This is a genomic window from Domibacillus sp. 8LH, assembly GCF_038806185.1.
In the GTDB taxonomy this organism is placed as follows: domain Bacteria; phylum Bacillota; class Bacilli; order Bacillales; family Domibacillaceae; genus Domibacillus; species Domibacillus indicus_A.
The window spans coordinates 1-54,854 of the sequence record NZ_JAVJNG010000025.1; the positions used below are offsets into that span (position 1 = coordinate 1).

Here is a 54,854-nt window from a genome sequence, read left to right on the forward strand (position 1 = left end):
AGAGGTCACACCCGTTCCCATCCCGAACACGGCCGTTAAGCTCTTCAGCGCCGATGGTAGTTGGGGGTTTCCCCCTGCGAGAGCAGGACGCCGCCTGGCAAGATAAGACAACTTGAGAAATCAGGTTGTCTTTTTTGTATTTAAGAGCAAAATAATTGAACCAAGGCATTCTTTCCTTTATAATTATCGTCAAATATAGTCAAGGTCAAGGTGGGGAGAATCATGAGAAACGTTTCTGATATTATTGAACAGTATTTGAAACAAGTACTCGAACACAATGGCAGCGAAATTGTTGAAATAAAACGCAGCGAAATTGCTGACAAATTTCAATGTGTCCCCTCTCAAATCAACTATGTGATTAATACTCGTTTTACCGTGGAACGAGGATATGTAGTTGAAAGCAAACGGGGTGGCGGCGGCTACATTCGCATCATTAAAGTGACCACGCATGAAAAAAGTGATCTTCTTGATCAAATGATGGCTCTTACAGGCTCAAGGCTTTCACAGGCGAGTGCGGAAAATTTTGTTTATCGTCTGCTTGAGGAAAAGGTAATTTCCACTCGCGAGGCGAAATTAATGATAGGTGTAATGGAACGTTCCGTGCTCAATACTGAGTTGCCTGAACGGGATGAGTTGAGGGCGAGAATGATGCAATCATTTTTAGCATCTCTTAAATATGTAGAAGGCAGGTGAGCAGGATGATATGTCAGGAGTGTCATGAGCGGCCGGCAGCTCTTCATTTTACGAAAACAGTAAATGGAGAAGTAACGGAAGTTTATTTATGCGATCATTGTGCACATGAAAAAGGTGAACACTTATTTAGCGGCCATCCGGCTTTTTCATTAAATAATCTGCTTGGGGGATTGTTTAATCCTGAGCCTCATTTTTCCACAAACCCTTCTTTCCGCGATCAGGAAACACATTGCGAAAAGTGCCATATGACATTCCAGCAGTTTTTGCAAAGCGGTAAATTTGGCTGTGCTCACTGCTATAAATCATTTGAGTCAAAATTATTCTCTATTTTAAAACGGCTTCATGGTGGTAATACTGTTCACCAAGGGAAGATTCCGGCACGTATGGGAGGTAAACTTCATTTGCAAAAAGAAGTACATCAATTGCGTGAAAAGCTTCAAGAGATGATAAATAGTGAACAATTTGAAGAAGCGGCAGGCGTTCGCGATCAAATTCGTGCTTTGGAGAAAAAATTGTCGGGTGAAGGAGGCGGTTTGTAATGTCTCTGGAACGATTTATCAACCAGCAAACGACAGCCTGGATGAGCGGTACAGGACCTGACTCTGATGTAGTCCTGAGTACGCGTATAAGGCTGGCACGCAACTTGGAGAATGTTCCGTTTCCGACAATCTTATCGATGGAAGAAGCAGAAGAAGTCGTTGACCAAATAAATAAAGCTGCTTCTGAATCATTGTCTCTCGAGCTTTTAAAAATGGAGGATATCTCACAGCTTCAAAAAAGAGTATTGGTAGAAAAGCACTTGATCAGCCCTTATTTAGCGGAAACATCTTTATACGGTGCTGTGCTTATTTCTGAACAAGAAGACGTAAGTATTATGGTAAACGAGGAAGACCACTTACGTATTCAGTGTCTAGCCTCAGGCTTACAGCTGCATGAAACGCTGGAAAAAGCAAATCAGATTGATGACGCAATTGAAGGCCGGGTACCATATGCTTTTGATGAAAAGATGGGTTACTTAACCGCTTGTCCAACAAATGTGGGAACCGGGCTTCGGGCATCGGTGATGATACACCTGCCTGGCTTGGTGCTGACACGTCAAATGAGCCGTATTATTCCAGCTATCAGCCAATTAGGGCTTGTTGTTAGAGGAATTTATGGGGAAGGTAGCGAAGCTTTAGGTAACATCTTTCAAATTTCCAATCAGTTGACTCTTGGAAAATCTGAAGAAGATATCATTAATGATCTGGACAGCGTGGTGCATGAATTAATGTCCCGTGAGCAGTCAGCGCGCGATGCATTAATGCAAACATCCCCTATTCAGCTGGAAGATCGGATTTTTCGGTCGTACGGCATTTTATCAAACAGCCGCGTGATTGAAACAAATGAAGCATTTCAGTGTTTATCAGATGTTAGATTAGGGATTGATTTAGGGTATATCACTCATATACCAAAAAGCATCTTAAATGAGCTGATGATCTTAACGCAGCCCGGCTTTTTGCAGCAGTATGCCGGAGGACCGCTTCGAGCGGAAGAACGGGACATTCGTCGAGCCGCATTGATTCGTGAACGGCTTGAACTAGAAGAAACGAATTAAGATAAGGGGGAAATGGATATGATGTTTGGACGTTTTACAGAAAGAGCACAAAAGGTACTAGCGTTAGCACAGGAAGAAGCGATTCGCCTGGGTCACAATAACATTGGAACAGAACACATTTTACTCGGACTTGTTCGTGAAGGCGAAGGAATCGCGGCTAAAGCGCTGTACGGTTTAGGTCTTAGTGCAGAAAAGATTCAAGAAGAAGTAGAAGAGTTAATTGGAAAAGGCGACGGTGCTTCTAAAACCGTTCATTATACACCGAGAGCCAAAAAAGTCATTGAGCTTTCAATGGATGAGGCTCGTAAATTAGGCCACTCTTATGTAGGAACAGAACACATCCTGCTTGGCTTAATTCGTGAAGGCGAAGGAGTGGCAGCGCGTGTACTTGGCAACCTTGGCGTCAGCTTAAACAAAGCACGCCAGCAAGTATTGCAGCTTCTTGGCAGCAGTGAATCAGGAAGCGGCCAGGGAGGCCAGGCTTCAAATGTCAGCACGCCGACTCTGGACGGACTTGCACGTGATTTAACAGTGATTGCCCGTGAAGGAAGCTTAGACCCGGTTATTGGCCGCAGCAAAGAAATTCAGCGTGTTATTGAGGTGCTGAGCCGCCGCACGAAAAATAACCCTGTTTTAATCGGGGAGCCAGGTGTCGGGAAAACGGCTATTGCTGAAGGTCTTGCTCAGCAGATCATTAACAACGAGGTGCCGGAAACACTTCGCAATAAGCGCGTGATGACGCTGGATATGGGAACAGTAGTAGCGGGAACGAAATATCGTGGTGAATTTGAAGACCGCTTGAAAAAAGTAATGGACGAAATTCGCCAGGCTGGCAATATTATTTTGTTTATTGACGAGCTGCACACACTTATTGGAGCAGGCGGAGCAGAAGGTGCCATTGATGCGTCTAATATTTTAAAACCGTCTCTTGCGCGCGGCGAGCTTCAATGTATCGGTGCAACAACACTTGATGAGTACCGTAAATACATCGAGAAAGACGCGGCTCTAGAACGCCGTTTCCAGCCGATTCAAGTCGATGAACCAACATTAGAGGAATCGATTCAAATTTTAAAAGGACTGCGTGACCGGTATGAAGCCCATCACCGCGTAGCGATTTTAGATGAAGCAATTGAAGCAGCAGTGAAAATGTCTGACCGTTACATTTCTGATCGGTTCCTGCCGGACAAAGCCATTGATTTAATTGATGAAGCTGGTTCAAAAGTTCGTCTTCGCTCTTTTACAACACCGCCAAATTTAAAAGAGCTTGAAGCAAAGCTTGAAGCGTTGAAACACGAGAAAGATTCTGCCGTACAAAGCCAGGAATTTGAAAAAGCAGCGTCTCTTCGTGATTCCGAGCAAAAGCTTCGTGAAGAGCTGGAGCAGACGAAAAACAGCTGGAAAGAAAAGCAGGGCACAGAAAACAGCGAAGTAACAATGGAAGACATTGCGATGGTTGTATCAAGCTGGACAGGGATTCCAGTTTCAAAACTGGCTCAAACGGAAACAGACCGCCTGCTGAATCTGGAAGAGATTTTGCACTCCCGCTTAATTGGCCAAGAAGAAGCCGTGACGTCTATTTCTAAAGCTGTGCGCCGGGCACGTGCAGGATTAAAAGATCCAAAACGCCCAATCGGCTCTTTTATTTTCCTTGGACCAACAGGTGTCGGGAAAACAGAACTGGCTAAAGCATTGGCTGAATCTATGTTCGGTGATGAAGATGCAATGATTCGGATCGATATGTCCGAGTACATGGAGAAACATTCAACATCTCGCCTTGTCGGTTCGCCTCCAGGATATGTAGGCTATGAAGAAGGCGGTCAGCTGACAGAAAAAGTTCGCCGCAAGCCGTACTCTGTTGTTCTATTGGATGAAATTGAAAAAGCGCACCCGGATGTTTTTAACATTCTGCTTCAAGTTCTTGAAGATGGACGCTTAACAGATTCAAAAGGCCGTACCGTTGATTTCCGCAATACTGTTCTCATTATGACATCCAATGTTGGAGCGCAGTCTTTGCAGAAAAACAAATATGTCGGCTTTAATATTCAAGATGCATCACAAGACCACAAAGATATGAAAGGAAAAGTGATGGATGAGTTAAAACGCGCATTCCGTCCGGAATTCCTAAACCGTATCGATGAAATTATCGTCTTCCATGCTCTTGAGAAGAAACACTTAAAAGAAATCGTTACGCTTATGACGGACCAGCTGACAACACGTCTCAAAGAGCAGGACATCAATGTCGAGCTGTCTGATAAAGCGAAAGAAAAAATCGCGGAAGAAGGATACGATCCGGAATATGGTGCACGTCCGCTTCGCCGGGCACTTCAAAAGCAAGTAGAAGACCGCTTGTCAGAGGAGCTGCTTAAAGGCAATGTATTAACTGGACAGCACGTCGTAGTAGATGTAGATGAGAAAGGCGAGTTTGTAGTCCGCACGGCGGCCGGCTCAACCTCGTAATGAAAGTGTGCAGCGGGTCTGTTAAAGACCCGCTGTTTTTTATGAAAAAGGAGAGGGAACATGGCTAAAGTAAAAACAAAATTTGTCTGTGGCTCTTGTGGATATGAATCACCGAAGTGGATGGGGAAATGTCCGGGCTGCGGTCAGTGGAATCAAATGGTAGAAGAAACAGAAATTACCGGAAAACCGAAGCGTACAACCTTCGCTCATTCGGATACAGTTATGGCAAAGCCATCCCGGCTCGTTGACGTAGAAACCTCTCAAGAGCCAAGAGTGGAAACCGATTTAAAAGAGTTAAACCGAGTATTGGGCGGCGGAGTCGTGCCTGGTTCACTCGTTCTGATTGGCGGTGACCCGGGCATTGGGAAATCCACGCTTCTTTTGCAGGTTTCTTCCCAGCTTTCATCCAAAGGAAGCAATGTGCTTTATATCTCTGGTGAGGAGTCGGTGAAACAAACAAAAATGCGTGCATCCCGAATGGGCATTAACGAACAAAGCCTGTATATTTACGCTGAAACGAACCTTCAGCTGATTCATTCGGCGATTGAAAACATGAAGCCGCAGTTTGTCATCATCGACTCCATTCAAACGGTTCATCATCCGGAAGTAACGTCAGCGCCGGGCAGTGTCTCACAGGTGCGTGAGTGTACAGCGGAGTTGATGCGTATTGCTAAAGTGAATAACATCGCTATTTTTATTGTCGGACACGTTACAAAAGAAGGAGCTATCGCAGGACCTCGCCTTCTTGAACATATGGTGGATACCGTGCTTTATTTCGAGGGCGAGCGGCACCATACGTACCGGATTTTACGGGCGGTTAAAAACCGATTCGGCTCAACAAATGAAATGGGCATTTTTGAGATGAAAGAAGCGGGTCTTGAGGAAGTGGCCAATCCATCTGAGATTTTCTTAGAGGAGCGTACAAAAGGAACATCCGGTTCCACAGTAGTTGCGTCTATGGAGGGTACCCGGCCCGTGCTGGTAGAAATACAAGCACTTGTGTCGCCAACGGTCTTTGGAAACCCTCGTCGGATGGCAACCGGCATTGACCATAACCGGGTAACGCTTATTATGGCGGTGCTTGAGAAACGAGTCGGCCTGCTTTTACAAAACCAGGATGCTTACTTGAAAGTAGCCGGCGGTGTAAAGCTTGATGAGCCGGCCATTGACTTGGCGGTGGCAGTCAGTATTGCCTCAAGCTTCCGAGATGAACCAACAGGTGCTTCAGACTGCTTGATTGGTGAGGTTGGCCTGACCGGAGAGGTTCGGCGCGTATCGCGAATTGAGCAGCGTGTAAACGAGGCAGCAAAACTTGGATTCACACGCATTATTGTTCCGGCGAACAACATTGGCGGCTGGACAGCGCCGGCTGGGGTTCAAATTATTGGTGTATCCACTGTAAATGAAGCATTAAAAATGGTGTTCGGTAAATAAAAAACGAAACAAAACCGATTCGAGTCTCGTATTATTAGCGCGAGGCTTGAAACGTGTTTATAATAAAAAGAATAGGGAGGTGAAACAAACATGTTGAAGCGTCTTGTACAGGGTGGGTTCATTATTTTAGGCGGTACGCTTGGCGTATTTCTTCTTCCGGACTTATTCCTTTATCTTCATTTTGATCATCCATTTATTAATAACCCCTATGTCACAGCGCTTGTAGGAGCACTCCTTTTCTATTTGCTTACCTTTTGGGCAGTAGACTACATTGTGGAGTTTATTAAGTGGATCGAGGATCGAATTGTGAATGCACCGCTGACTGATATTGTCACAGGCGGACTCGGTTTGTTGGCCGGACTTCTTGTGGCGATGCTGGTTGGGATTCCGCTTGCACAGCTGGAACTGCCGATCGTCAATACAGTGGTGCCCATTTTGCTGACCATTGGTCTTGGATATCTTGGCTTTCAGTTTGGGTTTAAGCGCCGGGATGAACTAACCTCTTTGTTTTCTTCAAGCAAGTCTTCGAAGCGAAAGGAAGTTCAAGCGGAAGAAACGGCACCTGCGCTTCCGGCAAAATCATTTAAAATACTGGACACGAGCGTGATTATCGATGGGCGGATTGCCGATATTTGTGAAACAGGCTTTTTGGACGGCACGATTGTGATTCCACAATTTGTTCTTGAAGAATTACAGCATATTGCCGATTCTTCTGATACACTAAAGAGAACGAAAGGGCGCCGCGGCCTTGATATTTTAAATCGTCTGCAAAAAGATGTCCCGATTGAAGTCGAGATGACAGAAAAGGACTATGAAGATGTTCAGGAAGTAGATTCAAAGCTTGTGAAGCTGGCGAAGGAAATAAGCGGTATTGTCGTCACTAACGACTTTAATTTAAATAAAGTATGTGAATTTCAAAAAGTGCAAGTACTTAATATTAACGACCTTGCCAACGCGGTAAAACCGGTAGTCATTCCGGGAGAAGAAATGCATGTGCTGGTGATTAAAGATGGGAAAGAACAGCGCCAGGGCGTTGCCTACCTCGATGACGGAACGATGATCGTCGTAGAGGATGGCCGCGATTTTATCGGCAAGCAAATTGACGTAATTGTCACAAGCGTACTGCAGACATCTGCCGGACGAATGATTTTTGCAAAACCGAAACATGCATGAGAAGAAAGGAAAGGTTTAAACGAATGGACTATTATGTCGTGATTCCAGCTGCCGGAAAAGGAAAGCGTATGAAAGCAGGCATGAACAAAGTGCTGCTTGAGCTTGAAGGGCTGCCGCTTATTATTCATACGCTCACTGTATTTGAGACGGATGCGTCATGCAGGGGCATTGTGCTGTCGGTTCATCCGGATGAACGGAAGGAATTTGAGCAGCTTTTAGCCATACACCGAATTACAAAAGTGTGCGCATTCGCAGATGGCGGCAAAGAACGGCAGCACAGTGTCTACAGTGGTTTAAAGGCGCTTCCGCCGGAATCAGACATTGTCCTTGTTCACGATGGGGCGCGGCCGTTTATTACAAAAGAAACGGTTGCGACGCTTGTCGAAAGCGCCTGGGCAACAGGTGCAGCCATTGCGGCTGTCCCGGTCAAAGACACAATAAAAAAAGCGGCAAGCGGCATTGTGTCCGAAACAGTCGAACGGTCAAGCCTCTGGTCCGTGCAAACACCGCAGGCTTTTCAAAAAGAGGTTCTTCTTTCCGCCCAGAAAAAAGCGGAAGAAGAAGACTTTTTGGGAACCGATGAATCATCGCTTGTGGAACGGACCGGCTACCCTGTTTGTATTGTCGAAAGTGATTATGACAATATTAAATTAACGACACCGGAAGATTTATATTTTGCCCGGGCGATTATTGCAAAAAGAAATGAAAGCAAGGTGTAAATAACATGTTTCGAATTGGACAAGGGTTTGATGTGCATCAGCTTGTAGAAGGACGCCCGCTTATTATCGGCGGCATTACCATTCCGAATGACAAAGGGCTGCTCGGCCACTCGGATGCGGATGTGCTTTTGCACACAGTGGCAGACGCATGTCTTGGAGCGATTGGTGAGGGGGATATTGGCCGTCATTTTCCAGATACAGATGCCGCATTTAAAGATGCAGATTCTGCGAAGCTGCTGGAGCACGTTTGGCAGCTTGTACAAAACAAAGGCTATGAGCTGGGGAATATCGACTGCACGATTATCGCCCAAAAGCCGAAAATGGCACCTTATATTGGCGCGATGCAGGAGCGCATTGCCGAACTGCTCCAGGCAGACACAGACCAAGTAAATGTGAAAGCCACAACGACCGAAAAACTCGGGTTCCCGGGAAGAGGCGAAGGTATCGCATCGCAGGCAGCCGTTCTATTGGTAAAAAAACAAAGGTAAAACAGCATCGGAGGAAAAAGCAATGACAAATCATGTACGTGTTCGCTACGCGCCGAGCCCAACTGGCCATTTACATATCGGGAACGCGCGGACAGCGCTTTTTAACTATTTATATGCCCGCAATCTTGGCGGATCATTTATTATCCGGATTGAGGACACAGACCAAAAGCGGAATATTGAAGGCGGCGAACAAAGCCAGCTGGAATATTTAAAATGGCTTGGCGTCGACTGGGATGAAGGGCCGGATGTCGGCGGTGAATACGGACCGTACCGTCAATCAGAACGAAACGATTTATACAAACAGTACTATGAGCAGCTTTTAGCAGAAGGAAAAGCGTATAAATGCTACTGTACCGCTGAAGAGCTGGAAGCGGAGCGTACGGCGCAGCAGGAGCGCAACGAAATCGCCGGCTATTCGGGGAAATGCCGTCATCTGACTGACGAAGAAAGAGCTGCTTTAGAAGCGGAAGGCCGTCGTCCAAGCATTCGTTTTCTTGTTCCATCAGGCGAGACGATTACATTCAATGACATCGTAAAAGAAGAGGTATCTTTTGAGTCGGATGGCATCGGTGGTGACTTCGTTATCGTCAAGCAGGACGGAACGCCAACATACAACTTTGCGGTAGCGGTAGACGATCATTTAATGAAAATGACGCATGTTCTTCGTGGAGACGACCATATTTCCAATACACCGAAGCAGCTGCTTATTTACAAGGCGCTTGGCTTTGAACCGCCTGTATTCGGTCATATGACGTTGATCGTAAACGAAAGCCGTAAGAAGCTGAGCAAGCGCGACGAATCCATCATTCAGTTTATTGAGCAGTACAAAGAGCTTGGCTATCTGCCGGAAGCATTGCTCAATTTTATTACGCTTCTTGGCTGGTCACCGAAAGAAGAAGAGGAAATCTACACGAAAGAGCAGTTTATTGAGCAGTTTGATGCAGCCCGCCTGTCTAAATCACCAGCATTTTTCGATAAGCAAAAGCTTCTTTGGATGAACAACCAGTACATGAAGGAGCAGCCGGTGGATCGGGTCGTTGAACTTGCGCGGCCGCATCTTGTGAAAGCAGGCTTGATTGAAGAAACGCTTTCTCCTGAAAAAGAAGAATGGGTAACAAGCTTAATCGCGCTTTATCAGGAAAAAATGAGTTACGGTGCAGAAATTGTCGAATTATCGGGTCTATTCTTCAAAGAAGAGGTTTCTTACGAGGAAGAAGCGAAAGAAGTTCTTTCCGAAGAACAAGTTCCTGAAGTGCTTCGCGCGTTTGCTGAAAAAGCAGGAGCTCTTGAGCCGTTCCAGGCAGAAGGTGTGAAAAAAGCAATGAAGGAAGTACAAAAAGAAACAGGCCATAAAGGCAAAAAGCTGTTTATGCCAATTCGTGCAGCTGTAACTGGCCAGACACATGGACCAGACCTTCCGAAAGCGATCGAGCTGCTTGGCCGCGAAAAAGTCATCACACGTTTGAATACTGTTCTTGATTAAAAGGCGGACCTGTATATAATAGAGTATATATAAAGTAAAGCGTTGAAGAGGAAAAGTAAGCGGCAGATGCCTTTCAGAGAGAACCGCCATGGCTGCGAGCGGTTTAGGCCTCTCTGTCCGCAGAAGTGCCCCTCGGAGCCTGCGGCTGAACAAAAAGTAAGCGGCAGCGGGAAATCCCCGTTATCGATCTGGAGTTGGGAAAATGGCGAAGGGCCGTTTTTCAAACAGAGTGGAACCGCGTATACAAAACGTCTCTGTCTATCAGAGGCGTTTTTTTGTATGTCTGAAAAAGGATTTGGGAGGAGTGGAAACAATGCTGCGTGTATTAAAGCAGGACATCGACACGATTTTTGAGCAGGACCCGGCAGCAAGAAGTTACTTGGAAGTGATTTTAACGTATTCGGGGCTGCATGCCATTTGGGCGCATCGCCTGGCCCATGGGTTTTACAAACGGAAGTTTTATTTTATTGCCCGGGTTATTTCTCAAATCAGCCGCTTTTTCACGGGCATTGAAATTCATCCAGGTGCCCGGATTGGCCGCGGTCTTTTTATCGACCACGGTATGGGCGTTGTCATTGGGGAAACATGTGAAATTGGTGACAATGTTACGCTTTATCAAGGGGTAACACTCGGGGGAACTGGTAAAGAAAAAGGAAAGCGCCATCCCACTGTTCTTGACGGAGCATTGATTGCCACAGGAGCGAAGGTGCTCGGCTCGATTACTATTGGGGAATGCGCCCGGGTTGGCGCTGGCTCGGTTGTATTAAAAGATGTACCGGCCAATTCAACGGTTGTTGGGATTCCGGGCCGGGTTGTTATACAGAATGGCAAAAAAGTTCAGCCTTCTGTAAAGGATTTAAACCACAGCAATATGCCTGACCCGGTTGCCGACCGCTTAAAAAGCCTGGAAGCAGAAATTGCTTACTTGAAGGAAGAAATGAAGAGAGGGGATCACACGAATGTCCATTAAATTATATAATACGCTGACGCGCAAAAAAGAAGAATTTGTCCCGCTTGAAGAGGGGAAAGTAAAGATGTATGTATGCGGTCCAACCGTTTATAACTACATTCATATCGGAAATGCCCGTCCGGCTATTGTATTTGATACAGTGCGCCGCCATCTGCAATACCGCGGATACGAAGTAAAGTACGTATCAAACTTTACCGACGTGGATGACAAGCTGATCCGGGCAGCGAACGAGCTCGGAGAAGAGGTGCCGGTCATTGCCGAACGTTTTATTCAGGCATACTTTGAAGATACCCACGCACTGGGTTGCCAGACAGCCGACGTTCATCCGCGCGTAACAGAAAGCATTGAACTGATTATTGAATTTATTGCCGAGCTTGTAAACAAAGGATTTGCTTATGAATCCGGCGGAGACGTGTACTACCGGACCCGTAAATTTAACGGATACGGCAAATTGTCTCATCAATCCATTGATGAACTAAAAGTCGGTGCCCGTATTGGCGCAGGCGAGAAAAAAGACGACGCACTTGATTTTGTTTTATGGAAAGCAGCGAAAGAAGGAGAAATCTCCTGGAGCAGTCCATGGGGAGAAGGACGTCCCGGCTGGCATATTGAATGCTCGGCAATGGCCCGTAAGTATCTTGGTGATTCCATTGATATTCACGCAGGCGGCCAGGATTTAACATTCCCGCACCATGAAAATGAAATTGCCCAGTCGGAAGCATTAACAGGCAAGCCGTTTGCCCGTTATTGGCTGCATAACGGCTACATTAACATCGATAACGAAAAAATGTCCAAATCACTTGGCAACTTTGTACTCGTCCATGACATTATTAAAGAGGTGGACCCGCAGGTGCTTCGCTTCTTCATGCTGTCGGTTCATTACCGCAATCCGGTTAACTACAACAAAGAATTGCTCGACAGCTCTGCCGCTTCGCTTGACCGGTTGAAAACGGCTTATCAAAATGTAAAGCACCGGAAAGAATCCAGCACCAATTTAACGGACCATAACGATCAATGGATCGGAAAAGTGAATCGTCACCACGAGCGTTTCCTGCAGGAAATGGATGATGACTTTAACACAGCCAATGCCATTTCCGTACTGTTTGATGTATCAAAAGATGCGAATGTGTACTTACTTGAGGACCATACATCTACAGAAGTCATTGATGCATTTTTGTCGAAATTTGAAGATATGTTTTTCGTGCTCGGCCTGCAGCTGCAGCAGGAGGAACTATTGGATGAGGAAATTGAAGCATTGATCCAGGAGCGGAATGAAGCGCGCAAAAATCGGGATTTCGCCCGCGCAGACAGCATTCGCGATCAGCTCAAAGACATGAATATTATCTTGGAAGATACGGCTCAAGGAATCCGTTGGAGACGCGGATGATGAAAGGGCTCGCAGAACCGCTTAAAGATGCAAGACAGCTGAACGGGCTGGCGCTGGCTTATATGGGAGATGCTGTATACGAAGTGTATGTGCGCAAGTTTTTGCTGGAGTCCGGCCGGGTAAAGCCGAACGACCTGCACCGCGCTTCGACAAAATTCGTCTCTGCCAAGGCACAGGCTGCCCAGCTGCACCGGCTGTTTGAAGAACAGTTTTTAACCGAAGAAGAAGAAACGGTCGCCAAGCGCGGACGCAATGCAAAATCAGGGCATACTCCAAAAAACACAGATGTTCTGACCTATAATCACAGTACCGCTCTTGAAGCTGTCATCGGTTTTTTGTTTTTAACCGGCCAGCTTGAGCGAATGGAAGAGATTATCTATAACATCTTAGAGAACGGAGGGACGAACGGATGACACAGGAACAAGAATGGATCGGGGGACGAAACCCGGTCATGGAAGCACTGCGTGCCGGACGTGATATCAATAAGCTTTGGGTGCAGGAAGGGGCACAAAAAGGCTCGATTCAGCAAATTATCGCCAAAGCAAAAGAACTGAGCATTCCGGTTCAAATGGTGCCGAAGCGAAAAATTGAACAAGTGGTGCCGGAGAATCATCAGGGAGTCGCAGCGTCTGTCGCAGCGTACCAGTATGCAGAAATTGACGACTTATTTGCCAAAGCAGAAGAAAGCGGCGAACCGCCGTTTTTCCTCCTGCTTGATGAGCTCGAAGATCCGCATAATCTTGGCTCGATTATGCGGACGGCCGATGCAGTCGGCGCGCATGGAATTATTATTCCAAAGCGCCGGTCCGTGAGTTTAACCGCAACGGCTGCGAAAGCCTCCACAGGCGCCATCGAATACATTCCGGTAGCCCGCGTCACGAATCTTGCCCGCACAATGGATGAATTGAAAGAGCGGGGAATTTGGATTGCTGGAACAGATGCATCGGGTGCCGAAGATTACCGCCGATTTGATGGCACGATGCCTCTTTGCCTTGTGATTGGCAGTGAAGGCCGCGGTGTCAGCCGTCTTGTAAAAGAAAAATGTGATTTTCTCATTCAGCTGCCGATGGTCGGTCACGTCACTTCTCTTAATGCGTCGGTAGCGGCTGCCCTGCTCATGTACGAAGTATACCGGAAGCGTCATCCGCTGGGGAACTGACGATGGATATTCTCCTCGTCGATGGCTATAACATGATTGGCGCGTGGCCGGAGCTTCGCCGGTTGAAAAACGTAGATTTTGGCGGTGCCCGTGACCGCCTTGTCGAACTAATGGCGGAGTATCAGGGCGCCCACGGCTGCCGCGTGATTATTGTATTCGATGCGCACTTTGTCAAAGGAACGGAGAAAAAGTACCGCGATGCCAAGGTAGAAGTGATTTTTACGCGTGAAAATGAAACGGCGGATGAGCGAATTGAACGAATGGCCATTGAATTGACGAATGTGCGTGATCAAGTAACGGTCGCTACATCGGACTATACAGAGCAATGGGCTGTATTCGGCCAGGGAGCTCTCCGCATTTCCGCGCGGGAACTTTTAACAGAATTGTCAATTACACAAAAAGGAATTCGGAAAAACCTCGGGGAGATCAGTGAAATCAAGCCACACGCGAGAATTCCGCTCAGTAAAGAAACCGCTGAAACGTTTGAGAAGTGGCGCAGAGGAAAAAAATGAAGATTGACGCAGAAAAAAATGGTACTGTATACTAATCCTAGCGAAGATTGACAGGCGGAGGGAGATGTGTAAGCGTGAACCGTTTGATTAGTCCAGGAATGGATATGCTTAGTGATGAACAGCTTGTGGAACTTGTGCACCAAGGAAACAGCGAAGCCCTCGATTTTGTCATTCATAAATACCGAAATTTTGTCCGGGCCAAAGCCCGCTCTTATTTTTTAATCGGAGCTGACAAGGAAGATATTGTGCAGGAAGGCATGATTGGATTATACAAGGCGGTCCGCGACTACAAAGGGGACAAGCTTAGCACGTTTCGGGCTTTTGCGGAGCTGTGCATTACCCGCCAAATTATTACGGCCATTAAAACGGCAACCCGCCAGAAACACATCCCGCTTAATTCCTACGTATCGCTCGATAAGCCGATTTACGATGAAGAATCAGATCGGACGCTTATGGATGTGCTGACAGGAACGAAAGCGAGCGACCCACAGGAATTAATTATTAACCGCGAACAATTTTCAAGCATTGAAGGAAAAGTAAACGAGCTTTTAAGTGATTTAGAGCGTCGGGTACTGGCTCTTTACCTTGACGGCCGTTCGTACCAGGAAATCTCTGAGCAGCTTAACCGGCACGTAAAGTCAATTGATAACGCCCTGCAAAGGGTAAAACGAAAGCTGGAGCGGTATCTGGAATTCAAGGAAATTACGATTCAATGAAACTTGACGAAAGCCCGCTTTCAATGATACGTTTTAAGAATCGAAATGGTAAGGTGATAACATGGCAAAAAAAGTGCCTCTTGCGTGTTCAGTATGCGGATCACGTAATTACTCGACGACGGTGAATACAGCCAGCGGCGAGCGCCTTGAAATAAAAAAATTTTGCGGTGTCTGTAACCAGCATACTATGCATAAACAAACGAAATGACACCGGCGCTTCTTTTGGAGGTTTCAGCAAATGTCACGCATTACGCAGTTTTTCCGTAACGTGCGTTCTGAAATGGGCAAAGTCAGCTGGCCGAAACGAAAAGAGCTTACAACGTATACGATTACCGTTATTTCAACCGTAATCTTTCTTGCTCTTTTTTTCTCGGTCGTTGATTACGGCATTTCAGCGCTCGTGCGCTGGGTTTTGGCAATGTAAAAAGCTGTCTGGAAAATTACTTGAATACACAGTGTTTTTTCCGTGTTATAATGGATAATGATAATAAGACCAAAGGCCAAAAGCACAGCATTGTGCCCAAAAGCCTTGATGACCCGCATCATGCGGACCTGAAAAGCCCGTTTAACGGGTTTTTTCATTTGGCTCAAAAAATGTCTAGCTCCAGGCGCTGCCAGCTCGGAGACCCGCATGCTGCGGGTTGAAAAAGTGCTGCGGAATGATGCCGCACTTGCTGCTGGTGAATAGGCGTCTTGCGCTTTTCGTTTAAATGAAAAGGAGGGAAGGACACAAGTCCCTTTCTATGGAAAAAAATTGGTATGTTGTTCACACGTATTCAGGATATGAGAACAAAGTAAAAGCGAACTTAGAAAAACGCGTTGAGTCAATGGGAATGCAGGACAAAATTTTCCGTGTCATTGTACCGGAAGAAGAAGAGCGCGATGTAAAAAACGGCAAAGAAAAAGTAACAAAGCGGAAAGTGTTCCCTGGATACGTACTTGTTGAAATCGTGATGACTGACGATTCGTGGTATGTCGTCCGCAATACACCGGGTGTAACCGGATTCGTTGGATCTGCCGGCCATGGCTCTAAGCCAACGCCTTTGCTTCCGGATGAAGTAACATCTATTCTGAAGCAAATGGGAATGGATGAGCGCCGTCACGATGCCGACTATGAGCTTGGTGAAACCGTGATTGTGAAAGAAGGGCCGTTTGCGGAGTTTGAAGGCAGCGTTGAAGAAATTGACCAGGACAAAGGAAAGCTGAAAGTGCTTGTAAATATGTTCGGTCGTGAAACGCCTGTTGAGCTTGATTTTGATCAAGTGAATAAATTATCCTGAAAACGGGTTGAAATCTTGTTTGAAAAATGTTACTATTTTTTAGGTCAGTACGTGTCGTACTGAGTAAGACTCATTTTTATTAATCATCTTTATTCAAATAAAGATAGACAGAGTGGGAGGGGCAAAGCCCCATGTACCACATCACGGACTTAAGGAGGTGTGTCTCGTGGCTAAAAAAGTAATTAAAGTCGTAAAACTGCAAATTCCTGCAGGTAAAGCAAACCCTGCGCCGCCGGTTGGTCCGGCACTAGGTCAAGCTGGTGTTAACATCATGGGATTCTGTAAAGAATTCAATGCGCGTACAGCAGATCAAGCAGGATTGATTATCCCGGTTGAAATTTCGGTTTTTGAAGACCGTTCATTTACATTCATCACAAAAACTCCGCCTGCAGCCGTTCTTTTGAAAAAAGCAGCTGGCATCGAGTCAGGATCTGGAGAACCGAACCGCAACAAAGTTGCAACGGTTAAACGTGATAAAGTGCGTGAAATTGCTGAAACAAAAATGCCTGATCTAAACGCAGCTGATGTTGAAGCAGCTATGCGTATGGTTGAAGGTACTGCCCGCAGCATGGGTATTGTGATTGAAGACTAATCGGTTGTTCGTTTTTGGGAGGTTGCGAGTGAAGTAGCGATACTTCATCCGCAGCCTTTATTCGTGGGAGGTAAATTCCGCTAAAACCACATAAGGAGGAAACAAAACATGGCTAAACAAGGTAAAAAGTTTCAAGATGCGGCTAAGCTTGTTGACCGCACGAAACAATATTCAGTAGAAGAAGCAATTGAGCTTGTAAAGAAAACAACTACAGTTAAATTCGATGCAACAGTTGAGGCGGCATTCCGTCTTGGCGTTGACCCGAAAAAAGCAGACCAACAAATCCGCGGTGCGCTTGTTCTTCCAAACGGAACAGGTAAAACACAACGCGTTCTTGTATTCGCAAAAGGCGAAAAAGCAAAAGAAGCTGAAGCAGCTGGTGCAGACTACGTAGGCGACAGCGACTTCATCAACAAAATCCAACAAGGCTGGTTCGAATTTGACGTAATCGTAGCTACACCTGACATGATGGGTGAAGTTGGTAAACTAGGCCGCGTTCTTGGACCAAAAGGCTTGATGCCGAACCCGAAAACTGGCACAGTAACATTTGATGTAACAAAAGCGATCCAAGAAATCAAAGCTGGTAAAGTAGAATACCGTGTTGATAAAGCAGGTAACATCCACGTACCAGTTGGTAAAGTATCTTTCGAAAGCGAAAAGCTTGTTGAAAACTTTACAGCTATCTTTGATACAATGTTGAAAGTAAAGCCTTCGGCAGCTAAAGGCATTTACATGAAAAACATCGCTGTTACATCTACAATGGGCCCTGGTATCAAAGTAGATGCAGCATCTTTCACAGCAGTAAAAAACTAAGTTGACAACGTAAAAACTTTATGTTAAAGTAATATTCGTTGGGCTTACAGTTAGTAAGCAGCAACTTAATCACATATGCACATTTGTACCGTAGACAGCAGGGGCTTTCAAGCTTAATCATCCTGCCGAGGACTTGCGAAATAGATTGCGCGGCTTTGTCCGCTTTTCGTGCCTCCATGTCTTACGGGACATGGAGGCTTTTTACGTTTCCTAAACGGTATAAAATGAGTGAACGTTTTTCGTTCAAACAAATTTTACAGGAGGTGTAGCAGATGAGCAGCGTTATCGAGAAAAAACAAGAACTTGTTGGCCAAATCGCTGACAAACTAAAAAACAGCCCATCGACAGTCATCGTTGACTACCGCGGTCTTTCCGTGGCACAAGTAACGGAACTTCGTAAGCAGCTTCGTGAAGCAGGCGTTGAGTTCAAAGTATACAAAAATACAATGACTCGCCGCGCAGCTGAACAAGCAGGCATCGAAGGACTTGGAGAGTTCCTTACAGGTCCAAACGCAATCGCGTTCGGTGCTGAGGATGTTGTGGCTCCAGCGAAGATCTTGAACGAATTCGCGAAGAAAAACGACGCCCTTGAAATCAAAGCGGGTGTTCTTGAAGGGAACTTCGTATCTGTTGAGGAAGTTAAAGCACTTGCAGAACTTCCATCACGCGAAGGACTTCTTTCTATGGTACTCAGCGTTCTTCAAGCGCCAATCCGCAACTTCGCTCTTGCAGCGAAAGCAGTGGCCGACCAAAAAGAAGAGCAAGGCGCATAATTGTAAGAAAAGCCGCTTAGCGGTTTAACGAATAAAAAAACATTTTTAAAACACACTAAGGAGGAAATACAAAATGTCTAAAGAGCAAATCATTGAAGCAATCAAAGAAATGTCCGTTCTTGAATTGAACGACCTTGTAAAAGCAATCGAAGAAGAATTCGGCGTAACAGCAGCTGCACCAGTTGCAGTAGCAGGTGCTGCAGGCGGCGACGCAGCAGCAGAAAAAACAGAATTCGACCTTATCCTTAACGGTGCAGGCGACCAAAAAATCAAAGTTATCAAAGTAGTTCGCGAAATCACAGGTCTTGGCTTGAAAGAAGCGAAAGAGCTAGTTGATAACACTCCTAAAGCACTTAAAGAAGGTATCGCGAAAGAAGAAGCTGAAGAGCTTAAAGCGAAACTTGAAGAAGTTGGCGCTTCTGTAGAAGTGAAGTAATTCTTTGATACAATGACACAAAAGTCCGCTGGTTTTACAGCGGACTTTTGTTTGTTGAAAGGGGAAATGATCGTGGCAGATCATTATTTTTCCAATAAACCAAACAGTGAGCACCGTCTGCAGCAGTTTGATTTTGTACTGCGGGACCGGACTTATAGATTCGAAACCGATGCAGGTGTTTTTTCAAAATCGGAAGTAGATTTTGGTTCAAGATTGTTAATTGAAACATTCGAATGGCCTGAAGCAGAGGGTCCCATCTTAGATGCAGGCTGCGGTTATGGGCCGATCGGCCTTTCAATCGCATCCGAGCAGCCAAACCGGACGATTCATATGATTGATGTAAACGAACGGGCTCTTGATCTCGCACGCAAAAATGCAAAGCGAAACGGAGTAGAGAACGTTCAAATTTATAAAAGTGACCGTCTTCAAAATGTGTCGGAAGAAGGATTTGCCGCTGTGCTGACGAATCCGCCTATTCGTGCAGGAAAAGAAGTGGTATTTGATATTATTCAAACAGGATTTGCGAAGCTCAGAGAGGGCGGCGAACTGTGGGTAGTCATTCAAAAGAAGCAGGGAGCACCGTCTGTAATGAAAGAAATGGAGCGTCTGGCTGGCTCATGTGATATAGCAGCGAAGTCTAAGGGCTATTTTATTTTACGAGCGAAAAAATAATTGACCCTAAAAAAACCGTATGCTATTATTGTAAAATGCCAATATAATATTTGTGCCCGTTTGTCAATGAGAATATTTTTTTGTTAAAATGGGAACAATGACAACAAAATAGGGCCAATTGTGATAAAAATGAGGTTTTCTTTGACAAAACCTTTTTCTTTTTGTCTTGTTGAGTATGAAAATACTCTGCTTGAAGATAAAGTATAGGCAATAATAACGCTTGATTTGAGGGGTGAATCAGTTGACAGGTCAACTAGTTCAGTATGGACGACACCGCCAGCGCAGAAGCTATGCGCGCATTAGTGAAGTATTAGATTTACCGAATTTGATTGAAATTCAAACAGCCTCCTATCAATGGTTTCTTGATGAGGGTCTGCGTGAAATGTTCCAGGACATTTCTCCGATTGAAGATTTCACAGGTAATCTGGCACTGGAATTTATTGATTACAGCCTGGCAGAGCCAAAGTATCCCGTGGATGAGTCGAAAGAGCGTGATGTTACGTATTCTGCGCCGCTCCGCGTGAAAGTCCGTCTTTTAAATAAAGAAACGGGCGAAGTGAAAGATCAAGAAGTTTTCATGGGCGATTTCCCGCTTATGACCGAAACAGGAACATTTATTATTAATGGTGCAGAGCGCGTTATCGTTTCTCAGCTTGTTCGTTCTCCAAGCGTATACTACAACGGTAAACTGGATAAAAATGGTAAGCGTGGATTTACTGCGACCGTTATTCCAAACCGTGGCGCATGGCTTGAGTATGAAACAGATGCTAAAGACATTGTGTATGTTCGGATCGACCGGACACGTAAATTGCCGATTACGGTATTACTACGTGCATTAGGGTTTGGCACTGATCAAGAAATCATCGACTTGCTTGGTGATAACGAATACTTGCGCAACACACTCGAAAAAGACAACACTGAAACAACGGAAAAAGCGTTGATTGAAATTTATGAGCGCCTTCGCCCGGGTGAGCCGCCAACAGTTGAAAATGCGAAAAGCCTTTTGGTTTCCCGCTTCTTTGATCCGAAACGGTATGACCTTGCAAGCGTTGGTCGTTATAAAATGAATAAAAAGCTTCACACGAAAAACCGTTTGTTTGGACAGCGTCTGGCAGAGACACTTGCCGATCCGGAAACAGGTGAAATTATCGCAGAAGCAGGCACTGTACTAGACCGCCGCACGCTCGATAAAATCATTCCGCATCTTGAAAACGGCGTAGCCTTTAAAACATACCGTCAAAGCGGCGGCGTAGTTGAAGAGGATATGACTGTTCAGACTATTAAAGTATATGCACCAAACAGCGAAGAAGAGCAGGTTATCAACATTATCGGAAACGGCTTCCCGGAAATGAATGTGAAGAATATCACGCCGGCAGACATCATTGCGTCAATCGGTTATTTCTTCAACCTTCTTTACGGAGTAGGCGACACAGATGATATTGACCACCTCGGTAACCGCCGTCTGCGTTCAGTAGGCGAGCTTCTGCAAAACCAATTCCGTATCGGTTTATCCCGTATGGAGCGTGTGGTTCGTGAGCGTATGTCAATTCAAGACACACAAACGATTACACCGCAGCAGTTGATTAACATCCGCCCAGTGATTGCGTCTATTAAAGAGTTCTTTGGAAGCTCCCAGCTTTCACAGTTCATGGACCAGACGAACCCGCTTGGCGAATTAACGCATAAACGCCGTTTATCTGCACTCGGACCAGGTGGTTTGACGCGTGAGCGTGCCGGCTTTGAAGTCCGTGACGTTCATTACTCTCACTATGGCCGTATGTGTCCGATTGAAACACCTGAGGGTCCAAACATCGGGCTGATCAACTCATTGTCTTCTTTCGCAAAAGTAAACCGCTTTGGCTTCATTGAAACACCGTACCGTCGTGTTGATCCAGACACAGGTCGTGTAACACAGCGTATTGATTACTTGACTGCGGACGAAGAAGACAACTATGTAGTAGCCCAGGCAAATGTTCCATTAAATGAAGATGGATCATTTGCGGAAGAAGAAGTCGTTGCTCGTTTCCGCGGTGAAAATACCGTCGTTAAACGTGAGCGCGTGGACTACATGGACGTATCGCCGAAACAGGTTGTTTCTGCTGCGACAGCATGTATCCCGTTCTTAGAAAACGATGACTCCAACCGTGCCCTTATGGGAGCGAACATGCAGCGTCAGGCTGTACCATTGATGCAGCCGGAAGCACCGATCGTCGGAACAGGTATGGAATACGTATCTGCAAAAGACTCCGGAGCTGCTGTTATTTGTAAGCATGAAGGAATCGTTGAGCGTGTAGAAGCACGTCAAATTCTTGTCCGCCGCATTCAGGAAGTAGATGGACAGGAAATCAAAGGCGATCTTGATAAATACAAACTGCAAAAATTCATTCGTTCCAACCAAGGAACATGCTACAACCAGCGTCCAATTGTTGCAGTCGGCAACCGTGTGAAAAAAGGTGAGATTTTAGCGGATGGTCCATCAATGGAACTCGGCGAACTTGCCCTTGGCCGCAACGTTCTTGTCGCGTTCATGACATGGGACGGCTATAACTATGAAGATGCGATTATTATGAGCGAGCGTCTTGTGAAGGATGACGTCTATACATCGATCCATATCGAAGAATACGAGTCAGAATCACGTGACACGAAGCTTGGGCCTGAAGAAATTACGCGCGATATTCCAAATGTCGGTGAAGATGCGCTTCGCAACCTTGATGATCGTGGAATTATCCGTGTTGGTGCAGAAGTAAAAGACGGTGATTTGCTTGTTGGGAAAGTCACGCCTAAAGGTGTAACAGAACTGACAGCAGAAGAACGCCTTCTTCATGCAATCTTCGGTGAAAAAGCACGTGAAGTTCGTGATACGTCGCTTCGTGTTCCTCACGGCGGAAGCGGAATTGTCCTCGATGTAAAAGTCTTTAACCGTGAAGACGGCGATGAGCTGCCACCAGGTGTAAACCAGCTGGTACGTGTGTACATCGTTCAAAAACGGAAGATTTCTGAAGGGGATAAAATGGCCGGCCGTCACGGTAACAAAGGGGTAATCTCCCGTATCTTACCGGAAGAAGACATGCCGTTCCTGCCGGATGGCACACCGGTTGATATCATGCTTAACCCGCTCGGCGTACCTTCCCGTATGAACATCGGTCAGGTGCTTGAGCTTCACTTAGGTATGGCTGCCCGCTACCTCGGCATTCATGTTGCGTCACCAGTATTTGATGGTGCAACCGAGGACGATGTGTGGGAAACAATCGAAGAAGCCGGCATGAGCCGTGATGCGAAAACGGTCTTGTACGATGGCCGCAGTGGTGAGCCATTTGACAACCGTGTATCTGTTGGAATCATGTATATGATCAAGCTTGCGCACATGGTTGACGATAAGCTCCATGCGCGTTCTACTGGACCATACTCACTTGTTACACAGCAGCCGCTTGGCGGTAAAGCCCAGTTCGGCGGACAGCGTTTCGGTGAGATGGAGGTTTGGGCGCTTGAAGCATATGGTGCCGCTTATACACTTCAAGAGATCTTAACAGTTAAGTCCGATGACATCGTTGGCCGTGTGAAAACATACGAAGCGATTGTGAAAGGCGAAAATGTTCCAGAACCAGGTGTTCCTGAATCATTCAAAGTATTGATCAAAGAACTTCAAAGTCTTGGTCTTGACGTGAAAATCATGTCAGGAGACGATCAAGAAATTGAAATGCGCGATCTTGAGGATGAGGATGATGTGCAGCAGGCCGATACGTTAAATATTGCTCCTGAAGCCGCTGGAATCGAGCCAATCGGATCAACAGACTGACCCATATAAATAGCAGTTCGTCCAAAAAGCGCTCCGAGCGCTTTTTGGGCGCTTTCAAGGAAATCGGTAAAAAGAAAAGGGAGGTAGGCCCCTTGCTGGATGTCAATAATTTTGAGTACATGAAAATCGGTCTCGCTTCACCGGATAAGATCCGTTCATGGTCTTATGGAGAAGTTAAAAAACCTGAAACTATTAACTACCGTACGCTGAAGCCAGAAAAAGACGGCTTATTCTGTGAACGGATTTTTGGTCCTACGAAAGACTGGGAATGTCATTGCGGCAAATACAAGCGTGTTCGTTATAAAGGCGTTGTGTGTGACCGTTGTGGCGTTGAAGTAACAAAAGCGAAAGTGCGCCGTGAGCGTATGGGGCACATTGAGCTGGCTGCTCCTGTTTCGCATATTTGGTATTTCAAAGGAATTCCAAGCCGTATGGGTCTTGTTCTGGACATGTCTCCACGTGCATTGGAAGAAGTCATTTACTTCGCATCTTACGTAGTAACAGAATCAGGGGATACAGCGCTTGAGAAAAAGCAGCTTCTTTCCGAAAAAGAGTTCCGTACTTACCGCGACAAATACGGCAGTAAGTTCCAGGCGTCTATGGGTGCAGAAGCGATCAAAAAGCTTCTGCAAGACATTGACCTTGATAAAGAAACAGAACAGTTAAAAGAAGAATTGAAATCAGCGCAAGGCCAGCGCCGTACACGTGCGATCAAGCGCCTTGAAGTGATTGAAGCATTCCGTCATTCTGGCAACCGTCCAGACTGGATGATTCTAGATGTGCTGCCGGTTATCCCGCCAGAACTTCGTCCAATGGTACAGTTGGATGGCGGCCGCTTTGCGACGTCTGATTTGAATGACTTGTACCGCCGTGTAATTAACCGGAACAACCGTCTTAAACGCTTGCTAGACCTTGGTGCGCCAAGCATCATTGTTCAAAACGAAAAGCGGATGCTTCAAGAAGCAGTAGACGCGTTGATCGACAATGGACGCCGTGGACGTCCTGTTACAGGACCGGGTAACCGTCCATTAAAATCTCTTTCACATATGCTGAAAGGGAAACAGGGCCGTTTCCGTCAAAACTTGCTTGGTAAGCGGGTTGACTACTCTGGTCGTTCTGTAATCGTCGTTGGTCCGAACTTGAAAATGTATCAATGCGGCCTTCCAAAAGAAATGGCGCTTGAACTTTTCAAACCGTTCGTTATGAAAGAACTTGTTGAGCGTGGACTTGCGCACAACATTAAAAGTGCAAAACGTAAAATTGAACGCGTTCAGTCTGATGTGTGGGATGTGCTTGAAGAAGTAATCCGTGAGCATCCGGTTCTCCTAAACCGCGCACCGACGCTTCACCGTCTTGGTATCCAGGCATTTGAACCAACATTGGTAGAAGGTCGTGCGATTCGCCTTCACCCGCTCGTATGTACAGCATACAACGCGGACTTTGATGGTGACCAAATGGCTGTTCACGTGCCGCTTTCAGCAGAAGCACAAGCGGAAGCGCGTATGCTGATGCTTGCTGCACAGAACATTTTGAATCCGAAAGACGGAAAACCAGTTGTTACGCCTTCACAGGATATGGTACTCGGTAACTACTACTTAACGCTTGAGCGTGAAGGAGCAGTAGGAGAAGGGGCCGTCTTTAAAGATACAAACGAAGCAATTTTGGCTTATCAAAATGGATATGTTCACCTGCACACACGTGTTGCGGTGGCAGCTTCATCTCTTGAAAACCAGACCTTCACAGAAGAACAAAACAAAAAGCTTCTTGTTACAACGGTTGGTAAATTGATCTTTAATGAAATTTTACCGGATACATTCCCGTACATTAACGAACCAACAAGCAGCAACCTTGAAGTAAAAACACCGGAGAAATATTTCTTAGATGCGGGCGCAAATGTGCCTGAACACATTGCCAAGCAGGAAATTGTTGCTCCGTTTAAAAAGAAAATTCTTGGTAACATCATTGCTGAAGTATTCAAACGCTTCAAGATTACTGAAACATCTAAAATGCTTGACCGCATGAAAGACCTCGGCTTTAGACACTCGACAAAAGCGGGTATCACAGTAGGGGTAGCGGATATCGTTGTATTGGGTGAAAAAGAGGGAATTCTAAAAGAAGCACAGGCAAAAGTGGACAACGTTATGAAGCAGTTCCGCCGCGGTTTAATTACCGAAGAAGAGCGCTATGACCGCGTTATTTCTGTCTGGAGCGCAGCGAAAGATGTTATCCAGGGCAAATTGATGGAATCCCTTGATAAACGCAACCCGATCTTCATGATGAGTGATTCCGGAGCCCGTGGTAACGCGTCCAACTTTACACAGCTTGCTGGTATGCGCGGACTCATGGCCAACCCGGCCGGCCGGATTATCGAACTTCCGATCAAATCTTCGTTCCGTGAAGGTCTGACGGTACTCGAGTACTTTATCTCGACACACGGTGCGCGTAAAGGTCTTGCCGATACCGCCCTGAAAACAGCCGATTCAGGTTACTTAACACGTCGTCTCGTTGACGTAGCGCAGGACGTTATCGTTCGTGAGGATGACTGTGGGACAGATCGCGGCCTGGAAATCAGCTCGATCAAAGACGGCACGGAAATTATCGAGGCACTTGAAGAGCGTCTTATTGGCCGTTATTCACGTAAAGCAATCAAGCATCCGGAAACGGGTGAAGTGCTTGTCCGTGAAAACGAACAAATTGATGAAGACTTGGCGAAAGTGGTCGTGGAAGCAGGCGTGGAAACCGTATGGATCCGCTCAGCATTCACTTGCAACACACGTCATGGCGTATGTAAAAAATGCTACGGACGCAACTTGGCGACCGGCCAGGAAGTGGAAGTTGGCGAAGCAGTCGGTATTATTGCTGCCCAGTCAATCGGGGAGCCGGGAACACAGCTTACAATGCGTACGTTCCACACAGGCGGCGTAGCCGGAGACGATATTACGCAGGGTCTTCCGCGTATCCAGGAGATTTTCGAAGCGCGTAACCCGAAAGGTCAGGCGATCATTTCGGAAATCAACGGAACCATTACGTCTATTACAGAAGGCCGTGACCGTCAGCAGGAGATCACTATTGCAGGCGACGTGGAAACACGCACCTATAACGCTCCATATACAGCACGCTTAAAAGTAGCCGTAAACGATACGATCGAACGCGGCCAAGTATTAACAGAAGGGTCTATCGATCCGAAAGAATACTTGAAAATCAAAGATGTCACATCTGTTCAGGAATACTTACTGCGTGAAGTGCAGAAGGTATATCGTATGCAGGGGGTTGAAATCGGCGATAAACACGTTGAAGTAATGGTTCGCCAAATGCTTCGTAAAGTACGTGTGCTTGAAGCGGGAGATACAGATGTTCTTCCAGGCAGTCTGCTTGAAATTCATCAGTTCCGTGATGCCAATGAAAAAGTTCTTCTTGAAGGCGGAATTCCGGCAACAGGCCGTCCGATCCTTCTGGGAATTACAAAAGCATCCCTCGAAACGGATTCCTTCTTGTCTGCTGCATCCTTCCAGGAGACAACTCGTGTCCTGACCGATGCTGCGATCAAAGGAAAGCGCGACGAATTGCTTGGTTTGAAAGAGAACGTTATTATCGGAAAACTCGTTCCAGCGGGTACTGGTATGCAGCGTTACCGTCAATCCGAAGCAAATCTAAGAGAAGAAGAATCAGTTACAGTCGAATAATTTTTTATCGGCGCCTGGATTATACCGGCGCCGATAAAATTTTTAAAAAGAATAGTTGACACTAGAAAATGAAAATGATACTATGATCAAGGTGTTCCTGTACGACCTTACTTTATGTATGGAGATAGGACCAAAACAATCATTGCCACTATTCGCAAAGAACGTTTTTGCAGGTTTGCTGCAAGAACTTTGTTTTTGCCCAAAAATGAGCCACCTGGTTGTGTTGGCTTAGAAAAAAAGGAAGGGAGGATCTTTACATGCCTACTATTAATCAGTTAGTACGTAAGCCTCGTAAATCAAAGATCACTAAATCGAAGTCTCCGGCGCTTAATAAAGGATTCAACAGCTTTAAGAAATCCCAAACAGATGTACTTTCTCCGCAAAAACGCGGTGTTTGCACACGTGTGGGAACAATGACGCCGAAAAAACCGAACTCAGCGCTTCGTAAATATGCGCGTGTGCGTTTGAGTAACGGTATTGAAGTAACAGCTTATATCCCTGGTATCGGCCATAACCTTCAAGAGCACAGTGTCGTTTTGATCCGCGGCGGACGTGTAAAAGACTTACCGGGGGTACGTTACCACATCGTTCGTGGAGCGCTTGATACTGCCGGCGTTGAAACTCGTCGTCAAGGCCGTTCAAAATACGGTACAAAACGTCCTAAAGCACCAAAAGCATAATTTTAAAAAATATAACTTGAATTTCCGAAAGGAGGAAAACACATGCCACGTAAAGGTCCTGTAGCAAAAAGAGACGTATTGCCTGATCCGCTTTACAACTCAAAATTAGTTACTCGTCTTATTAACAAAATGATGGTTGACGGGAAGCGTGGAAAATCCCAAGCCATCCTTTACGCAGCTTTTGATACAATCCGTGAACGCACGGGAAATGATCCAATGGAAGTATTCGACCAGGCGATGAAAAACATCATGCCGGTACTAGAGGTTAAAGCACGCCGTGTCGGCGGTGCGAACTACCAGGTACCTATTGAAGTTCGTCCTGAGCGCCGCACAACACTAGGTCTTCGCTGGTTGGTAAACTATGCGCGCCTACGCGGTGAAAAAACAATGGAAGAGCGCCTTGCAGCTGAAATTCTTGATGCGGCAAACAACAGCGGTGCTTCTGTTAAGAAACGCGAAGATACACACAAAATGGCGGAAGCGAACAAAGCATTCGCTCACTACCGCTGGTAATTTTTAAAACAAAACTTAAACCTACCCTAATTCAGGAAGGAGAAAGATAATAGATGGCAAGAGAGTTCTCCTTAAAAAACACTCGTAACATCGGAATTATGGCTCACATCGATGCTGGTAAAACAACAACGACTGAGCGTATCCTTTATTACACTGGCCGTATCCATAAAATTGGTGAAACGCACGAAGGTGCTTCACAAATGGACTGGATGGAGCAAGAGCAGGAGCGCGGGATTACAATCACGTCTGCTGCAACAACTGCTCAATGGAAAGGTCACCGTGTTAACATCATCGATACACCAGGGCACGTAGACTTCACAGTAGAAGTTGAACGTTCTCTTCGTGTACTTGATGGTGCGGTAACTGTACTTGATGCACAATCAGGTGTAGAACCACAAACGGAAACAGTATGGCGTCAAGCGACAACATACGGCGTTCCACGTGTTGTATTCGTCAACAAAATGGACAAATTGGGTGCTGACTTCCTTTACTCTGTTGGCACAATCCATGACCGTCTAATGGCGAATGCTCACCCAATTCAATTGCCAATCGGTGCGGAAGACGAGTTCTCAGGCATCATTGATCTTATTGAAATGAAAGCAACAATGTATGGCAATGACCTCGGTACTGAAATTGAGGTTGTTGACATTCCTGCAGATTACCAGGATCAAGCTGATGAATACCGTGAAAAGCTAATTGAAGCGGTAGCAGAGCTTGACGAGGAATTAATGGAGAAATACCTTGGCGGCGAAGAGTTGACGAATGAAGAAATCAAAGCTGCGATTCGTAAAGGTGTTATCAACGTAGAATTCTTCCCAGTAATGGTTGGTTCTGCATTTAAAAACAAAGGTGTTCAGCTTATGCTTGACGCTGTGATCGACTATCTTCCAGCACCGGTTGATGTACCAGCAATCAAAGGTACGCTTCCAGACAGCGAAGAAGAAGTGGAACGTGAATCTAGCGATGAAGCGCCGTTCTCGGCTCTTGCATTTAAAGTTATGACGGATCCATACGTTGGTAAATTGACGTTCTTCCGCGTATACTCAGGTGTTCTTTCATCTGGTTCATACGTTCAGAACTCAACAAAAGGCAAGCGTGAGCGTGTAGGTCGTATCCTTCAAATGCACGCAAACTCTCGTGAAGAGATTTCACAAGTGTACGCAGGTGATATCGCTGCTGCTGTTGGATTGAAAGATACAACAACAGGCGACACGCTTTGCGATGAGAAAAACCTTGTTATTCTTGAGTCTATGGTGTTCCCTGAACCTGTTATCCACTTGTCAGTTGAGCCTAAAACAAAAGCTGACCAAGATAAGATGACAACAGCACTTCAAAAACTTCAAGAAGAAGATCCAACATTCCATGCACGTACTGACCAGGAAACTGGTGAAGTTGTTATCTCGGGTATGGGTGAGCTTCACCTTGACATCCTTGTTGACCGTATGCGTCGCGAGTTCAAAGTAGAAGCAAACGTTGGTGCACCACAGGTAGCATACCGTGAAACTTTCCGTGCTAGTGCACAGGTTGAAGGTAAATTTGCCCGTCAATCTGGTGGACGCGGTCAGTTCGGTCACGTTTGGATCGAGTTCTCTCCTAACGAAGAAGGAAAAGGCTTCGAATTCGAAAACGGTATCGTTGGTGGTTCCGTACCACGTGAATACATTCCTGCTGTACAAGCTGGTCTAGAAGACGCTATGCAAAATGGTGTTCTTGCCGGTTACCCGTTGATCGATGTTAAAGCCCGCCTATTTGACGGTTCTTATCATGATGTCGATTCATCTGAGATGGCATTTAAAATCGCTGCTTCAATGGCGCTTAAAAATGCTGTATCAAAATGTAACCCGGTACTTCTTGAGCCGCTTATGAAAGTGGAAGTTGTTATTCCAGACGAATATCTTGGCGATATCATGGGTGATGTTACATCACGCCGTGGACGTGTAGAAGGTATGGAAGCACGCGGTAACGCGCAAGTTGTTAAAGCGTTCGTTCCACTTTCTGAGATGTTTGGTTACGCAACGACTCTTCGTTCTAACACGCAAGGTCGCGGTAACTACTCTATGCACTTCGATCATTATGAAGAAGTACCAAAGAGTGTTATGGAAACAATCATCAAAAAAAATAAAGGCGAATAATTGATTTATACTTCCTAATCAAGTATAAATACTATTGTAAGCTTTCTCTTCTTTCGGAAAATGAATGTTTTCCGAAAGAAGACCAATATAAACTACTACTAATTTCTATATTTTGAAGGAGGACTTCCTAATGGGAAAAGCAAAATTCGACCGTTCAAAACCACACGTTAACATTGGTACAATTGGCCACGTTGACCATGGTAAAACAACTCTAACAGCTGCAATCACAACTGTTCTTGCAAAATCAGGTGGCGCAGAAGCACGTGCGTATGACCAAATCGATGGTGCTCCAGAAGAGCGCGAGCGCGGTATCACAATCTCAACTGCACACGTTGAGTATGAAACTGAAACTCGTCACTATGCACACGTTGATTGCCCTGGACACGCTGACTATGTTAAAAACATGATCACTGGTGCAGCACAAATGGACGGTGGTATCCTAGTGGTATCTGCTTCTGACGGTCCAATGCCGCAAACTCGTGAGCACATCCTTCTTTCTCGTCAAGTAGGTGTACCTTACCTAGTTGTATTCATGAACAAATGTGACATGGTAGATGACGAAGAGCTTCTTGAGCTAGTTGAAATGGAAGTTCGCGACCTTCTTTCTGAGTACGATTTCCCAGGCGATGACATTCCTGTTATCAAAGGTTCTGCTCTTAAAGCACTTGAAGGCGACGCTGCATGGGAAGAAAAAATCCATGAGCTTATGGCTGCAGTAGATGAGTACATCCCAACTCCAACACGTGACACTGACAAACCATTCATGATGCCTGTTGAGGATGTTTTCTCAATCACTGGCCGTGGTACAGTAGCAACTGGACGCGTTGAGCGTGGACAAATCAAAGTCGGTGACGTAATCGAAATCATCGGTTTGACTGAAGAGCCAAAATCAACAACTGTAACAGGTGTTGAAATGTTCCGTAAGCTTCTTGATTATGCTGAAGCTGGCGACAACATCGGTGCACTTCTTCGTGGTGTAGCTCGTGAAGAAATCCAACGTGGTCAAGTACTTGCAAAGCCAGGTACAATCACACCGCATACAACTTTCAAAGCGGAAGTTTATGTTCTTTCTAAAGAAGAGGGTGGACGTCACACTCCATTCTTCACAAACTATCGTCCACAGTTCTACTTCCGTACAACTGATGTAACTGGTATCTGCAACCTTCCTGAAGGCGTAGAAATGGTTATGCCTGGTGACAACGTAGAAATGTCAGTAGAATTGATTGCTCCAATCGCGATTGAAGAAGGTACTAAATTCTCAATCCGTGAAGGTGGCCGTACAGTAGGCGCTGGCGTTGTAGCAACAATCCAAAAATAATCATATTTTCACCGAAAACAGTCCGGTTTCGGCCGGGCTGTTTTTGTTTGTAATTTTTTTTGTTTCTACTATTGCAATCAGTAGAAAATGGATGTATAATAATCAATGTTGGTTTTTGACAGCGTTGATGCGGAAGGTTGCTGACACACCCGGCCGCTTTGCCATGGCGGTGATGTCAGGGAAAAATTTTCGCGGAGTATGTCTATTAGCTAAATAGGCGATAAAGGAGGGAAAATAATGGCAAAACAAAAAATTCGTATTCGTTTGAAAGCATATGATCATCGTATTCTTGATCAATCGGCAGAGAAAATCGTTGAGACAGCTAAACGTTCTGGTGCAAGTGTATCCGGTCCGATTCCGCTTCCAACTGAGAAATCTATCTACACGATTCTTCGTGCGGTGCATAAGTACAAAGATTCTCGTGAGCAGTTCGAAATGCGTACTCATAAACGTTTAATCGATATCGTGAACCCAACTCCAAAAACAGTTGATTCATTGATGCGTTTAGACTTGCCGTCAGGCGTTGACATTGAAATCAAACTTTAATAAATAAATTAATGAAAAATCAGGAGGTGTGACTCATGACCAAAGGAATCTTAGGAAGAAAAATCGGTATGACGCAAGTGTTTGCTGAAAACGGTGAACTGATCCCAGTAACTGTAATCGAAGCAGCGCCAAACGTTGTACTTCAAAAGAAAACAGTCGAAAGCGACGGCTACTCTAGCGTTCAATTAGGTTTTGAAGACAAGCGCGAAAAGCTTGCTAACAAACCAGCTCTTGGACACGTGAAGAAAGCAGGCGAAGGCATCGCACCTAAGCGCTTCATTCGTGAGTTCCGTAACATCGACAGCGATCTTGAAATTGGTCAAGAAGTCAAAGTTGATACTTTTGCAGAAGGCGACATCGTCGACGTAACAGGGATTTCAAAAGGGAAAGGCTTCCAGGGCGCTATTAAACGCCATGGACAAAGCCGCGGACCTATGTCCCACGGTTCACGCTACCACCGTCGTCCAGGTTCAATGGGACCTGTAGCGCCAAACCGCGTATTTAAAAACAAACTTCTCCCTGGCCGTATGGGTGGAGAGCAAGTAACAGTACAAAACCTACAAATCGTAAAAGTGGATGCTGAACGCAACGTGCTTCTTATTAAAGGAAACGTTCCGGGATCCAAAAAAGCCTTGATCCAAGTTAAAACTGCGGTTAAAGCAAACTAATCAACTTTTACAGGAAAGGAGGAAACAGAAATGGCTAAAGTTAAAGTATTAAACCAAACAGGTTCTGAAGTCGGCGATATCGAACTAAATGACGCTGTATTCGGAATCGAACCTAATGAACACGTCGTATTTGAAGCGGTGGTTATGCAGCGCGCATCTTTGCGTCAAGGAAACCACAAAGTTAAAAATCGTTCAGAAGTTCGCGGCGGCGGTCGTAAGCCTTGGAAACAAAAAGGAACTGGACGTGCGCGTCAAGGTTCTATCCGTTCTCCACAGTGGCGCGGCGGTGGTGTGGTATTCGGACCAACTCCTCGCAGCTACAGCTATAAATTGCCTAAAAAGGTACGTCGTCTAGCATTGAAATCTGCTTTGTCATCAAAAGTACAAGAGCAAAACATTCTAGTGTTAGAAGCATTGTCATTCGACGCGCCAAAAACAAAAGAATTCACTGCAGTATTAAAAAACTTGTCTGTTGACTCAAAAGCATTGATCGTGACAGATACAGTAAATGAATTCGTTGCATTGTCAGCACGCAACATCCCTGGTGTAACAGTGGTTGAAGCATCTGGCATCAACATCCTTGACCTGCTTGGCCATGATAAACTTATCATGACAAAAGCAGCGGTTGAAAAAGTAGAGGAGGTGCTTGCATAATGGATGCACGCGATGTGATTAAGCGCCCCGTTATTACTGAACAATCTATGGCTGTAATGGCTGATAAAAAATACACTTTTGAAGTGGACGTACGCGCGAACAAAACGCAAGTGAAGACTGCTGTTGAAGAAATCTTCGGCGTAAAAGTGAAAAACGTTAACGTCATGAACTACAAAGGTAAATTCAAGCGTATGGGACGCCATGCTGGCTACACAAACAAACGCCGCAAAGCAATCGTAACATTAACGCAAGATAGCAAAGAAATCGAACTTTTCGAAGCTTAATAAACGCATAAAATAGAAGAGGAGGGACACGAAATGGCGATTAAAAAGTACAAACCGACCACAAACGGTCGTCGTAACATGACGTCTTTAGACTATGCCGAAATTACAACAAGCACACCAGAGAAATCACTGCTTGAGCCGTTGAAAAAGAAAGGCGGCCGTAATAACCAAGGTAAAATCACTGTTCGTCATAGAGGCGGCGGGCATAAGCGTCAATACCGTATTATCGATTTCAAACGTGATAAAGATGGCATTCCAGGACGCGTTGCTACGATTGAATACGATCCAAACCGTTCGGCTAACATCGCACTCGTGAACTACGCTGACGGAGAAAAACGCTACATTCTAGCTCCAAAAAACATCCAAGTTGGAACGGAAATCATGGCCGGTCCGGAAGCAGATATTAAAGTAGGGAATGCTCTTCCACTTATTAATATCCCGGTTGGTACAGTTATCCACAACATTGAATTGAAACCAGGCAAAGGCGGACAGTTGGTTCGTTCAGCAGGAACTTCAGCTCAAGTACTTGGTAAAGAAGGCAAATATGTACTCGTACGCTTGAATTCAGGCGAAGTGCGCATGATTCTTGCAACATGCCGCGCAACAATCGGTCAAGTTGGCAACGAGCAGCATGAACTTGTAAACGTTGGTAAAGCAGGACGTTCACGCTGGTTGGGCAAACGCCCTACTGTACGTGGTTCTGTAATGAACCCTAATGACCATCCACACGGTGGTGGTGAAGGACGCGCGCCAATCGGCCGTAAAGGTCCTGTTACACCTTGGGGCAAACCAGCTCTTGGTTACAAAACGCGTAAAAAGGTTAACAAATCAGATAAATTTATCGTTCGTCGTCGCAAAAAATAACGTAATTGTCCTACGGTTCCAAACGCGAACCGTAGATCAATCACGAAGGGAGGTACACAAATGGGCCGCAGCTTGAAAAAAGGACCTTTTGTTGATGATCATTTATTCAAGAAAGTTGAAGCACTGAACGAAACGGAGAAAAAGCAAGTAATTAAAACTTGGTCTCGTCGTTCTACAATTTTCCCGCAATTCATCGGGCACACAATCGCAGTGTACGATGGTCGCAAACACGTACCTGTATATGTAACTGAAGATATGGTTGGACACAAACTTGGTGAATTCGCGCCAACGCGTACGTACAAAGGACACGTTGCTGACGATAAGAAAACAAGACGTTAATTGAGAGGAGGATATTCCAATGGAAGCTAAAGCTGTCTTAAGAACAGTCCGCATTGCTCCTCGTAAAGCACGTCTAGTAATTGACTTGATTCGAGGCAAGCAAGTTGGAGAAGCGGTGGCGATCTTGAAGCATACGCCAAAAACGTCATCTCCTGTAATTGAAAAACTTTTAAACTCTGCAATCGCTAATGCAGAACACAACTATGATCTTGATGTGAACAAACTTGTTGTTACTCAAGCATACGTAAACGAAGGACCAACATTGAAACGTTTCCGTCCACGTGCAATGGGACGTGCAAGCGCAATTAACAAACGCACAAGCCACATTACAATCGTTGTGGCAGAAAAAAAGGAGGGATAATTCGTGGGTCAAAAAGTACATCCTCATGGACTACGGGTCGGGATCATTCGCGACTGGGATTCTAAATGGTACGCTGAAAAAGACTATGCTAATCTTCTTCACGAAGATTTGAAAGTGCGCGCATACATCGAAGAACGTCTTAAAGATGCTTCTCTATCCCGTGTTGAAATCGAACGTGCTGCAAACCGTGTGAACATCACTGTTCATACTGCGAAACCTGGTATGGTTATCGGTAAGGGCGGTTCTGAAGTAGAAGCACTTCGTAAAGCTTTGAACGAACTAACAGGCAAACGTGTTCACATTAACATTGTTGAAGTGAAACGCGCTGATCTTGATGCGAAACTAGTAGCGGAAAACATCGCTCGCCAGCTTGAAAACCGTGTATCATTCCGCCGTGCTCAAAAGCAGGCTATCCAACGGACAATCCGTTCAGGTGCAAAAGGAATCAAAACACAAGTTTCAGGACGTCTTGGCGGAGCAGATATTGCCCGTGCTGAACATTACAGTGAAGGAACAGTTCCACTTCATACTCTTCGTGCTGACATCGACTATGCACATGTTGAAGCAGACACAACTTACGGCAAACTTGGCGTAAAAGTATGGATCTACCGTGGAGAGGTTCTTCCTGCGAAGAAGAAAACTCAGGAAGGAGGCAAATAATATGTTGTTGCCAAAACGCGTTAAATATCGTCGTGTACACCGCGGCAAAATGCGTGGTCAAGCAAAAGGCGGAACAGAAGTAGCATTTGGTGAATACGGTCTTCAAGCAACAGAAGCTTCTTGGATTACAAACCGCCAAATCGAATCTGCTCGTATTGCGATGACTCGTTACATGAAACGTGGCGGTAAAGTTTGGATCAAAATTTTCCCTCACAAACCATATACGAAAAAACCTCTTGAAGTACGGATGGGTTCCGGTAAAGGTGCTCCTGAAGGCTGGGTAGCGGTTGTAAAACCAGGCAAGATCATGTTTGAAATTGCCGGCGTTTCTGAGGAAGTAGCACGTGAAGCACTTCGCTTGGCAGCACACAAGCTTCCAGTGAAATGCAAAATCGTAAAACGCGAAGAAATTGGTGGTGAATCAAATGAAAGCTAATGAAATCCGTGAACTTACCACTGCTGAAATTGAACAACAAGTAAAGTCGCTCAAAGAAGAACTTTTCAACCTTCGCTTTCAATTGGCGACGGGACAGCTTGAGAATACTGCCCGTATTCGTGAAGTACGTAAAGCAATCGCCCGCATGAAAACCGTGATTCGTCAACGGGAAATTGATAATCGATAATTGAAAGGAGGTTTGCACGATGAGCGAACGCAATCAGCGCAAAGTTTATACAGGCCGTGTTGTTTCTGATAAAATGGACAAAACAGTAACGGTTCTTGTTGAAACATACAAAACACACAAACTTTACGGAAAGCGTGTAAAGTACTCGAAGAAATTCAAGGCTCATGATGAGAACAACGAAGCAAAAATCGGTGACGTAGTACGCATCATGGAAACTCGCCCGCTTTCTGCAACAAAACGTTTCCGCCTTCTTGAAGTAGTGGAAAAAGCAGTCATCATCTAATTAATTGTTCGGATAGATGTTAAAGTCCGAAAGGAGGTAACCTAAATGATCCAGCAAGAATCACGTTTAAAAGTAGCTGACAACTCTGGTGCGCGTGAAGTATTAACGATTAAAGTCCTCGGTGGTTCAGGCCGCAAAACAGCTAACGTCGGTGATGTAATCGTATGTACAGTAAAACAAGCAACACCAGGTGGCGTTGTCAAAAAAGGTGAAGTGGTAAAAGCGGTTATCGTTCGTACGAAACGCGGCGTTCGCCGTAATGACGGTTCATACATCCGCTTCGACGAAAACGCGTGCGTTATCATTCGTGACGACAAGAGCCCACGTGGCACACGTATTTTCGGCCCGGTTGCCCGCGAACTTCGCGACAGCAATTTCATGAAGATTGTTTCCCTAGCTCCGGAAGTAATCTAATTGAACGAATAAATAAAAGGCCCATCAAGGAGGTGCGCAACATGCACGTGAAAAAAGGCGATAAAGTCATGGTCATCACAGGTAAAGACAAAGGCAAAACAGGCGTTGTTCTTGCAGCTTTCCCTAAAAAAGACCGTGTACTTGTTGAAGGAATCAACATCGTGAAAAAACACGCGAAACCTTCACAATTAAATCCGCAGGGCGGCATCCTAAGCCAGGAAGCAGCTATTCACGTATCCAACGTTATGCTGTTGGATCCGAAAACAAACGAACCTACTCGTGTAGGTTACAAAGAAGTGGACGGCAAGAAAGTCCGCGTAGCAAAAAAATCCGGTGAAACTCTAGATAAATAAAAAGTTCAAGAAGGGAGGTATTCTAAGTGAACCGCCTTAAAGAAAAATACCTTAAAGAAATTACTCCTGCTCTTATGAGCAAGTTCGAGTACAGCTCTGTAATGCAGGTGCCTAAAATTGAAAAAATCGTTGTAAACATGGGTGTTGGTGAAGCAGTTCAAAACGCTAAAGTACTTGATACAGCTGTTGAAGAATTGAATCAAATCACTGGCCAAAAGCCAATGGTCACTCGTGCGAAAAACTCAATCGCGGGATTCCGTCTTCGTGAAGGTATGCCAATCGGTGCGAAAGTAACTCTTCGCGGCGAGCGCATGTACGAATTCCTTGATAAACTTGTTTCTGTATCACTTCCGCGTGTACGTGACTTCCGTGGCGTTTCTAAAAAAGCGTTCGACGGTCGCGGTAACTACACACTTGGTGTAAAAGAACAGTTGATCTTCCCTGAGATTGATTACGATAAAGTATCAAAAGTACGCGGCATGGACATTGTTATCGTCACTACTGCCAACACGGACGAAGAAGCTCGTGAATTGTTAACACAAATTGGAATGCCGTTCCAAAAGTAATCGCTATATAAGGGAGGCGAAAACGTGGCTAAAAAATCAATGATTGCGAAACAAAAGCGCACACAAAAGTTTAAAGTACAAGAGTACACACGCTGCGAACGCTGCGGACGTCCACACTCTGTATACCGCAAATTTAAACTTTGCCGTATTTGTTTCCGTGAACTAGCTTATAAAGGTCAAATTCCTGGCGTTAAAAAAGCCAGCTGGTAATACACTGATTCCGGAAGGAGGTAAATATAAATGGTTATGACTGATCCGATTGCTGACTTGCTGACTCGCATCCGTAATGCGAACATGGTTCGTCACGAAAAACTGGAAGTACCTGCTTCCAAAATTAAACGCGAAATCGCTGAAATCTTGAAACGTGAAGGATTCGTCCGTGACGTTGAGTTCATCGAAGACGACAAACAAGGTGTTATCCGCATTTTCTTGAAATACAGTGGCAACGAGCGTGTAATCACAGGCTTGAAGCGTATTTCTAAACCAGGTCTTCGCGTTTACGCGAAAGCTGATGAGGTACCTCGTGTACTTAACGGTCTTGGTATTGCAATTCTTTCTACATCTACTGGTGTAGTTACTGATAAAGAAGCCCGCGCTAAACAAGTAGGCGGCGAAGTACTCGCGTACGTTTGGTAATAATCTTTTAAAGAATGGAGGTGCGACTATGTCACGCGTAGGTAAAAAAGTAATCGAGCTTCCAGAAGGCGTAACGATTACAAACAACAACAATGAAGTGACTGTCAAAGGTCCTAAAGGAGAATTGACTCGTCAGTTCAACAAAGATTTGACAATTGAAGTAGACGGCAGCAACGTAACAGTTGTTCGTCCTTCAGATTCAAAAGAACACCGTACAATCCATGGAACAACTCGTGCACTTCTTGCCAATATGGTAGAAGGCGTATCAAAAGGGTTCGAACGCAACCTTGAGTTGGTTGGTGTCGGTTACCGTGCTCAAAAACAAGGAACGAAACTTGTACTAAGCGTTGGTTACTCTCACCCAGTAGAATTCGAAGCTGAACAAGGCATCGATATCGACGTTCCTGCAAATACAAAAATCAGCATCAAAGGGATTGACAAAGAGCGCGTTGGTGCAATTGCTGCTAACATCCGCCAAGTTCGTCCTCCTGAGCCGTACAAAGGCAAAGGTATCCGTTACGAAGGTGAACAGGTTCGCCGCAAAGAAGGTAAAACAGGTAAATAATGCCGCATAGGCATCAGAAAGGAGTGACCTCGGGATGATCACAAAAGCTGATAAGAATAAAACGCGTAAAAGACGCCATGCCCGTGTACGTGCGAAAATCGCTGGTACAGCCGCGCGTCCTCGCTTGAACGTATTCCGTTCAAACAAGCACCTTTACGCTCAATTGATTGATGATGCAAATGGTGTTACACTTGCAAGTGCTTCAACTATTGAAAAAGATTTCGGTCTTGAATCAACAGGCAACCTTGAAGCTGCTGCGAAAGTTGGCGAATTGCTTGCTAACCGCGCAACTGAAAAAGGTGTCGCTGCTGTTGTATTCGACCGTGGGGGCTACCTTTATCATGGCCGCGTGAAAGCTTTGGCTGACGCTGCTCGTGAAAACGGCCTACAATTCTAATAAAAGGAGGGACACATTTAATGCGTCGCATTGATCCAAACAAACTTGAACTTGAAGAACGCGTAGTAACGGTCAACCGTGTTGCGAAAGTAGTAAAAGGTGGACGTCGTTTCCGCTTTACTGCACTGGTTGTCGTTGGCGATAAAAATGGTAATGTCGGTTTTGGAACTGGTAAAGCTCAAGAAGTTCCAGACGCGATCCGTAAAGCAATTGAAGATGCGAAGAAAAACCTTGTATACGTACCGATGGTTGGCACAACTTTGCCACACCAAGTTATCGGTCAATTCGGTGCGGGTGAAGTTCTTTTGAAACCTGCTTCTGAAGGTACTGGAGTTATCGCTGGTGGACCTGTCCGTGCGGTACTTGAACTTGCTGGTGTTGGTGATATCCTCTCCAAATCACTTGGTTCAAACACGCCAATCAACATGGTTCGCGCTACAATTGCAGGCCTTAAAGACCTGAAAACAGCTGAAGAAGTTGCAAAACTTCGCGGCAAATCTGTAGAAGAACTGTTAGGATAAGGAGGGAATCATAATGGCTGAAAAACTACAAATTACCCTCACTCGCAGTCTGATCGGACGTACACAAGATCAGCGCGATACTGTTAAGGCACTTGGTCTTCGCAAAATGCACCAAACGGTTGAGCAAAACGACAACCCGGCAATTCGCGGTATGATCAACAAAGTGTCTCATCTTGTGACTGTTACAGAAAAATAATTTGATTTTATAGAACAAGGAGGTGCAAGAGCATGAAACTTCATGAATTGAAACCAGCTGCAGGTTCTCGTAAAGAACGTAACCGTGTAGGTCGCGGTACAGGTTCTGGTAACGGTAAAACGGCAGGTAAAGGTCATAAAGGTCAAAACGCACGTTCAGGCGGTGGTGTCCGTCTTGGATTTGAAGGTGGACAAACTCCTTTATTCCGTCGTCTTCCAAAACGCGGCTTTACTAATGTAAACCGTAAAGACTATGCAGTTGTGAACATCGATACATTGAATCGTTTCGAAGAAGGAACAGAGGTTACACCTGAACTTCTTATCGAAAGCGGCGTCGTAAAAAGCGAAAAAGCAGGAATTAAAATTCTTGCAAACGGCAACGTAGAGAAAAAGCTTACAGTTAAAGCTCACAAATTCTCTGCTGCTGCTAAAGAAGCAATTGAAGCGGCTGGCGGTAAGATTGAGGTGATCTAATGTTTCGCACAATCTCCAATTTTATGCGTGTGGGTGATATAAGAAACAAAATTATATTCACCCTCCTTATGTTAATCGTGTTCCGGATCGGTACATTTATTCCTGTTCCTTATGTTAATGCGGATGTTCTCCGCATGCAGGAGCAGGCGGGACTGATTGGATTCCTTAATACGTTTGGCGGAGGAGCGCTTCAAAACTTCTCGATTCTCGCAATGGGGATTATGCCATACATTACAGCATCTATCATTGTGCAGTTGTTACAAATGGATGTTGTGCCTAAATTCACTGAATGGTCGAAGCAGGGTGACGTTGGACGGCGCAAACTAACTCAGTTTACCCGCTACTTCACAATTGTGCTCGGCCTCATTCAAGGTTTTGGGATGTCATACGGATTTAACCGTCTGTATGGAGGATTACTTGTCGAAAACAGCAGCGTTGGCGGCTATTTGCTCATTGCATTGGTGCTGACAGCGGGTACTGCTTTCCTTATGTGGCTTGGTGAACAAATCACAGCAAAAGGAGTCGGCAACGGAATCTCGGTTATCATTTTCGCCGGAATTGTGGCGGCCATTCCTGGAGCAGTCAACCAAATTTACGCACAGCAAATTGAAGGAGCGGGCGATCAGCTCTTCCTGCGTATTGTTGTACTTCTTTTGATCCTGCTTGCAGTATTGGCGATTATTGTAGGGGTTATCTATTTCCAGCAGGCGCTGCGAAAAATCCCGATTCAATATGCGAAACGTGTTGGAGCAGGTGGCGGCATGACGCCGGTTGGCGGCCAGTCGACACATCTTCCACTTAAAGTAAACGCGGCGGGTGTTATCCCGGTTATCTTTGCGATTTCATTCTTAATCACACCGCAAACAATTGGTTCGTTTTTTGGTTCAAACGATGTGACGACCACGATCCAAAACATCTTTGACTATACGAAACCGATCGGTATGACGATTTATGTAGCATTGATTGTGGCGTTTGCGTATTTCTATGCTTTCATTCAAGTAAACCCTGAACAAGTTGCTGACAACTTGAAAAAACAGGGTGGATATATTCCGGGCATTCGCCCTGGGAAGAACACACAGGATTATTTGACAAATGTGCTTTACCGTCTGACTTTTGTCGGTGCAATTTTCCTTTCAGCCGTTGCTGTGCTGCCTGTTTTCTTCATTAAATTCGCGGGTCTTCCACCAGCGGCGCAAATCGGCGGTACTAGTCTTTTGATCGTCGTCGGTGTGGCACTTGAAACAATGAAGCAGCTTGAAGCACAACTTGTAAAGCGCCATTACAAGGGCTTTATGAAGTAAGCACGGTGAAGAGTGTGTGATTCACTTCACCTCGATCAGACTGAGGGGGTATATCGATGAATCTCGTGTTGATGGGATTGCCTGGTGCCGGTAAAGGAACTCAGGCAGAGAAAATTGTTGAAAAGTACGGTGTACCGCACATTTCAACAGGGGACATGTTCCGTGCTGCAATGAAGGATGAAACGGAACTAGGCTTGAAAGCAAAATCATTTATGGATAAAGGCGAACTCGTTCCGGATGAGGTAACGATCGGTATTGTTAACGAGCGCTTGGCAAAAGCGGACTGCGAAAAAGGCTTTCTATTAGATGGCTTTCCTCGTACAGTAGCGCAGGCAGAAGCACTTGAAGATATTTTATTCGGCTTAAACCGTAAAATTGATTACGTCATCAACGTTGAAGTAGATCAAGATATTTTGATGGCACGCTTAACAGGCCGACGCATTTGCAAAGCTTGCGGTGCGACGTATCATTTGGAATTCAACCCGCCAGCAAAGGAAGATACATGCGACCGCTGCGGTGGGGAATTGTATCAGCGTGCTGATGACAATGCAGAAACGGTTCAGAACCGCCTTGACGTAAACGTAAAGCAAACAGCACCATTGCTTGCTTTCTACAGCGAAAAAGGCTATTTAAAGAACATTAACGGCCAGCAGGATATCAATGTAGTTTTCGAAAACATTGACGAACTCCTAAAAGGTCTTCGTAACTAATGATCATTTGTAAAACCCCTCGTGAACTGGAGATTATGAAAGAAGCGGGGCGTATTGTCGCGCTTACACATCAGGAACTGCAAAACCATATCTCTCCCGGGATAAGCACGATGGAGCTGGATGCTGTTGCAGAAAAATTCATTCGAAGCATGAATGCAGCACCTTCTTTTAAAGGGTATAATGGTTTTTCGGGCAGCATTTGCGCTTCAGTGAATGAAGAGCTTGTGCACGGAATTCCAGGCAGCCGTATATTACAAGAAGGCGACATTATCAGCATTGATATTGGTGCTTATTATAAGGGGTATCATGGCGACTCGGCCTGGACATATGCTGTTGGCCGGATTGCACCTGAGACGGAGAAGCTTCTCGACGTAACAGAGGAATCGCTTTACATCGGACTCAATGAAGCGAAACCGGGTGAACGTCTTTCAAACATCTCCCATGCGATTCAAACGTATGTGGAATCGAATGGCTTTTCAATCGTTCGTGAGTATGTTGGGCACGGTGTCGGGCAGAACCTTCATGAGGCTCCGCAAATTCCCCATTATGGTCCGCCAGGGAGGGGACCGGTACTAAAACCTGGTATGGTGCTTGCGATCGAACCGATGGTCAATGCCGGTCATCGTTACGTAAAAACACTTGAGGATAATTGGACTGTCGTTACACAGGATGGAAAAATGTGTGCTCATTTTGAACATACAATTGCGATTACCGAAACAGGCTTTGAGATTTTAACGAAAGCTTGAGGCAGGCTGCCAATCGGATGAAAAGTGAAGGGAGAGGAAGCAAGTGGCGAAAGACGACGTAATTGAAATTGAAGGTACAGTCACTGAAACTTTGCCAAATGCCATGTTTAAGGTAGAATTGGAAAATGGGCATACTATTTTAGCGCACGTTTCAGGCAAAATCCGTATGCATTTTATCCGTATCTTGCCTGGTGATAAAGTAACAGTAGAACTTTCACCGTATGACTTAACACGCGGACGGATCACGTACCGTTACAAATAACATATATGGCGCTCCGGACTATGAAGGAGGTTGGAGAAATGAAAGTAAGACCATCAGTTAAGCCAATCTGTGAGAAATGTAAAGTTATTCGCAGACGCGGCAAAGTTATGGTTATTTGTGAAAACCCTAAGCATAAACAAAAACAAGGCTAATATTAAAGGGAGGTGCACATTTTATGGCACGTGTAGCAGGTGTTGATATTCCACGCGACAAGCGTGTAGTTATCTCATTAACTTATATTTTCGGTATTGGCAGACCAACTGCTGAGCAAATTCTTGAAGAAGCAGGTGTTTCTCAAGAAACTCGCGTACGCGACTTAACGGAAGATGAACTAAACAAAATCCGTGACATCGTTGACCGCTTAAAAGTAGAGGGTGACCTTCGTCGTGAAGTATCTCTTAACATTAAACGTTTGATGGAAATCGGTTCATTCCGTGGTATCCGTCATCGTCGTGGTCTTCCAGTTCGTGGACAGAACACAAAAAACAACGCGCGTACTCGCAAAGGCCCGCGTAAAACTGTAGCTAACAAGAAAAAATAATCGGTAAAGGAGGCAGAATTAGAACATGGCTCGTAAACAACAAACTCGTAAGCGTCGTGTGAAAAAGAATATCGAATCCGGTATTGCTCACATCCGCTCAACGTTCAACAATACAATCGTCACTATTACAGACGTTCACGGTAACGCTCTATCTTGGTCAAGTGCAGGTGCCCTTGGTTTCAGAGGATCACGTAAATCCACTCCGTTTGCTGCTCAAATGGCTGCTGAAACAGCTGCAAAAGCATCAATCGAACATGGTATGAAAACTCTTGAAGTAACAGTAAAAGGTCCAGGTTCAGGCCGTGAAGCAGCTATTCGTGCGCTTCAAGCAGCAGGTCTAGAAGTTACAGCAATCAAAGACGTAACTCCAGTACCTCACAATGGCTGCCGTCCTCCAAAACGTCGTCGTGTTTAATCTTCCTGCATAAAGGAGAACTATTCCGGTTATAATGGAAAATTGACTGTTTTGATTCAGGAATTGACCAATTACTTTGTACAATCGGGAATGGTAAACATGGGAATTTCGGGTTACCGGAATTTCGACGTATTCGAGGAGGGAAAATGGAATGATCGAAATTGAAAAGCCAAAAATTGAAACGGTTGAGATCAGCGATGATGCTACGTTTGGAAAGTTCGTCGTGGAACCACTTGAACGCGGATATGGTACTACTCTAGGGAACTCCTTGCGTCGTATTTTATTATCTTCACTTCCGGGTGCCGCAGTGACGTCCATTCAGATTGATGGCGTACTGCACGAATTCTCAACAATTGAAGGCGTCGTAGAAGATGTTACGTCGATCATTTTGAACATTAAAAAACTTGCGCTTAAAATTTACTCAGATGAGGAAAAAACGCTTGAAATCGATGTTCAAGGTCCAGGAACCGTAACGGCTGCCGACATTACTCACGACAGCGATGTGGAAATTTTAAATCCGGATCTGCATATTGCGACATTAGGTGAAAACGCTAATTTCCGTATGCGCTTGACGGCACAACGCGGCAGAGGGTACAACCGGGCTGATCACAACAAAAAAGAAGATCATCCAATCGGCGTCATTGCGATCGACTCCATCTACACACCTGTATCACGTGTAAACTTCCAAGTGGAAAACACACGGGTTGGGCAGCTTTCAAACTTTGATAAATTGTCACTGGACGTTTGGACAGATGGCAGCATCGGACCGAAGGAAGCTATTTCCTTAGGGGCGAAAATCTTAAACGAACATCTTAACATTTTCGTAGGATTAACAGACGAAGCACAGCATGCGGAAATCATGGTAGAAAAAGAAGAAGACCAGAAAGAAAAAGTACTTGAGATGACGATCGAAGAACTTGATCTGTCTGTTCGTTCTTACAACTGCCTGAAACGCGCTGGTATTAATACTGTTCAAGAACTTGCGAACAAGAGTGAAGACGATATGATGAAAGTCCGTAACCTTGGCCGTAAATCACTTGAAGAAGTAAAAGCGAAGCTGGACGAGCTTGGACTCGGCTTACGAAAAGAAGATTGATTAAATAAACGACATCAATAAAGGAGGGTATCTTCATGGCTTACAGAAAGCTAGGACGTACAAGCGCTCAGCGCAAAGCGATGCTTCGTGATTTGACAACTGATCTTATCATCAGCGAACGCATTGAAACGACTGAAGCACGTGCAAAAGAATTGCGCTCAGTTGTAGAAAAAATGATTACACTCGGTAAACGTGGTGACTTGCATGCCCGCCGTCAGGCTGCAGCATTCCTTCGTCACGAAGTCGCTTCTACGAAAGAAGTAGAGAAAAACGGCAAAACGAAAGAACAGCCAGTTTACGCACTTCAAAAATTGTTTGATGATGTGGCACCACGCTACAATGAGCGTCAAGGTGGCTACACTCGCATTATGAAAGTTGGTCCACGCCGCGGCGATGGCGCACCAATGGTGATTATCGAGCTAGTATAAGCTCCTTAAGACCGCGAAATGGGCAGAACAAAACGAACGTTGCTTTGTTTTGCCCTTTTTTTATACTTTAAGAAAGTGCTGGTTTTTGGAAAGTCCAGTTTCAATTGCCAACGGAGGCCTGCAGTATGCAGAGGACACAAGCATGGCGGACCACGAAACCGCATTCTTTGCTTCTGTTCTGCTCTCCGCAGTCACCTCCTGCACTTTCGAATGAACAAGCTTAGAGCGTTACGATGGGCGTACCTTCTTACGCTTCACGTGCGTCCCGTCTAGCTCATGCACCCCCTGCCACGCTGCTGCAGCAGCAAGAAGAGATTGATTCTTCGGCTCGGGGTGCGGGCTTTTTTTATTTTTGCCGAAATAAGGAGGTGCCAGCATGAAGGAATCCATTATCTCGATTGACGGTGTGTCATTTCAATATCCGGATCAAGCTGCTTTTGCTCTTCAGCATGTGTCTTTTCATGTGCAGCGCGGTGAATGGCTGGCGATTGTTGGTCATAATGGTTCAGGGAAATCTACGCTTGCTAAAATGCTGAACGGTCTTCACTATCCGCAGGAAGGAACGGTCACGATCAGCGGACTGGCTCTTTCAGAAGAAAATGTGTGGGCGATTCGGAAAAAGCTCGGAATGGTTTTTCAAAATCCAGACAACCAGTTTGTCGGTACCACTGTGCAGGATGATGTGGCTTTTGGGTTAGAAAATAACGGTGTCGAACAAAAGGAAATGAAAGAACGTGTACAGGAAGCGCTCCAAAAAGTCGGCATGACCGCTTTTCTGAATCAAGAGCCACACCATCTTTCAGGCGGTCAAAAACAGCGGGTAGCCATTGCCAGCGTGATTGCGCTGCGGCCGGACATTATCCTGCTTGATGAAGCCACCTCGATGCTTGACCCGGCCGGACGTGATGAAGTGATGAATACGATTCGTGATCTTAAAGAGAAAGAAGGATTAACGGTTATCTCTATTACACATGATTTGGAAGAAGCTGCGAAAGCGGACCGGGTCATTGTGTTGAATGAAGGCAGTATATATGCAGAAGGGTCTCCGCAGGCTATTTTCCAACTGGATCAGGAATTGCTTACATTAGGTCTTGATGTTCCATTTTCAGTCCGGATGAGCCAGCTGCTGGCGGATAAAGGAATCACCCTGTCGGAGCGCCATTTTACGGAAGAAGAGCTGGTGAGAGACGTATGGACATTAAATTTCACGGAGTAGAATACCGTTATGCAGCCGGAACGCCGTTTGAGCGGCTCGCGATTACAGATGTCACCTTTCATATTCCTTCCGGTGAATACGTAGCAGTAATCGGCCATACCGGCTCCGGGAAATCGACGGTTCTGCAGCATTTAAATGTGCTGCTGCAGCCGCTGCGAGGCAAAATTGAGGTCGGCAGCCGGACGATTGCCGCCGGCCGGAAAGAAAAGAAGTTAAAAGACGTCCGCCGCCGCGTCGGTATTGTGTTTCAGTTTCCGGAACATCAGCTGTTTGAAGAAACGGTAGAAAAGGATATTTGCTTTGGGCCGATGAATTTCGGTGTATCTGAGGAGGAAGCCAAAAAACGGGCTCGTGAAGCCATCCATCTTGTGGGACTTCCTTCATCCGTGCTGGAGCGCTCTCCTTTTGATCTGTCAGGCGGGCAAATGCGCCGGGTAGCCATTGCCGGCGTGCTGGCGATGGAGCCGGATGTGCTCGTATTAGATGAGCCGACAGCAGGGCTGGACCCGCGCGGGCGTCGTGAGATCATGGAGCTGTTTCATTCGTTAAAAAAAGAAAACAGCCTGACCTGTGTGCTCGTGACGCACAGCATGGAAGATGCGGCTCGTTATGCAGACCGGCTCATTGTCATGCATAAAGGCCGTGTTGCGAAAACGGGCACGCCGCGGGAGCTTTTCCAGAATCGGGACAGCTTAACTGCTCTTGGGCTTGATGTGCCGGAGACGGTTCGGCTGCAGTATATGTTTGAAGAAAAGCTTGGACAGCCGCTTCCTCATCTTTGCTTAACACCTGAAGAACTCGCACAGGAAATAGCCCGTCTTCGAGGTGAGCGCCCATGATGGAAAAAATGATTTTAGGACGTTACCTGCCGGGCGATTCAGTTGTACACCGGATGGACCCCCGGGCCAAGCTTTTATTTATTTTTGGCTTTGTCATGATCGTGTTTCTGGCCAATAACGTGCTTACCTATGCTTTGCTGAGCTTGTTTACGCTTGTTGTTATCCTGCTGTCAAACGTACGTATTGCTTTTTTAATAGCTGGATTAAAACCGGTTATTTTTCTTATCCTCTTTACCTTTTTGATACATGTATTTTTTACAAAAGAGGGAGAGGTTTTGGCTCAGCTGGGGTTCATGAGCATCTATAAAGGCGGGATTATCAAAGGTGCTTTTATTTCTCTGCGCTTTCTCCTCTTGATCTTTGTTACGTCACTCTTAACACTGACAACACCGCCTATTTCCGTAACAGATGGAATTGAATCACTTTTTGGCCCGTTAAAACGAGTGAAAGTGCCGGTTCATGAGCTGGCACTGATGATCTCGATTTCTCTGCGCTTTATCCCGACGCTGCTGGATGAAACGGACAAAATTATGAAAGCCCAGATGGCCCGCGGTGCTGATTTTACAAGCGGGTCTGTTTCAAGCCGGGTTAAGGCCGTGATTCCGCTTTTGATTCCCCTGTTTGTCAGTGCCTTTAAGCGGGCGGAGGAGCTGGCAGTAGCCATGGAAGCGCGGGGCTACCGCGGAGGCGAAGGACGCACCAAATACCGTGTACTCGCGTGGCATCTGCGGGATACAGCTGCGCTGCTTGTTCTAGCAGCGCTGGCAGCTGCCTTAATCGGGCTGAGAAGCTGATGGAGGAATGAGCGTGAAACGAATTAAATGTGAGTTAATGTATGATGGCTCTCGCTTTTCCGGCTACCAGTCACAGCCAAAGGACCGGACTGTACAGCAGGAAGTGGAGCGCGCACTTTGGAAAATTCATAAAAAGACCCCGATTAAAACGCATGCATCGGGCCGGACGGATGCAGGTGTACATGCAATGGGGCAGATCATTCATTTTGACACACCCATTGAGATGCCGGCAGAGCGCTGGGCCCGTGCTTTAAACGGGGTGCTGCCGGATGATATATCCGTTAAGCGGACCGAGGAAGTCCCGGAGACCTTTCATGCCCGTTACTCGGTTGCAGGGAAGGAATACCGTTACCGTATTTACCGGACACCATACCGTGATCCGTTTCGAACGGTGCATGCCTATCATTATCCGTATCCGCTGGACGTTGAACGAATGGAGCGAGCGGCTGCCCATCTGCTGGGAGAGCATGATTTTACTTCTTTTTGCTCGACGAAAACGGATAAAGAAAATAAAGTGCGGACTGTCACAGATATTTCATTTTTGGAGCAGGGTGACGATCTGGAAATCCGCTTTGCCGGTACCGGTTTTTTATATAACATGGTCCGGATCATGACAGGGACCCTTATAAAGGTCGGAAATGGGCGTCTGGAGCCTGATGAGGTGGCTCATATTCTAGCAGCAAGAGACCGCAATCGTGCCGCTCAGACGGCTCCTGCGGAAGGATTATATCTATGGTCCGTTCATTATGACGAAAACATCTGATGGCTTTTAAAGGGGCGGAAAAAAGCCGTATTTTAAATTCTTTTCGTGACAACTTCACCAAGTGTTGCATTTTATCTTGACAATGAATAACAAGCGGTATATTATAGCATATGGTATGTTATTTGACCCCACGATAAGCCCCGGAAACTTATTCGTGATATAAATACATGGAACCGTAAAATACAAACAAATCAGGAGGGTAAACAATGCGTACGACTTATATGGCGAAAGCAGGCGAAATCGAGCGTAAATGGTTCGTGATCGATGCTGAAGGCAAAACATTGGGCCGTCTTTCAAGCGAAGTAGCATCTATTTTGCGCGGCAAACATAAACCAACTTTCACACCACATGTTGACACAGGCGATCACGTGATCATCATCAATGCATCTAAAATCGAATTAACAGGTAACAAACTTCAAGGGAAAATCTACTACCGTCACAGCATGTATCCAGGTGGTTTGAAATCAACAACCGCTGGTCAAATGCGTGAGAAAAACCCTGAAAGAATGCTTGAGCTTGCAATCAAAGGCATGCTTCCAAAAGGTTCTTTAGGTCGTCAAATGTTCAAGAAACTTCACGTTTACGCTGGAGCAGAACACAAACACGAAGCACAACAACCAGAAGTTTACGAACTTCGCGGATAATTTATTTAACTAAAAGGAGGAAATGACATTGTCACAAGTTCAATACTTAGGCACAGGACGCCGTAAAAGTTCAGTAGCCCGCGTACGTCTAGTACCAGGCGAAGGTAAAATCATCATCAACGGCCGTACTGCTGAAGATTATATTCCATTCGAAGCGCTGCGCACTGTGATCAACCAGCCGCTTGTTGCGACTGAAACAGTAAACAGCTATGATGTACACGTAAATGTAAACGGAGGCGGCTACACAGGGCAAGCGGGAGCGATCCGTCACGGTATCGCGCGTGCTCTTCTGCAAGCTGATCCAGAATTCCGTCCAACACTAAAACGTGCTGGCTACCTTACACGTGATGCACGTGCGAAAGAACGTAAAAAATACGGTCTTAAAGGCGCTCGTCGCGCACCTCAGTTCTCAAAACGTTAATTTTTGCGTTTGGAAGACTCTCAGCTTTTTGGCTGGGAGTCTTTTTTATTTATATAGCTCTCTAGCCGGATAAAGCTATGTTTATAAGGCTCCTGGAACGGCTTAAACAGATCAATCAGTCATCCTTTCCTGATAACGGGAAAGGATTTTTTCATGTGAGCCGGTTTTTCTACATATAGTGGTCGTGACAGGAGGGAAAGCGATGAAAAAGCTTATTTTCGTTCTGATGCTCGCAGCGGCTGCTGCTTTTTTATATCAAGGAGTCAAGCCGGTGTTTAATGATTGGCGTCCTCCGCTTACCGGAATGACGATTATGATTGATCCGGGGCATGGAGGAATGGACGGCGGCGCGGGAAGTGAGCCGGCACTCGAGAAGGACATTGCCCTGTCTGTTTCAGAGAAGTTGAGAGAGTATTTAAATGGACAAGGCGCGGTTGTCCTCATGACGAGGGAAAAAGATAAAGATTTAGCCGGGGGAGAAACAGAAAGCGTCCGTACGCGAAAAACTGAAGATCTGCGCAAAAGAAAGCAGCTGATTAACGAGTCGGGGGCAGACCTGTTTATCAGCGTGCACTTAAATGCGATTCCAGCAGAACAATGGCGGGGCGCGCAGACTTTTTACTCGCCTCATATGCCTCAAAACAAACAGATTGCAACAGCCATCCAAAACGAACTGGTTGGCAACCTGGGCAATACGGACCGGAAGCCGGCAGAGATCGGACATGTTTTTGTTTTAAAGGAAGCGGATGTTCCCGGTGCGCTTGTCGAGATCGGCTTTCTATCTAACCCTGCCGAACGCCGGCTTCTCGAAAGTGAAAGCTATCAGGAGAAAACAGCAGCGGCTATTTCCCGGGGAATTTTACGTTACGTAGACGGGAAGTAACCGTTTCCTAACAATCCACAGAGAGTGTGCTATACTGAATAATGAGAATACTACAGTCAAAGGATGGTGCCACTGATGATGACAGAAACACAGGTACGTGATATCGTGAATGCTCTTGAAGACCCTTTTTTACATAAAAAGCTATCCGAAACAGGGGGTCTTGAAGAGGTATCCATTAAAGAAGAAAAAAATCATGTCAGTGTTAAAATCGCAATTGCACAAACGGGTACACCGGAACAGCTTCAGCTGCAAATGCGAATTGTGAATGCGTTAAAAGAAGCGGGTGTGGAAACAGTCGGCATCCGATTTAAACAATTGTCTGAGGAAAGAATCGCCCAATTTCGCGGAGCAGATACAGCAGGACAGGATGAAGGCCTTCTGTCTCCAAACAGCGAAACAACCTTCCTGGCGATCGCGAGCGGGAAAGGCGGGGTCGGTAAATCAACTGTATCGGTAAACCTTGCTGTGTCGCTTGCACGCCTTGGAAAAAAAGTGGGTCTTATAGACGCCGATATTTACGGATTTAGTGTGCCGGATATGATGGGAATTACGACACGTCCAGTAGTCCGCGGCCAAAAGATTTATCCGGTTGACCGTTTTGACGTTAAAGTTATTTCGATGGGCTTTTTTGTAGACGATAACGCTCCGGTTATTTGGCGAGGCCCTATGCTTGGCAAAATGCTGAATAACTTTTTCTCGGAAGTAGAATGGGGAGATCTCGATTACCTCCTATTGGATCTGCCTCCGGGTACAGGGGATGTAGCGCTTGATGTACATACGATTTTGCCGCGCTGTAAAGAAGTAATCGTTACTACACCGCACCCAACGGCAGCTTTTGTTGCGGCGCGTGCTGGTGCAATGGCACTGCAAACAGATCATGAAGTCGTCGGTGTTATCGAGAACATGGCTTACTTTGAAAGCAAAACAACAGGTGAAAAAGAATACATTTTTGGACGCGGTGGAGGAGACAAGCTCGCTGATGAGCTGCGCACAGAAGTGCTCGGCCGCCTTCCGCTGCAGCAGCCGGACTGGGATGAGAAAGATTTTGCTCCATCTGTTTATGCGGAGGATCATCCGCTTGGCTCGATTTACCTGGATATTGCTAAAAAGCTCGATCAAAAAATTGGATCTAACTAAACGCTTTTGGGCTTCGGCCCAGAAGCTTTTTTTATGACGGTTAAAAAATGTTCATGGTGCAGGAAGGCATGTCTTGGTACAATCGAAGAAGACGAACATACGGGAGGAATTTTATGTGGGTATACGAAATTGGATCCGTTTTTTTACACATACACTGCTCATTGGCGGGGCCGCAACAGGTATCTTAGGTTTTATCATCCGCTGGAATGAATTTGCTCCGCTGTTTGCAAACGGAGAGTGGGGAGAAGTACTGTCGGTTTTAACATGGCTTATTGGAGTCGGCTTTACCTTCAGTGTAATCAGCCAAATGGGTTTTTTTGCATACTTAACAATTCACCAGTTTGGTCTTGGACTGTTCAAGTCTTATTGGGGGTTTATTCAAACAGCGCTTATTGCCGTTGTATTATTTGATCTCGTTTATTTCCGCTTTCAAGCATTCAGCAGTGGAGAAACGATCGGTTCCTACATCTTGCTCGCTGCGATTCTTCTTCTCGTTGGAATTGTGACCGCTTACCAAAAAGCAAGAGGCAGAAACCGGAATGTATTTGTGGCGGCTCTGTTTTTTATGGTCGTTGTGACAACGCTTGAATGGCTTCCTGTTCTGCAGGCAAACGAAGAAAGCTGGTTGTATTTAATGCTTTTTACTCTGCTGCCGTGCAACGCTTTTCAGCTGCTGATGCTCCCTAAATATAATCAAAAAACCCTGAAAGCAGCATAACAAACTGCTTTCAGGGTTTTTTTAAGGGATATATTCGACTTGTGCCCGGCCGCCAGCCATTTCCGATAAGCTGATGACTTTTTTCTTTGTTAGTAAAAGAGACAGCCATTTCTTCGTTACACGGAGATCCTCCTGCGGGTTGAGAAGAATAATATCTCCTTCATCAACATGACGCACCAATTCTGAAGGCGGCTGGTCTGCTAAATTCACGCTCCATTGAACAGCTAAATAACCTTGGGCAGCGGGCATGTCCGGTAATTCTCCCGTGTCTTCAGCTGCTCGTATAAAGAGAAGGGAGTTCTTTCCGTAGGTGCTTAATATCTTTTGGACAGCGGCAATTTCTTTTTCCACGGCCTGATCGTCTGAAACATCTGTCAGCAGCACTCCAATATCAAAAGCCCGATCGACTAATAATTTTGCGGTTTTTGGATGTTTTTTCAGCCAGGACGATGTGACAAAAAAAGAAGCCGTCACTTTCTGGTCGATGAATATGTTCACAAGCTTGGACGTGTTTTTCGAAGAGGAATCTACGTTTACGGTTAAGGCAATGTGCTCGTTGCCTTTATAAATGGCAGCTGGCTGCCCGGCGAATGAAATGGCCGGCTGCTCAGCAGGCGGAGACATGATGACGAAACCCATGGTGACGGAAGAAAGAAAGAGAACAGCCCATTTTAATTGTTTGAGTCGAATAAATAACCAAGGCATCGCGGCTTCAGCCTCCGTTTTAAAGTGATTTGACAAAGTATATGAAAAAAAATAAAAAAAAGAAGAAAAACTATTGACCATTTGATTGTATGCATGGTAAATTAAATCTTGCCCGTTACAAGAAACAAATGTCGAAAAAACATTTTTAAAAAAATGTTGACACATAACGAGGCGAAATGATATTATATAAAAGTTGCTATTGAGCAACGCATTGAACATTGAACATTGAAAACTGAACAAAATCAATAAAAACGTCAACGTTTTAAATTTTTATCTTCCATCAAAAACACCCCGTGTTTTAATGGAAACAAATGAGCAAGTCAAACTTTTTTGGAGAGTTTGATCCTGGCTCAGGACGA

The 54,854-nt window shown here is 45.6% G+C and carries 69 protein-coding genes, 1 rRNA gene and 2 other annotated features; of the genes, 69 read left to right on the top strand and 1 reads right to left on the bottom strand.

What is annotated here, in order from left to right:
- From rrf to RG959_RS20050, 69 genes are all read left to right on the top strand, one after another.
- Nucleotides 1-99: ribosomal RNA gene (gene rrf / locus RG959_RS19710) — 5S ribosomal RNA — on the top strand; the annotation flags it as partial.
- Nucleotides 100-219: 120 nt separating this feature from the next.
- Nucleotides 220-693 (top strand): CtsR family transcriptional regulator, encoded by a 474-nt coding sequence (locus RG959_RS19715; RefSeq protein ID WP_483298908.1) that lies wholly within the window; start codon nucleotides 220-222, stop codon nucleotides 691-693.
- Nucleotides 694-698: 5 nt separating this feature from the next.
- Nucleotides 699-1,232: a protein-arginine kinase activator protein McsA gene (mcsA, locus tag RG959_RS19720; protein WP_342798602.1), complete on the top strand. Its 534-nt coding sequence runs from the start codon at nucleotides 699-701 to the stop codon at nucleotides 1,230-1,232.
- Nucleotides 1,232-2,287 carry a protein-arginine kinase McsB gene (mcsB, locus tag RG959_RS19725; protein WP_342798603.1) on the top strand — a complete coding sequence of 352 codons (1,056 nt, stop codon included), beginning with the start codon at nucleotides 1,232-1,234 and terminating at the stop codon, nucleotides 2,285-2,287. The genes mcsA and mcsB overlap by 1 nt, the downstream gene beginning before the upstream one ends.
- 18 nt (nucleotides 2,288-2,305) lie before the next feature.
- Nucleotides 2,306-4,744, top strand: a complete 2,439-nt coding sequence (gene clpC / locus RG959_RS19730) for an ATP-dependent protease ATP-binding subunit ClpC (protein WP_242236839.1) — start codon at nucleotides 2,306-2,308, stop codon at nucleotides 4,742-4,744.
- Nucleotides 4,745-4,804: 60 nt separating this feature from the next.
- Entirely contained in the window at nucleotides 4,805-6,178 is a 1,374-nt protein-coding gene (gene radA, locus RG959_RS19735; RefSeq protein WP_242236835.1) for a DNA repair protein RadA, read from the top strand.
- 90 nt (nucleotides 6,179-6,268) lie between these two features.
- Nucleotides 6,269-7,351, top strand: coding sequence for a PIN/TRAM domain-containing protein (locus RG959_RS19740; protein ID WP_342798604.1), 1,083 nt, complete (start codon nucleotides 6,269-6,271; stop codon nucleotides 7,349-7,351).
- Nucleotides 7,352-7,374: 23 nt separating this feature from the next.
- Nucleotides 7,375-8,070 (top strand): 2-C-methyl-D-erythritol 4-phosphate cytidylyltransferase, encoded by a 696-nt coding sequence (gene ispD / locus RG959_RS19745; RefSeq protein ID WP_251273796.1) that lies wholly within the window; start codon nucleotides 7,375-7,377, stop codon nucleotides 8,068-8,070.
- 5 nt (nucleotides 8,071-8,075) lie between these two features.
- A complete protein-coding gene (ispF, locus tag RG959_RS19750) occupies nucleotides 8,076-8,558 on the top strand; it encodes a 2-C-methyl-D-erythritol 2,4-cyclodiphosphate synthase (RefSeq protein ID WP_342798605.1) in 483 nt (160 codons plus the stop codon).
- A gap of 22 nt (nucleotides 8,559-8,580) precedes the next feature.
- Complete coding sequence (gene gltX, locus RG959_RS19755; protein ID WP_342798606.1) at nucleotides 8,581-10,041, top strand: glutamate--tRNA ligase; 1,461 nt, start codon at nucleotides 8,581-8,583, stop codon at nucleotides 10,039-10,041.
- Nucleotides 10,042-10,074: 33 nt separating this feature from the next.
- Nucleotides 10,075-10,300 (top strand) — a binding site (T-box leader).
- Nucleotides 10,271-11,011, top strand: a complete 741-nt coding sequence (gene cysE, locus RG959_RS19760) for a serine O-acetyltransferase (protein WP_309241441.1) — start codon at nucleotides 10,271-10,273, stop codon at nucleotides 11,009-11,011. Its footprint overlaps the feature before it by 30 nt.
- Complete coding sequence (gene cysS, locus RG959_RS19765; protein ID WP_342798607.1) at nucleotides 11,001-12,398, top strand: cysteine--tRNA ligase; 1,398 nt, start codon at nucleotides 11,001-11,003, stop codon at nucleotides 12,396-12,398. Before cysE ends, cysS begins: the two co-directional genes overlap by 11 nt.
- Entirely contained in the window at nucleotides 12,398-12,811 is a 414-nt protein-coding gene (locus tag RG959_RS19770; protein WP_342798622.1) for a Mini-ribonuclease 3, read from the top strand. Before cysS ends, RG959_RS19770 begins: the two co-directional genes overlap by 1 nt.
- Nucleotides 12,808-13,557, top strand: coding sequence for a 23S rRNA (guanosine(2251)-2'-O)-methyltransferase RlmB (gene rlmB, locus RG959_RS19775; RefSeq protein ID WP_315693604.1), 750 nt, complete (start codon nucleotides 12,808-12,810; stop codon nucleotides 13,555-13,557). Before RG959_RS19770 ends, rlmB begins: the two co-directional genes overlap by 4 nt.
- 2 nt (nucleotides 13,558-13,559) lie before the next feature.
- Nucleotides 13,560-14,069: an NYN domain-containing protein gene (locus RG959_RS19780; RefSeq protein WP_251273789.1), complete on the top strand. Its 510-nt coding sequence runs from the start codon at nucleotides 13,560-13,562 to the stop codon at nucleotides 14,067-14,069.
- A 98-nt stretch (nucleotides 14,070-14,167) separates the two neighbouring features.
- Nucleotides 14,168-14,785 carry an RNA polymerase sporulation sigma factor SigH gene (gene sigH, locus RG959_RS19785; protein WP_342798623.1) on the top strand — a complete coding sequence of 206 codons (618 nt, stop codon included), beginning with the start codon at nucleotides 14,168-14,170 and terminating at the stop codon, nucleotides 14,783-14,785.
- Nucleotides 14,786-14,846: 61 nt separating this feature from the next.
- The gene (gene rpmG, locus RG959_RS19790; protein ID WP_050182407.1) at nucleotides 14,847-14,993 is read left to right on the top strand and encodes a 50S ribosomal protein L33; all 147 of its coding nucleotides are present in this window, start codon (nucleotides 14,847-14,849) and stop codon (nucleotides 14,991-14,993) included.
- A 30-nt stretch (nucleotides 14,994-15,023) separates the two neighbouring features.
- The gene (gene secE, locus RG959_RS19795) at nucleotides 15,024-15,209 is read left to right on the top strand and encodes a preprotein translocase subunit SecE (protein ID WP_242236808.1); all 186 of its coding nucleotides are present in this window, start codon (nucleotides 15,024-15,026) and stop codon (nucleotides 15,207-15,209) included.
- Nucleotides 15,210-15,528: 319 nt separating this feature from the next.
- Nucleotides 15,529-16,065, top strand: a complete 537-nt coding sequence (gene nusG, locus RG959_RS19800) for a transcription termination/antitermination protein NusG (protein ID WP_342798608.1) — start codon at nucleotides 15,529-15,531, stop codon at nucleotides 16,063-16,065.
- Between the two features lie 166 nt (nucleotides 16,066-16,231).
- The gene (gene rplK / locus RG959_RS19805) at nucleotides 16,232-16,657 is read left to right on the top strand and encodes a 50S ribosomal protein L11 (RefSeq protein WP_045851841.1); all 426 of its coding nucleotides are present in this window, start codon (nucleotides 16,232-16,234) and stop codon (nucleotides 16,655-16,657) included.
- Nucleotides 16,658-16,765: 108 nt separating this feature from the next.
- Entirely contained in the window at nucleotides 16,766-17,470 is a 705-nt protein-coding gene (gene rplA / locus RG959_RS19810; protein WP_251273787.1) for a 50S ribosomal protein L1, read from the top strand.
- Between the two features lie 70 nt (nucleotides 17,471-17,540).
- Nucleotides 17,541-17,683: a sequence feature (ribosomal protein L10 leader region), on the top strand.
- A gap of 59 nt (nucleotides 17,684-17,742) precedes the next feature.
- Entirely contained in the window at nucleotides 17,743-18,243 is a 501-nt protein-coding gene (rplJ, locus tag RG959_RS19815; RefSeq protein ID WP_242236800.1) for a 50S ribosomal protein L10, read from the top strand.
- 73 nt (nucleotides 18,244-18,316) lie between these two features.
- Nucleotides 18,317-18,679 (top strand): 50S ribosomal protein L7/L12, encoded by a 363-nt coding sequence (gene rplL / locus RG959_RS19820; RefSeq protein ID WP_251273786.1) that lies wholly within the window; start codon nucleotides 18,317-18,319, stop codon nucleotides 18,677-18,679.
- A 72-nt stretch (nucleotides 18,680-18,751) separates the two neighbouring features.
- Complete coding sequence (locus RG959_RS19825) at nucleotides 18,752-19,351, top strand: class I SAM-dependent methyltransferase (RefSeq protein ID WP_342798609.1); 600 nt, start codon at nucleotides 18,752-18,754, stop codon at nucleotides 19,349-19,351.
- 241 nt (nucleotides 19,352-19,592) lie between these two features.
- Nucleotides 19,593-23,147 (top strand): DNA-directed RNA polymerase subunit beta, encoded by a 3,555-nt coding sequence (gene rpoB / locus RG959_RS19830; RefSeq protein ID WP_342798610.1) that lies wholly within the window; start codon nucleotides 19,593-19,595, stop codon nucleotides 23,145-23,147.
- Nucleotides 23,148-23,239: 92 nt separating this feature from the next.
- Nucleotides 23,240-26,830 (top strand): DNA-directed RNA polymerase subunit beta', encoded by a 3,591-nt coding sequence (gene rpoC, locus RG959_RS19835; RefSeq protein WP_342798611.1) that lies wholly within the window; start codon nucleotides 23,240-23,242, stop codon nucleotides 26,828-26,830.
- Nucleotides 26,831-27,087: 257 nt separating this feature from the next.
- Nucleotides 27,088-27,510 carry a 30S ribosomal protein S12 gene (rpsL, locus tag RG959_RS19840; RefSeq protein WP_045851848.1) on the top strand — a complete coding sequence of 141 codons (423 nt, stop codon included), beginning with the start codon at nucleotides 27,088-27,090 and terminating at the stop codon, nucleotides 27,508-27,510.
- Nucleotides 27,511-27,552: 42 nt separating this feature from the next.
- Nucleotides 27,553-28,023: a 30S ribosomal protein S7 gene (gene rpsG / locus RG959_RS19845; protein WP_045851849.1), complete on the top strand. Its 471-nt coding sequence runs from the start codon at nucleotides 27,553-27,555 to the stop codon at nucleotides 28,021-28,023.
- 53 nt (nucleotides 28,024-28,076) lie between these two features.
- The gene (gene fusA, locus RG959_RS19850; RefSeq protein ID WP_342798612.1) at nucleotides 28,077-30,155 is read left to right on the top strand and encodes an elongation factor G; all 2,079 of its coding nucleotides are present in this window, start codon (nucleotides 28,077-28,079) and stop codon (nucleotides 30,153-30,155) included.
- A gap of 130 nt (nucleotides 30,156-30,285) precedes the next feature.
- The gene (tuf, locus tag RG959_RS19855) at nucleotides 30,286-31,473 is read left to right on the top strand and encodes an elongation factor Tu (protein WP_251273782.1); all 1,188 of its coding nucleotides are present in this window, start codon (nucleotides 30,286-30,288) and stop codon (nucleotides 31,471-31,473) included.
- A gap of 237 nt (nucleotides 31,474-31,710) precedes the next feature.
- Nucleotides 31,711-32,019, top strand: coding sequence for a 30S ribosomal protein S10 (gene rpsJ, locus RG959_RS19860; RefSeq protein ID WP_018395154.1), 309 nt, complete (start codon nucleotides 31,711-31,713; stop codon nucleotides 32,017-32,019).
- Between the two features lie 35 nt (nucleotides 32,020-32,054).
- Nucleotides 32,055-32,687: a 50S ribosomal protein L3 gene (gene rplC, locus RG959_RS19865; RefSeq protein ID WP_315693596.1), complete on the top strand. Its 633-nt coding sequence runs from the start codon at nucleotides 32,055-32,057 to the stop codon at nucleotides 32,685-32,687.
- 30 nt (nucleotides 32,688-32,717) lie between these two features.
- Nucleotides 32,718-33,341, top strand: a complete 624-nt coding sequence (gene rplD / locus RG959_RS19870) for a 50S ribosomal protein L4 (RefSeq protein ID WP_251273780.1) — start codon at nucleotides 32,718-32,720, stop codon at nucleotides 33,339-33,341.
- On the top strand, nucleotides 33,341-33,625 hold the full coding sequence (rplW, locus tag RG959_RS19875; protein WP_046176550.1) for a 50S ribosomal protein L23: 285 nt from the start codon (nucleotides 33,341-33,343) through the stop codon (nucleotides 33,623-33,625). The genes rplD and rplW overlap by 1 nt, the downstream gene beginning before the upstream one ends.
- 33 nt (nucleotides 33,626-33,658) lie before the next feature.
- Complete coding sequence (gene rplB, locus RG959_RS19880) at nucleotides 33,659-34,489, top strand: 50S ribosomal protein L2 (RefSeq protein WP_315693594.1); 831 nt, start codon at nucleotides 33,659-33,661, stop codon at nucleotides 34,487-34,489.
- A gap of 60 nt (nucleotides 34,490-34,549) precedes the next feature.
- Nucleotides 34,550-34,828: a 30S ribosomal protein S19 gene (gene rpsS, locus RG959_RS19885; RefSeq protein WP_046176552.1), complete on the top strand. Its 279-nt coding sequence runs from the start codon at nucleotides 34,550-34,552 to the stop codon at nucleotides 34,826-34,828.
- A gap of 19 nt (nucleotides 34,829-34,847) precedes the next feature.
- Complete coding sequence (rplV, locus tag RG959_RS19890; protein WP_242236775.1) at nucleotides 34,848-35,189, top strand: 50S ribosomal protein L22; 342 nt, start codon at nucleotides 34,848-34,850, stop codon at nucleotides 35,187-35,189.
- 3 nt (nucleotides 35,190-35,192) lie between these two features.
- Complete coding sequence (rpsC, locus tag RG959_RS19895) at nucleotides 35,193-35,849, top strand: 30S ribosomal protein S3 (RefSeq protein ID WP_251273778.1); 657 nt, start codon at nucleotides 35,193-35,195, stop codon at nucleotides 35,847-35,849.
- A 1-nt stretch (nucleotide 35,850) separates the two neighbouring features.
- Entirely contained in the window at nucleotides 35,851-36,285 is a 435-nt protein-coding gene (gene rplP / locus RG959_RS19900; protein WP_050182391.1) for a 50S ribosomal protein L16, read from the top strand.
- Nucleotides 36,275-36,472, top strand: coding sequence for a 50S ribosomal protein L29 (gene rpmC, locus RG959_RS19905; protein ID WP_045851860.1), 198 nt, complete (start codon nucleotides 36,275-36,277; stop codon nucleotides 36,470-36,472). The genes rplP and rpmC overlap by 11 nt, the downstream gene beginning before the upstream one ends.
- A 19-nt stretch (nucleotides 36,473-36,491) precedes the next feature.
- Nucleotides 36,492-36,755 carry a 30S ribosomal protein S17 gene (rpsQ, locus tag RG959_RS19910; RefSeq protein ID WP_050182390.1) on the top strand — a complete coding sequence of 88 codons (264 nt, stop codon included), beginning with the start codon at nucleotides 36,492-36,494 and terminating at the stop codon, nucleotides 36,753-36,755.
- A gap of 45 nt (nucleotides 36,756-36,800) precedes the next feature.
- Complete coding sequence (rplN, locus tag RG959_RS19915) at nucleotides 36,801-37,169, top strand: 50S ribosomal protein L14 (protein ID WP_018395165.1); 369 nt, start codon at nucleotides 36,801-36,803, stop codon at nucleotides 37,167-37,169.
- A 41-nt stretch (nucleotides 37,170-37,210) separates the two neighbouring features.
- Nucleotides 37,211-37,522: a 50S ribosomal protein L24 gene (rplX, locus tag RG959_RS19920; RefSeq protein WP_050182389.1), complete on the top strand. Its 312-nt coding sequence runs from the start codon at nucleotides 37,211-37,213 to the stop codon at nucleotides 37,520-37,522.
- Between the two features lie 26 nt (nucleotides 37,523-37,548).
- Nucleotides 37,549-38,088, top strand: coding sequence for a 50S ribosomal protein L5 (gene rplE / locus RG959_RS19925; protein WP_242236769.1), 540 nt, complete (start codon nucleotides 37,549-37,551; stop codon nucleotides 38,086-38,088).
- A 24-nt stretch (nucleotides 38,089-38,112) separates the two neighbouring features.
- Nucleotides 38,113-38,298, top strand: a complete 186-nt coding sequence (rpsN, locus tag RG959_RS19930) for a 30S ribosomal protein S14 (RefSeq protein WP_046176559.1) — start codon at nucleotides 38,113-38,115, stop codon at nucleotides 38,296-38,298.
- Between the two features lie 30 nt (nucleotides 38,299-38,328).
- On the top strand, nucleotides 38,329-38,724 hold the full coding sequence (gene rpsH, locus RG959_RS19935; protein ID WP_046180679.1) for a 30S ribosomal protein S8: 396 nt from the start codon (nucleotides 38,329-38,331) through the stop codon (nucleotides 38,722-38,724).
- Between the two features lie 28 nt (nucleotides 38,725-38,752).
- Nucleotides 38,753-39,289, top strand: coding sequence for a 50S ribosomal protein L6 (gene rplF / locus RG959_RS19940; protein WP_251273777.1), 537 nt, complete (start codon nucleotides 38,753-38,755; stop codon nucleotides 39,287-39,289).
- A 34-nt stretch (nucleotides 39,290-39,323) separates the two neighbouring features.
- Nucleotides 39,324-39,686 carry a 50S ribosomal protein L18 gene (gene rplR / locus RG959_RS19945; protein WP_251273776.1) on the top strand — a complete coding sequence of 121 codons (363 nt, stop codon included), beginning with the start codon at nucleotides 39,324-39,326 and terminating at the stop codon, nucleotides 39,684-39,686.
- A 20-nt stretch (nucleotides 39,687-39,706) separates the two neighbouring features.
- Nucleotides 39,707-40,207: a 30S ribosomal protein S5 gene (rpsE, locus tag RG959_RS19950; protein ID WP_242236762.1), complete on the top strand. Its 501-nt coding sequence runs from the start codon at nucleotides 39,707-39,709 to the stop codon at nucleotides 40,205-40,207.
- A 13-nt stretch (nucleotides 40,208-40,220) separates the two neighbouring features.
- On the top strand, nucleotides 40,221-40,403 hold the full coding sequence (rpmD, locus tag RG959_RS19955) for a 50S ribosomal protein L30 (protein ID WP_050182384.1): 183 nt from the start codon (nucleotides 40,221-40,223) through the stop codon (nucleotides 40,401-40,403).
- A gap of 32 nt (nucleotides 40,404-40,435) precedes the next feature.
- Nucleotides 40,436-40,876: a 50S ribosomal protein L15 gene (rplO, locus tag RG959_RS19960; protein WP_242236758.1), complete on the top strand. Its 441-nt coding sequence runs from the start codon at nucleotides 40,436-40,438 to the stop codon at nucleotides 40,874-40,876.
- Nucleotides 40,876-42,177 (top strand): preprotein translocase subunit SecY, encoded by a 1,302-nt coding sequence (secY, locus tag RG959_RS19965; protein ID WP_342798613.1) that lies wholly within the window; start codon nucleotides 40,876-40,878, stop codon nucleotides 42,175-42,177. The genes rplO and secY overlap by 1 nt, the downstream gene beginning before the upstream one ends.
- Nucleotides 42,178-42,233: 56 nt before the next feature.
- Nucleotides 42,234-42,887, top strand: coding sequence for an adenylate kinase (locus RG959_RS19970; protein WP_251273775.1), 654 nt, complete (start codon nucleotides 42,234-42,236; stop codon nucleotides 42,885-42,887).
- Nucleotides 42,887-43,633, top strand: coding sequence for a type I methionyl aminopeptidase (gene map, locus RG959_RS19975; protein ID WP_251273774.1), 747 nt, complete (start codon nucleotides 42,887-42,889; stop codon nucleotides 43,631-43,633). Before RG959_RS19970 ends, map begins: the two co-directional genes overlap by 1 nt.
- A gap of 43 nt (nucleotides 43,634-43,676) precedes the next feature.
- Nucleotides 43,677-43,895 (top strand): translation initiation factor IF-1, encoded by a 219-nt coding sequence (gene infA, locus RG959_RS19980; RefSeq protein ID WP_018395177.1) that lies wholly within the window; start codon nucleotides 43,677-43,679, stop codon nucleotides 43,893-43,895.
- Between the two features lie 38 nt (nucleotides 43,896-43,933).
- Nucleotides 43,934-44,047, top strand: a complete 114-nt coding sequence (gene rpmJ, locus RG959_RS19985; RefSeq protein ID WP_000868344.1) for a 50S ribosomal protein L36 — start codon at nucleotides 43,934-43,936, stop codon at nucleotides 44,045-44,047.
- Nucleotides 44,048-44,070: 23 nt separating this feature from the next.
- Nucleotides 44,071-44,436, top strand: a complete 366-nt coding sequence (gene rpsM / locus RG959_RS19990; protein WP_050182379.1) for a 30S ribosomal protein S13 — start codon at nucleotides 44,071-44,073, stop codon at nucleotides 44,434-44,436.
- Between the two features lie 25 nt (nucleotides 44,437-44,461).
- Nucleotides 44,462-44,851 carry a 30S ribosomal protein S11 gene (rpsK, locus tag RG959_RS19995; protein ID WP_045851874.1) on the top strand — a complete coding sequence of 130 codons (390 nt, stop codon included), beginning with the start codon at nucleotides 44,462-44,464 and terminating at the stop codon, nucleotides 44,849-44,851.
- Nucleotides 44,852-45,002: 151 nt separating this feature from the next.
- Complete coding sequence (locus RG959_RS20000) at nucleotides 45,003-45,947, top strand: DNA-directed RNA polymerase subunit alpha (RefSeq protein WP_242236747.1); 945 nt, start codon at nucleotides 45,003-45,005, stop codon at nucleotides 45,945-45,947.
- A 35-nt stretch (nucleotides 45,948-45,982) separates the two neighbouring features.
- Complete coding sequence (gene rplQ, locus RG959_RS20005; protein WP_242236744.1) at nucleotides 45,983-46,375, top strand: 50S ribosomal protein L17; 393 nt, start codon at nucleotides 45,983-45,985, stop codon at nucleotides 46,373-46,375.
- Nucleotides 46,376-46,751: 376 nt separating this feature from the next.
- On the top strand, nucleotides 46,752-47,591 hold the full coding sequence (locus RG959_RS20010) for an energy-coupling factor ABC transporter ATP-binding protein (RefSeq protein ID WP_342798614.1): 840 nt from the start codon (nucleotides 46,752-46,754) through the stop codon (nucleotides 47,589-47,591).
- The gene (locus RG959_RS20015) at nucleotides 47,567-48,430 is read left to right on the top strand and encodes an energy-coupling factor ABC transporter ATP-binding protein (protein ID WP_342798615.1); all 864 of its coding nucleotides are present in this window, start codon (nucleotides 47,567-47,569) and stop codon (nucleotides 48,428-48,430) included. Before RG959_RS20010 ends, RG959_RS20015 begins: the two co-directional genes overlap by 25 nt.
- The gene (locus tag RG959_RS20020) at nucleotides 48,427-49,224 is read left to right on the top strand and encodes an energy-coupling factor transporter transmembrane component T family protein (protein ID WP_342798616.1); all 798 of its coding nucleotides are present in this window, start codon (nucleotides 48,427-48,429) and stop codon (nucleotides 49,222-49,224) included. The genes RG959_RS20015 and RG959_RS20020 overlap by 4 nt, the downstream gene beginning before the upstream one ends.
- Nucleotides 49,225-49,237: 13 nt before the next feature.
- A complete protein-coding gene (gene truA / locus RG959_RS20025; protein WP_342798617.1) occupies nucleotides 49,238-49,987 on the top strand; it encodes a tRNA pseudouridine(38-40) synthase TruA in 750 nt (249 codons plus the stop codon).
- A gap of 206 nt (nucleotides 49,988-50,193) precedes the next feature.
- On the top strand, nucleotides 50,194-50,631 hold the full coding sequence (gene rplM, locus RG959_RS20030) for a 50S ribosomal protein L13 (RefSeq protein WP_242236733.1): 438 nt from the start codon (nucleotides 50,194-50,196) through the stop codon (nucleotides 50,629-50,631).
- Between the two features lie 28 nt (nucleotides 50,632-50,659).
- The gene (rpsI, locus tag RG959_RS20035; RefSeq protein WP_045851882.1) at nucleotides 50,660-51,052 is read left to right on the top strand and encodes a 30S ribosomal protein S9; all 393 of its coding nucleotides are present in this window, start codon (nucleotides 50,660-50,662) and stop codon (nucleotides 51,050-51,052) included.
- Between the two features lie 226 nt (nucleotides 51,053-51,278).
- Complete coding sequence (cwlD, locus tag RG959_RS20040) at nucleotides 51,279-51,935, top strand: N-acetylmuramoyl-L-alanine amidase CwlD (RefSeq protein WP_483298909.1); 657 nt, start codon at nucleotides 51,279-51,281, stop codon at nucleotides 51,933-51,935.
- 75 nt (nucleotides 51,936-52,010) lie between these two features.
- On the top strand, nucleotides 52,011-53,072 hold the full coding sequence (locus RG959_RS20045; RefSeq protein WP_342798619.1) for a P-loop NTPase: 1,062 nt from the start codon (nucleotides 52,011-52,013) through the stop codon (nucleotides 53,070-53,072).
- 115 nt (nucleotides 53,073-53,187) lie between these two features.
- The gene (locus RG959_RS20050) at nucleotides 53,188-53,790 is read left to right on the top strand and encodes a KinB-signaling pathway activation protein (RefSeq protein ID WP_342798620.1); all 603 of its coding nucleotides are present in this window, start codon (nucleotides 53,188-53,190) and stop codon (nucleotides 53,788-53,790) included.
- 21 nt (nucleotides 53,791-53,811) lie between these two features.
- Here the strand turns inward: RG959_RS20050 and RG959_RS20055 are convergent, their stop codons facing one another.
- Nucleotides 53,812-54,495, bottom strand: coding sequence for a polysaccharide deacetylase family protein (locus tag RG959_RS20055; RefSeq protein WP_342798621.1), 684 nt, complete (start codon nucleotides 54,493-54,495; stop codon nucleotides 53,812-53,814).
- Nucleotides 54,496-54,854 lie beyond the last annotated feature (359 nt).

Bases quoted from the DNA above. Each gene is read 5' to 3' on its own strand.
- mcsA (WP_342798602.1), top strand. From the start codon at position 699: ATGATATGTCAGGAGTGTCATGAGCGGCCGGCAGCTCTTCATTTTACG.
- mcsB (WP_342798603.1), top strand. From the start codon at position 1,232: ATGTCTCTGGAACGATTTATCAACCAGCAAACGACAGCCTGGATGAGC.
- clpC (WP_242236839.1), top strand. From the start codon at position 2,306: ATGATGTTTGGACGTTTTACAGAAAGAGCACAAAAGGTACTAGCGTTA.
- radA (WP_242236835.1), top strand. From the start codon at position 4,805: ATGGCTAAAGTAAAAACAAAATTTGTCTGTGGCTCTTGTGGATATGAA.
- RG959_RS19740 (WP_342798604.1), top strand. From the start codon at position 6,269: ATGTTGAAGCGTCTTGTACAGGGTGGGTTCATTATTTTAGGCGGTACG.
- ispD (WP_251273796.1), top strand. From the start codon at position 7,375: ATGGACTATTATGTCGTGATTCCAGCTGCCGGAAAAGGAAAGCGTATG.
- ispF (WP_342798605.1), top strand. From the start codon at position 8,076: ATGTTTCGAATTGGACAAGGGTTTGATGTGCATCAGCTTGTAGAAGGA.
- gltX (WP_342798606.1), top strand. From the start codon at position 8,581: ATGACAAATCATGTACGTGTTCGCTACGCGCCGAGCCCAACTGGCCAT.
- cysS (WP_342798607.1), top strand. From the start codon at position 11,001: ATGTCCATTAAATTATATAATACGCTGACGCGCAAAAAAGAAGAATTT.
- RG959_RS19770 (WP_342798622.1), top strand. From the start codon at position 12,398: ATGAAAGGGCTCGCAGAACCGCTTAAAGATGCAAGACAGCTGAACGGG.
- rlmB (WP_315693604.1), top strand. From the start codon at position 12,808: ATGACACAGGAACAAGAATGGATCGGGGGACGAAACCCGGTCATGGAA.
- RG959_RS19780 (WP_251273789.1), top strand. From the start codon at position 13,560: ATGGATATTCTCCTCGTCGATGGCTATAACATGATTGGCGCGTGGCCG.
- sigH (WP_342798623.1), top strand. From the start codon at position 14,168: ATGGATATGCTTAGTGATGAACAGCTTGTGGAACTTGTGCACCAAGGA.
- rpmG (WP_050182407.1), top strand. From the start codon at position 14,847: ATGGCAAAAAAAGTGCCTCTTGCGTGTTCAGTATGCGGATCACGTAAT.
- secE (WP_242236808.1), top strand. From the start codon at position 15,024: ATGTCACGCATTACGCAGTTTTTCCGTAACGTGCGTTCTGAAATGGGC.
- nusG (WP_342798608.1), top strand. From the start codon at position 15,529: ATGGAAAAAAATTGGTATGTTGTTCACACGTATTCAGGATATGAGAAC.
- rplA (WP_251273787.1), top strand. From the start codon at position 16,766: ATGGCTAAACAAGGTAAAAAGTTTCAAGATGCGGCTAAGCTTGTTGAC.
- rplJ (WP_242236800.1), top strand. From the start codon at position 17,743: ATGAGCAGCGTTATCGAGAAAAAACAAGAACTTGTTGGCCAAATCGCT.
- rplL (WP_251273786.1), top strand. From the start codon at position 18,317: ATGTCTAAAGAGCAAATCATTGAAGCAATCAAAGAAATGTCCGTTCTT.
- rpsL (WP_045851848.1), top strand. From the start codon at position 27,088: ATGCCTACTATTAATCAGTTAGTACGTAAGCCTCGTAAATCAAAGATC.
- rpsG (WP_045851849.1), top strand. From the start codon at position 27,553: ATGCCACGTAAAGGTCCTGTAGCAAAAAGAGACGTATTGCCTGATCCG.
- fusA (WP_342798612.1), top strand. From the start codon at position 28,077: ATGGCAAGAGAGTTCTCCTTAAAAAACACTCGTAACATCGGAATTATG.
- tuf (WP_251273782.1), top strand. From the start codon at position 30,286: ATGGGAAAAGCAAAATTCGACCGTTCAAAACCACACGTTAACATTGGT.
- rpsJ (WP_018395154.1), top strand. From the start codon at position 31,711: ATGGCAAAACAAAAAATTCGTATTCGTTTGAAAGCATATGATCATCGT.
- rplC (WP_315693596.1), top strand. From the start codon at position 32,055: ATGACCAAAGGAATCTTAGGAAGAAAAATCGGTATGACGCAAGTGTTT.
- rplD (WP_251273780.1), top strand. From the start codon at position 32,718: ATGGCTAAAGTTAAAGTATTAAACCAAACAGGTTCTGAAGTCGGCGAT.
- rplW (WP_046176550.1), top strand. From the start codon at position 33,341: ATGGATGCACGCGATGTGATTAAGCGCCCCGTTATTACTGAACAATCT.
- rplB (WP_315693594.1), top strand. From the start codon at position 33,659: ATGGCGATTAAAAAGTACAAACCGACCACAAACGGTCGTCGTAACATG.
- rpsS (WP_046176552.1), top strand. From the start codon at position 34,550: ATGGGCCGCAGCTTGAAAAAAGGACCTTTTGTTGATGATCATTTATTC.
- rplV (WP_242236775.1), top strand. From the start codon at position 34,848: ATGGAAGCTAAAGCTGTCTTAAGAACAGTCCGCATTGCTCCTCGTAAA.
- rplP (WP_050182391.1), top strand. From the start codon at position 35,851: ATGTTGTTGCCAAAACGCGTTAAATATCGTCGTGTACACCGCGGCAAA.
- rpmC (WP_045851860.1), top strand. From the start codon at position 36,275: ATGAAAGCTAATGAAATCCGTGAACTTACCACTGCTGAAATTGAACAA.
- rpsQ (WP_050182390.1), top strand. From the start codon at position 36,492: ATGAGCGAACGCAATCAGCGCAAAGTTTATACAGGCCGTGTTGTTTCT.
- rplN (WP_018395165.1), top strand. From the start codon at position 36,801: ATGATCCAGCAAGAATCACGTTTAAAAGTAGCTGACAACTCTGGTGCG.
- rplX (WP_050182389.1), top strand. From the start codon at position 37,211: ATGCACGTGAAAAAAGGCGATAAAGTCATGGTCATCACAGGTAAAGAC.
- rpsH (WP_046180679.1), top strand. From the start codon at position 38,329: ATGGTTATGACTGATCCGATTGCTGACTTGCTGACTCGCATCCGTAAT.
- rplF (WP_251273777.1), top strand. From the start codon at position 38,753: ATGTCACGCGTAGGTAAAAAAGTAATCGAGCTTCCAGAAGGCGTAACG.
- rplR (WP_251273776.1), top strand. From the start codon at position 39,324: ATGATCACAAAAGCTGATAAGAATAAAACGCGTAAAAGACGCCATGCC.
- rpsE (WP_242236762.1), top strand. From the start codon at position 39,707: ATGCGTCGCATTGATCCAAACAAACTTGAACTTGAAGAACGCGTAGTA.
- rpmD (WP_050182384.1), top strand. From the start codon at position 40,221: ATGGCTGAAAAACTACAAATTACCCTCACTCGCAGTCTGATCGGACGT.
- rplO (WP_242236758.1), top strand. From the start codon at position 40,436: ATGAAACTTCATGAATTGAAACCAGCTGCAGGTTCTCGTAAAGAACGT.
- secY (WP_342798613.1), top strand. From the start codon at position 40,876: ATGTTTCGCACAATCTCCAATTTTATGCGTGTGGGTGATATAAGAAAC.
- RG959_RS19970 (WP_251273775.1), top strand. From the start codon at position 42,234: ATGAATCTCGTGTTGATGGGATTGCCTGGTGCCGGTAAAGGAACTCAG.
- map (WP_251273774.1), top strand. From the start codon at position 42,887: ATGATCATTTGTAAAACCCCTCGTGAACTGGAGATTATGAAAGAAGCG.
- rpmJ (WP_000868344.1), top strand. From the start codon at position 43,934: ATGAAAGTAAGACCATCAGTTAAGCCAATCTGTGAGAAATGTAAAGTT.
- rpsM (WP_050182379.1), top strand. From the start codon at position 44,071: ATGGCACGTGTAGCAGGTGTTGATATTCCACGCGACAAGCGTGTAGTT.
- rpsK (WP_045851874.1), top strand. From the start codon at position 44,462: ATGGCTCGTAAACAACAAACTCGTAAGCGTCGTGTGAAAAAGAATATC.
- RG959_RS20000 (WP_242236747.1), top strand. From the start codon at position 45,003: ATGATCGAAATTGAAAAGCCAAAAATTGAAACGGTTGAGATCAGCGAT.
- rplQ (WP_242236744.1), top strand. From the start codon at position 45,983: ATGGCTTACAGAAAGCTAGGACGTACAAGCGCTCAGCGCAAAGCGATG.
- RG959_RS20010 (WP_342798614.1), top strand. From the start codon at position 46,752: ATGAAGGAATCCATTATCTCGATTGACGGTGTGTCATTTCAATATCCG.
- RG959_RS20015 (WP_342798615.1), top strand. From the start codon at position 47,567: ATGGACATTAAATTTCACGGAGTAGAATACCGTTATGCAGCCGGAACG.
- RG959_RS20020 (WP_342798616.1), top strand. From the start codon at position 48,427: ATGATGGAAAAAATGATTTTAGGACGTTACCTGCCGGGCGATTCAGTT.
- rplM (WP_242236733.1), top strand. From the start codon at position 50,194: ATGCGTACGACTTATATGGCGAAAGCAGGCGAAATCGAGCGTAAATGG.
- cwlD (WP_483298909.1), top strand. From the start codon at position 51,279: ATGCTCGCAGCGGCTGCTGCTTTTTTATATCAAGGAGTCAAGCCGGTG.
- RG959_RS20045 (WP_342798619.1), top strand. From the start codon at position 52,011: ATGATGACAGAAACACAGGTACGTGATATCGTGAATGCTCTTGAAGAC.
- RG959_RS20055 (WP_342798621.1), bottom strand. From the start codon at position 54,495: ATGCCTTGGTTATTTATTCGACTCAAACAATTAAAATGGGCTGTTCTC.